45 protein-coding genes and 1 pseudogene (1 of these 46 running past the window's edge) are annotated in these 57,671 nt (G+C 56.8%); 18 read left to right on the top strand and 28 right to left on the bottom strand.

Features of this window, described 5'->3' with window-relative positions; genetic code table 11:
- On the bottom strand, positions 1–491 hold the 5' portion of the coding sequence (locus H8B15_RS15305; RefSeq protein WP_187320551.1) for a dipeptide ABC transporter ATP-binding protein. The gene continues 1,540 nt to the left of window position 1, outside the view; only the first 491 of its 2,031 coding nucleotides appear in the window; it begins with the start codon at positions 489–491; the stop codon falls past the left edge of the window.
- A 264-nt stretch (positions 492–755) separates the two neighbouring features.
- On the opposite strand from H8B15_RS15305, the gene H8B15_RS15300 reads away from it, so the two are divergent.
- The gene (locus tag H8B15_RS15300; protein WP_187320550.1) at positions 756–1,742 is read left to right on the top strand and encodes an aldo/keto reductase; all 987 of its coding nucleotides are present in this window, start codon (positions 756–758) and stop codon (positions 1,740–1,742) included.
- A 185-nt stretch (positions 1,743–1,927) separates the two neighbouring features.
- On the opposite strand, the gene H8B15_RS15295 is transcribed toward H8B15_RS15300, so the two are convergent.
- The 3 genes from H8B15_RS15295 to H8B15_RS15285 all read right to left on the bottom strand — a co-directional run bounded on the left by H8B15_RS15295 (position 1,928) and on the right by H8B15_RS15285 (position 8,797).
- On the bottom strand, positions 1,928–2,569 hold the full coding sequence (locus tag H8B15_RS15295) for a lipoprotein signal peptidase (RefSeq protein ID WP_187320549.1): 642 nt from the start codon (positions 2,567–2,569) through the stop codon (positions 1,928–1,930).
- Between the two features lie 203 nt (positions 2,570–2,772).
- On the bottom strand, positions 2,773–6,228 hold the full coding sequence (gene ileS, locus H8B15_RS15290; protein WP_187320548.1) for an isoleucine--tRNA ligase: 3,456 nt from the start codon (positions 6,226–6,228) through the stop codon (positions 2,773–2,775).
- Between the two features lie 145 nt (positions 6,229–6,373).
- Positions 6,374–8,797, bottom strand: coding sequence for an efflux RND transporter permease subunit (locus H8B15_RS15285; protein WP_187320547.1), 2,424 nt, complete (start codon positions 8,795–8,797; stop codon positions 6,374–6,376).
- A 239-nt stretch (positions 8,798–9,036) separates the two neighbouring features.
- Here H8B15_RS15285 and H8B15_RS15280 point away from each other — a divergent pair, with 239 nt between their 5' ends.
- A complete protein-coding gene (locus tag H8B15_RS15280) occupies positions 9,037–9,438 on the top strand; it encodes a hypothetical protein (protein WP_187320546.1) in 402 nt (133 codons plus the stop codon).
- Positions 9,439–9,495: 57 nt separating this feature from the next.
- On the opposite strand, the gene H8B15_RS21405 is transcribed toward H8B15_RS15280, so the two are convergent.
- The 3 genes from H8B15_RS21405 to H8B15_RS15265 form a co-directional block, all read right to left on the bottom strand.
- Positions 9,496–9,831, bottom strand: a complete 336-nt coding sequence (locus H8B15_RS21405; RefSeq protein ID WP_187320545.1) for a DUF5615 family PIN-like protein — start codon at positions 9,829–9,831, stop codon at positions 9,496–9,498.
- Between the two features lie 33 nt (positions 9,832–9,864).
- Entirely contained in the window at positions 9,865–10,098 is a 234-nt protein-coding gene (locus tag H8B15_RS15270) for a DUF433 domain-containing protein (protein ID WP_187320544.1), read from the bottom strand.
- A gap of 90 nt (positions 10,099–10,188) precedes the next feature.
- A complete protein-coding gene (locus H8B15_RS15265; RefSeq protein WP_187320543.1) occupies positions 10,189–11,706 on the bottom strand; it encodes a glycine--tRNA ligase in 1,518 nt (505 codons plus the stop codon).
- Between the two features lie 379 nt (positions 11,707–12,085).
- Here H8B15_RS15265 and H8B15_RS15260 point away from each other — a divergent pair, with 379 nt between their 5' ends.
- On the top strand, positions 12,086–13,486 hold the full coding sequence (locus tag H8B15_RS15260; RefSeq protein ID WP_187320542.1) for an inorganic phosphate transporter: 1,401 nt from the start codon (positions 12,086–12,088) through the stop codon (positions 13,484–13,486).
- A gap of 221 nt (positions 13,487–13,707) precedes the next feature.
- On the opposite strand, the gene H8B15_RS15255 is transcribed toward H8B15_RS15260, so the two are convergent.
- The 13 genes and pseudogenes from H8B15_RS15255 to H8B15_RS15195 all read right to left on the bottom strand — a co-directional run bounded on the left by H8B15_RS15255 (position 13,708) and on the right by H8B15_RS15195 (position 31,833).
- The gene (locus tag H8B15_RS15255) at positions 13,708–14,196 is read right to left on the bottom strand and encodes a hypothetical protein (RefSeq protein WP_187320541.1); all 489 of its coding nucleotides are present in this window, start codon (positions 14,194–14,196) and stop codon (positions 13,708–13,710) included.
- A 118-nt stretch (positions 14,197–14,314) separates the two neighbouring features.
- Entirely contained in the window at positions 14,315–14,806 is a 492-nt protein-coding gene (locus tag H8B15_RS15250) for a DUF4385 domain-containing protein (RefSeq protein ID WP_187320540.1), read from the bottom strand.
- An 805-nt stretch (positions 14,807–15,611) separates the two neighbouring features.
- On the bottom strand, positions 15,612–17,162 hold the full coding sequence (locus H8B15_RS15245) for an FAD-dependent oxidoreductase (protein ID WP_187320539.1): 1,551 nt from the start codon (positions 17,160–17,162) through the stop codon (positions 15,612–15,614).
- Between the two features lie 1,416 nt (positions 17,163–18,578).
- Positions 18,579–18,968: pseudogene (locus H8B15_RS21400) on the bottom strand (Ig-like domain-containing domain); the annotation flags it as partial.
- A 126-nt stretch (positions 18,969–19,094) separates the two neighbouring features.
- Positions 19,095–19,991: a methyltransferase domain-containing protein gene (locus tag H8B15_RS15235; protein WP_187320537.1), complete on the bottom strand. Its 897-nt coding sequence runs from the start codon at positions 19,989–19,991 to the stop codon at positions 19,095–19,097.
- Between the two features lie 179 nt (positions 19,992–20,170).
- A complete protein-coding gene (mnmG, locus tag H8B15_RS15230; protein WP_187320536.1) occupies positions 20,171–22,039 on the bottom strand; it encodes a tRNA uridine-5-carboxymethylaminomethyl(34) synthesis enzyme MnmG in 1,869 nt (622 codons plus the stop codon).
- 306 nt (positions 22,040–22,345) lie between these two features.
- A complete protein-coding gene (locus tag H8B15_RS15225; RefSeq protein ID WP_216859161.1) occupies positions 22,346–23,059 on the bottom strand; it encodes a GNAT family N-acetyltransferase in 714 nt (237 codons plus the stop codon).
- Between the two features lie 251 nt (positions 23,060–23,310).
- Positions 23,311–23,787 carry an rRNA maturation RNase YbeY gene (gene ybeY / locus H8B15_RS15220; protein ID WP_187320535.1) on the bottom strand — a complete coding sequence of 159 codons (477 nt, stop codon included), beginning with the start codon at positions 23,785–23,787 and terminating at the stop codon, positions 23,311–23,313.
- 8 nt (positions 23,788–23,795) lie between these two features.
- Positions 23,796–24,242 (bottom strand): ATP-binding protein, encoded by a 447-nt coding sequence (locus H8B15_RS15215; protein WP_185281839.1) that lies wholly within the window; start codon positions 24,240–24,242, stop codon positions 23,796–23,798.
- 43 nt (positions 24,243–24,285) lie between these two features.
- Positions 24,286–27,693 carry a DUF4175 family protein gene (locus H8B15_RS15210; protein WP_187320534.1) on the bottom strand — a complete coding sequence of 1,136 codons (3,408 nt, stop codon included), beginning with the start codon at positions 27,691–27,693 and terminating at the stop codon, positions 24,286–24,288.
- A gap of 256 nt (positions 27,694–27,949) precedes the next feature.
- The gene (locus H8B15_RS15205; RefSeq protein ID WP_187320533.1) at positions 27,950–28,714 is read right to left on the bottom strand and encodes an exodeoxyribonuclease III; all 765 of its coding nucleotides are present in this window, start codon (positions 28,712–28,714) and stop codon (positions 27,950–27,952) included.
- Between the two features lie 71 nt (positions 28,715–28,785).
- Positions 28,786–30,732, bottom strand: a complete 1,947-nt coding sequence (locus H8B15_RS15200; protein ID WP_187320532.1) for a vWA domain-containing protein — start codon at positions 30,730–30,732, stop codon at positions 28,786–28,788.
- 147 nt (positions 30,733–30,879) lie between these two features.
- Positions 30,880–31,833 carry a bifunctional helix-turn-helix transcriptional regulator/GNAT family N-acetyltransferase gene (locus tag H8B15_RS15195; RefSeq protein ID WP_187320531.1) on the bottom strand — a complete coding sequence of 318 codons (954 nt, stop codon included), beginning with the start codon at positions 31,831–31,833 and terminating at the stop codon, positions 30,880–30,882.
- Between the two features lie 167 nt (positions 31,834–32,000).
- Here H8B15_RS15195 and H8B15_RS15190 point away from each other — a divergent pair, with 167 nt between their 5' ends.
- Together H8B15_RS15190 and H8B15_RS15185 are read left to right on the top strand one after the other, a co-directional pair.
- Positions 32,001–32,645 carry an RNA polymerase sigma factor gene (locus H8B15_RS15190; RefSeq protein WP_187320530.1) on the top strand — a complete coding sequence of 215 codons (645 nt, stop codon included), beginning with the start codon at positions 32,001–32,003 and terminating at the stop codon, positions 32,643–32,645.
- Positions 32,632–34,008: a TonB family protein gene (locus H8B15_RS15185; protein WP_187320529.1), complete on the top strand. Its 1,377-nt coding sequence runs from the start codon at positions 32,632–32,634 to the stop codon at positions 34,006–34,008. The genes H8B15_RS15190 and H8B15_RS15185 overlap by 14 nt, the downstream gene beginning before the upstream one ends.
- Positions 34,009–34,122: 114 nt before the next feature.
- On the opposite strand, the gene H8B15_RS15180 is transcribed toward H8B15_RS15185, so the two are convergent.
- Both H8B15_RS15180 and H8B15_RS15175 read right to left on the bottom strand, forming a co-directional pair.
- The gene (locus H8B15_RS15180) at positions 34,123–34,476 is read right to left on the bottom strand and encodes a hypothetical protein (protein WP_187320528.1); all 354 of its coding nucleotides are present in this window, start codon (positions 34,474–34,476) and stop codon (positions 34,123–34,125) included.
- Entirely contained in the window at positions 34,476–34,838 is a 363-nt protein-coding gene (locus H8B15_RS15175; RefSeq protein WP_187320527.1) for a carboxymuconolactone decarboxylase family protein, read from the bottom strand. Before H8B15_RS15175 ends, H8B15_RS15180 begins: the two co-directional genes overlap by 1 nt.
- Before the next feature lie 223 nt (positions 34,839–35,061).
- On the opposite strand from H8B15_RS15175, the gene H8B15_RS15170 reads away from it, so the two are divergent.
- Entirely contained in the window at positions 35,062–35,763 is a 702-nt protein-coding gene (locus H8B15_RS15170) for a ComF family protein (protein WP_187320526.1), read from the top strand.
- Positions 35,764–35,813: 50 nt separating this feature from the next.
- The gene (locus H8B15_RS15165; RefSeq protein ID WP_246455518.1) at positions 35,814–36,851 is read left to right on the top strand and encodes a hypothetical protein; all 1,038 of its coding nucleotides are present in this window, start codon (positions 35,814–35,816) and stop codon (positions 36,849–36,851) included.
- Here the strand turns inward: H8B15_RS15165 and H8B15_RS15160 are convergent.
- Positions 36,844–37,374, bottom strand: a complete 531-nt coding sequence (locus H8B15_RS15160; protein ID WP_187320525.1) for an RlpA-like double-psi beta-barrel domain-containing protein — start codon at positions 37,372–37,374, stop codon at positions 36,844–36,846. The two genes, H8B15_RS15165 and H8B15_RS15160, sit on opposite strands and share 8 nt — an antisense overlap.
- Positions 37,375–37,870: 496 nt before the next feature.
- On the opposite strand from H8B15_RS15160, the gene H8B15_RS15155 reads away from it, so the two are divergent.
- The 3 genes from H8B15_RS15155 (at position 37,871) to odhB (ending at position 43,979) form a co-directional block, all read left to right on the top strand.
- A complete protein-coding gene (locus H8B15_RS15155) occupies positions 37,871–39,079 on the top strand; it encodes an SMP-30/gluconolactonase/LRE family protein (RefSeq protein WP_187320524.1) in 1,209 nt (402 codons plus the stop codon).
- Positions 39,080–39,306: 227 nt separating this feature from the next.
- Positions 39,307–42,240 carry a 2-oxoglutarate dehydrogenase E1 component gene (locus H8B15_RS15150; protein ID WP_187320523.1) on the top strand — a complete coding sequence of 978 codons (2,934 nt, stop codon included), beginning with the start codon at positions 39,307–39,309 and terminating at the stop codon, positions 42,238–42,240.
- A gap of 89 nt (positions 42,241–42,329) precedes the next feature.
- Entirely contained in the window at positions 42,330–43,979 is a 1,650-nt protein-coding gene (gene odhB / locus H8B15_RS15145) for a 2-oxoglutarate dehydrogenase complex dihydrolipoyllysine-residue succinyltransferase (protein ID WP_187320522.1), read from the top strand.
- Positions 43,980–44,056: 77 nt separating this feature from the next.
- On the opposite strand, the gene H8B15_RS15140 is transcribed toward odhB, so the two are convergent.
- Entirely contained in the window at positions 44,057–44,413 is a 357-nt protein-coding gene (locus H8B15_RS15140) for a group III truncated hemoglobin (RefSeq protein WP_185281831.1), read from the bottom strand.
- 288 nt (positions 44,414–44,701) lie between these two features.
- On the opposite strand from H8B15_RS15140, the gene H8B15_RS15135 reads away from it, so the two are divergent.
- The 8 genes from H8B15_RS15135 to lpdA all read left to right on the top strand — a co-directional run bounded on the left by H8B15_RS15135 (position 44,702) and on the right by lpdA (position 53,332).
- Positions 44,702–46,417, top strand: coding sequence for a carbamoyltransferase C-terminal domain-containing protein (locus H8B15_RS15135; protein WP_187320521.1), 1,716 nt, complete (start codon positions 44,702–44,704; stop codon positions 46,415–46,417).
- A 112-nt stretch (positions 46,418–46,529) separates the two neighbouring features.
- Positions 46,530–48,194: a M1 family metallopeptidase gene (locus H8B15_RS15130; protein WP_187320520.1), complete on the top strand. Its 1,665-nt coding sequence runs from the start codon at positions 46,530–46,532 to the stop codon at positions 48,192–48,194.
- 195 nt (positions 48,195–48,389) lie between these two features.
- Entirely contained in the window at positions 48,390–49,037 is a 648-nt protein-coding gene (locus tag H8B15_RS15125; RefSeq protein ID WP_187320519.1) for a Crp/Fnr family transcriptional regulator, read from the top strand.
- 417 nt (positions 49,038–49,454) lie between these two features.
- The gene (locus H8B15_RS15120; protein ID WP_187320518.1) at positions 49,455–49,835 is read left to right on the top strand and encodes a roadblock/LC7 domain-containing protein; all 381 of its coding nucleotides are present in this window, start codon (positions 49,455–49,457) and stop codon (positions 49,833–49,835) included.
- Positions 49,836–49,971: 136 nt separating this feature from the next.
- Positions 49,972–50,412: a hypothetical protein gene (locus H8B15_RS15115; RefSeq protein WP_187320517.1), complete on the top strand. Its 441-nt coding sequence runs from the start codon at positions 49,972–49,974 to the stop codon at positions 50,410–50,412.
- A 91-nt stretch (positions 50,413–50,503) separates the two neighbouring features.
- Positions 50,504–51,208: a carboxypeptidase-like regulatory domain-containing protein gene (locus H8B15_RS15110; RefSeq protein ID WP_187320516.1), complete on the top strand. Its 705-nt coding sequence runs from the start codon at positions 50,504–50,506 to the stop codon at positions 51,206–51,208.
- 45 nt (positions 51,209–51,253) lie between these two features.
- A complete protein-coding gene (locus tag H8B15_RS15105; RefSeq protein ID WP_187320515.1) occupies positions 51,254–51,700 on the top strand; it encodes a hypothetical protein in 447 nt (148 codons plus the stop codon).
- Between the two features lie 225 nt (positions 51,701–51,925).
- Positions 51,926–53,332 (top strand): dihydrolipoyl dehydrogenase, encoded by a 1,407-nt coding sequence (gene lpdA, locus H8B15_RS15100; protein ID WP_187320514.1) that lies wholly within the window; start codon positions 51,926–51,928, stop codon positions 53,330–53,332.
- A 128-nt stretch (positions 53,333–53,460) separates the two neighbouring features.
- Here lpdA and rlmF read toward each other — a convergent pair whose 3' ends face one another.
- From rlmF to H8B15_RS15080, 4 genes are all read right to left on the bottom strand, one after another.
- Positions 53,461–54,414, bottom strand: coding sequence for a 23S rRNA (adenine(1618)-N(6))-methyltransferase RlmF (gene rlmF / locus H8B15_RS15095; protein ID WP_187320513.1), 954 nt, complete (start codon positions 54,412–54,414; stop codon positions 53,461–53,463).
- 86 nt (positions 54,415–54,500) lie between these two features.
- On the bottom strand, positions 54,501–54,962 hold the full coding sequence (locus tag H8B15_RS15090) for a cold-shock protein (protein WP_187320512.1): 462 nt from the start codon (positions 54,960–54,962) through the stop codon (positions 54,501–54,503).
- 163 nt (positions 54,963–55,125) lie between these two features.
- A complete protein-coding gene (locus H8B15_RS15085; RefSeq protein ID WP_187320511.1) occupies positions 55,126–55,722 on the bottom strand; it encodes a pseudouridine synthase in 597 nt (198 codons plus the stop codon).
- Positions 55,723–55,846: 124 nt separating this feature from the next.
- The gene (locus H8B15_RS15080; protein ID WP_246455528.1) at positions 55,847–56,683 is read right to left on the bottom strand and encodes an MBL fold metallo-hydrolase; all 837 of its coding nucleotides are present in this window, start codon (positions 56,681–56,683) and stop codon (positions 55,847–55,849) included.
- Positions 56,684–57,671 lie beyond the last annotated feature (988 nt).

The following is a 57,671-nucleotide window of genomic DNA, read 5'->3' as shown; positions in this document are numbered from 1 at the left end:
CCGCTGATTTCGTGGGGGTAGCTGCCGAAGATTTTCTCGGGGCGCGGCAGTTGGGCCATCGTGAAAAGCTCCACGGTGCGGGCTGCGGCTTCCTTCTCCGTGAGGGTAGTATGCAGCCGCAGGGCCTCCACCACTTGGCTGCCGCAGGTATATACCGGATTCAGGGACGTCATCGGCTCCTGAAAAATCATACTGATGTCATTGCCACGCACCTGTTGCAGCTGCTTATCAGTGAGTTGCAGCAGATCTATCTCGCCTAAGGTAGGCGATTGAAATACCGCTGTGCCGCTGCTAATTTTGCCAGGCGGTAACGGAATCAGGCCCATCAGGGCCAGCGACGTGACGGATTTGCCCGAGCCCGATTCGCCCACAATGGCCAGCGTCTCGCCCCGGTGCAGGTCAAACGAAACGTTGGCCACAGCCCGCGTATCGCCGCGGTGGGAGGAAAAGTCGATGGTCAGGTCGCGGACGGAAAGCAGGGGCTCGGGCACAGCAAACAGGTGAAGGAAGAGAAGGGACGCAAGTAAAGATAAAGAGCCGCGCCATAGCAAGAAGTACGCTCGTTGCGTATGAGAGGGTAGGCGGTCATGTCAACCAGAAACTAGACATGTGATACCCCATCCGTCATTTCGACCGCAGGGAGAAATCTCGCGTGCTGACTTCAGATAGAAATTACTGCTGCACGCGAGATTTCTCCCTGCGGTCGAAATGACGTTCTTTAAAATTCGATACCACACCACATACACCCCTACCCTATGCAACACCGCACCCTTGGCAAAACCGGCTTCTCCATCTCCGAAATCAGCTTGGGCACCTGGCAGGTAGGCGGCCGCTGGGGCGAGCCTTTCAGCCACGAAAACGCCGATGCCATCCTGAACGCCGCCGTAGATGGCGGCATTAACTTCATCGATACCGCCGACGTGTACGGCGACGGCGAGAGCGAAAAGGCCGTGGGTCGTCTCGTGCGCAACTGCTCGGAGCGCATCTATGTAGCCACCAAATGCGGCCGTCAGCTTCAGCCGCACACCAACGAGGCCTACCAGACCAAAGCCCTGCGGCAATTTGTGGAAAACAGCCTGCGCAACATGCAGCTAGAAACGCTGGACCTCATTCAGCTGCACTGCCCGCCTACCGACGTATACTACCGCCCCGAGATTTTCGAGCTGTTTGATCGACTCAAGGAGGAAGGCAAAATCCTGAACATGGGCGTGAGCGTGGAGCGCGTGGAAGAGGGTCTTAAAGCTCTGAATTTCTCCAACGTCACCACCATTCAGCTCATCTTCAACATGTTCCGGCAGCGTCCTACGGAGTTGCTGTTTGCCGAGGCCAAGCGCCACGATGTGGGTCTGATTGTACGCGTGCCACTGGCGAGCGGATTACTCACGGGCAAATTCACGCCCCAGACCACCTTCGCCCCCGACGACCACCGCCAGTTCAACCGCCACGGCGAAGCCTTCGACAAGGGCGAAACCTTCTCCGGCGTGAACTACGAAACGGGCCTGGCCGCCGTAGAAGAGCTGAAACAGCTGTTTCCCGACCAGCCCAACCTCGCGCCTATTGCCCTGCGTTGGGTGCTCATGTTTGACGAAGTAAGCTGCGTGATTCCCGGCGCTTCCAAGCCCGAGCAGCTTGCTTCTAATCTGCAAGCTGCCGAGCTGCCGGCTCTCACGGAGGAGCAAATGCAGGCCGTACGCGACATATATAATCAAAAAATCAGGCCACAGGTGCACCAAGTGTGGTAAGCCTTCCGTCATGTTGAGCTTGCCGAAGCATCTCTACCGTGAGTAATTACTTGCTATCAGACGAAGCGGTAGAGATGCTTCGGCAAGCTCAGCATGACGGTCAAGTAGAAATACCAGTTGATACAAATGCAACGCCCGCGGTAGATACTACCGCGGGCGTTGTTGTATGAGGTAGATTCAGCTGTTTAAACTACCTCTGAAGCTTCCGCTGGGTCGCGGTGGATGGGTTGCACGGGATGCGCTTCGTGGGTGTGCTCAGCGAAGAATTTTCCCTGAAATATCAGAATCAACACCACGCCCACGAATATGGCGGAGTCGGCAATGTTGAAGATAGGCCACAGCGAGAGGTGCATACCGCCCACCAGGGGCCACGACTCGGGTAGGAAACCTTCGTAGATATCCACATAAATCATGTCGATAACCTGCCCGTGTAGCCAAGGGGTAGGCGCGTTGAAAGGTGCGTTGTCGTACACCACCCCGTAGAAAATCGAGTCGATGAGGTTGCCGATGGCGCCGCCCAGGATCAGGCCGCCGCAGGCCAGCAGGCCCGAAGCGGCGCCCAGACGCCAATACTTCTTAATCAGGTATATAATGAAGCCTACGGCCACAATTCGGAAGCTAGTGAGCAACACTTTGCCGTAGGGCGGCGGCAGCTCTACCCCAAAAGCCATACCTGGGTTTAACGTGTAGTGCAGCTTCAGCCAGTCGCCGATGAGCGGAATTTCGCCGGGCATACCGGGTTGCATGTAGGTGTGCACGGCCCACTTCGAGAGCTGATCAACGAGGATGACCAACAGGGCCACCAGGTAGTATTTCCAATACTTCATAGAGTACAAAGAGACGCTGAATTTTTGACTTTGCTGCACGGCCGTCCTACCGCAGCTGCTGGGTACCAGTATATAAATTTCGGGCCGTTTGTGCCTTCTTGAACCAGAATCGGGAAGATTTGGGCGTTTACATACGCCCTATCCTGCCGTTTGGACGCCGTTGTGCCTACCAGCTTTTTTAGGAGCCGGTAGGCACGTCAGCCTCAGCCGTTTGCCACTTCCAGCCGCACCGGCACCGAATAGTCGTCAAATTCCAGTACCGAGCCGCCGTTCACATCCGGAGCAAAATCCAGCGCCACAGCCTGCACTTCGGTGCGGATGTAGTCGCCGAACGACTGCACAGCGGCTTTCAACTCAGGCTGGTCGGCACCGAGCGTCACACGGATTTTGTCCTGCACCTCTAGGCCCGAGTCTTTGCGCAGGTTTTGCAGACGGTTTACCAGCTCACGGGCCACGCCTTCCTGGCGCAGCTCGTCGGTTAGGGTCACGTCGAGGGCCACGGTAAGGGGGCCGTCGGTGGCTACCAGCCAGCCGGGCAGGTCCTGGGTGCGGATTTCCACGTCGTCGGGCGTGAGGGTGTAGGCTTCGCCGTCGATTTCTACGGGTAGGGAGCCCGTCTTTTCCAACTGGCTGATTTCCTCGGCCGTCATCTGCTGGATGCGGGCGCCTACTACCTTCAACTTCGGACCGTATTGCTGACCGAGACGCTTGAAATTCGGCTTCACCGACTTCACCAGTACACCGCTCGTATCGTCCAGGAACTCCACGTGCTTCACGTTCACCTCGGCGCAAATCAGGTCTTCTACCTTGCCTACCTGCTCACGTGTTGTTTCGTTGAGCACCGGTACCAGGATGCGCTGCAACGGCTGCCGCACCTTCAATACCGACTTCTTGCGCATGGAGTGCGTGAGCGACGAAATACGCTGAGCCAGCTCCATGCGTTCCTCCAAAGCCGTGTCAATCAGTTTCGTCTGGGCGGCTTGCAGCAGCGTTAGGTGCACCGATTCGGGCTTATCCCCTACCTGCGCATTCGTCAGGTTTTGGTAGAGCCACTCGGCGAAGAACGGCGCGATGGGCGCCATCAGCTGCCCCACGGCGTAGAGGCACTCGTAGAGCGTGTCGAAGGCGGCGCGCTTGTCCTGGGTCAGCTCGCCTTTCCAGAAGCGGCGGCGCGAGAGGCGCACGTACCAGTTGGAGAGCTGGTCGGTCACGAAATCCTGCACAGCGCGGGCGGCTTTCGTGGGGTCGTAGCTGTCGTAGTAGCCGCCTACCTCCTGCACCAAGGATTGCAGCTTGCTGAGCACCCAGCGGTCCAGTTCGGTGCGCTCAGCGGCGGGCACGGCCTGCTCCGCGGAGTAGGTGTACTGGTCGAGGTTGGCGTAGAGCGAGAAGAACGAGTAGGTGTTGAACAGCGTGCCGAAAAAGCGGCGCTGCACCTCTGTTACACCGGCCGGGTCGAACTTGAGGTTGTCCCATGGTGGCGCGTTCACAATCATGTACCAGCGGGTGGCGTCGGGGCCAAACTGGCCGATGGTCGCAAACGGGTCCACGGCGTTGCCGAGGCGCTTGCTCATCTTGTTGCCGTTTTTGTCGAGCACCAAGCCGTTGGCCATCACGTTTTTATAGGCCACCGAGTCTTCCAGCATCACGGCCAGCGCGTGCAGGGTGAAGAACCAGCCGCGGGTCTGGTCCACGCCTTCGGCAATGAAATCGGCAGGGAAATTCTTCGCGAATTTCTCCTGGTTCTCGAAGGGGTAGTGCCACTGCGCGTAGGGCATGGCGCCCGAGTCGAACCACACGTCAATCAAATCCGGCTCGCGGTACATGGGTTGCCCGCTGGGCGACACCAGAAAGATGTCGTCCACGTAGGGCCGGTGCAGGTCGATTCTTGAGTTGCCAGTTGCGAGTTGCGAGTTGCCAGTGTCGTTCTGTTGGTTGCCTGTACTGGCAACTGGCAACTCGGAACTCGCAACGGAATACGGGTTGTGCGTCATTACCTCAGCCGCCACGGCCTTATCGATTTCGGCGCTTAGCTCCGCGATGCTGCCGATGCAGAGTTCCTCGGTGCCGTCCTGGGTGCGCCAGATGGGTAGGGGTGTGCCCCAGTAGCGCGAGCGGCTCAGGTTCCAGTCCACCAGGTTTTCCAGCCAGTTGCCGAAGCGGCCGGTGCCGGTGCTTTCAGGCTTCCAGTTGATGGTTTTGTTGAGCTCGATGAGGCGGTCCTTCACGGCCGTGGTCTTGATAAACCACGAATCCAGGGGGTAGTAGAGCACCGGCTTATCGGTACGCCAGCAGTGGGGGTAAGTGTGCTCGTACTTCTCCACCTTGAAGGCCCGGCCGCGCTCCTTCAGCCGTACGCTGATGTCCACGTCCAGCGTGCGGTAGTCGGCGGCCGATTCGTCGTGACCGTCGTAGTTTTTCACCCAGCGGCCCCCAAACTCGCCCATTTGCTGCACGTAACGGCCGGTGCGGTCTACAATGGGGCCGAGTTTGCCTTGGTCGTCGGCTACCAGTAGGGCCGGCACGTCGTTCTGCTGGGCTACCTTAAAGTCATCTGCGCCGAAGGTAGGCGAGATGTGCACGATGCCGGTACCGTCCTCAGTCGTCACAAAGTCGCCGGGAATCACGCGGAAGGCTTTTTCCTCGCTTTCAAAAGCCGGGAAACCAGCTTCGTGACCAAACAGACGCTCGTAGTGAATACCTACCAGTTCAGCGCCGCTGAACTCGCCTACCTGACGCCACGGCAGTACTTTGTCGCCGGCTTTGTAGTCTTCCAGCGACGCCTGCGCACCTTTCTCCGTGAAGTAGCGATTCACCAACACCTTCGCCAGCACCACTACCTGCGGCTCGTAGGTATATGGGTTGAAGGTACGCACCACCGCGTAGCGGATGTTCTTACCCACCGCTAAACCCGTGTTGGCTGGCAACGTCCAGGGCGTGGTCGTCCAGGCCATAATGAACACCGGTAGGTTGTCGGCCAACGCAAACAGCTTCTCCGATTGCTCGTCGCGCTTCACCTCAAACTCGGCCACAATGGTCGTGTCCTTCACGTCGCGGTAGGTGCCGGGCTGGTTCAGCTCGTGGCTGCTCAGGCCCGTACCTGCCGCGGGGGAGTAGGGCTGGATGGTGTAGCCTTTGTAGAGCAAGCCCTTGTCGTAGAGCTTCTTGAGCAGCGCCCAGCAGCTCTCGATGTACTCCGGCTCGAAGGTGATGTAGGGGTCGTTGAGGTCCACCCAGTAGCCCATCTTCTCGGTCAGGTCGTCCCACTGAGCCTTGAAGCGCATCACGGTTTCGCGGCAGCGCTGGTTGTAGTCCTCAATGCTGATCTTCTTGCCGATGTCCTCCTTGGTGATGCCCAGCTCCTTTTCCACCTGTAGCTCAATGGGTAGGCCGTGGGTGTCCCAGCCGCCTTTGCGCGGCACCTGCTTGCCCAGCATGGTGTGGTAGCGGCAGAAAATATCCTTCACGGTGCGCGCCATCACGTGGTGGATGCCGGGGGCGCCGTTGGCCGAGGGCGGGCCTTCGTAGAACACGTAGGTGGGCTGCCCTTCGCGGCTGCTCACGCTCTTTTCGAAGATGCCGTTCTGCTTCCACCAGGCCAGGATATCGGTGCCTACCTGGGCGTAGTTGAGCGGCTGTTTGAATTCGGGGTAGTTCATATATGCGTTGTGGGGAGCGTATGCAAAACTGTCATCCTGAGCCTGCGAAGGACCTTCTCACGATAGATTGTAACTATCTGACGTGTGGTCGTTCTAGCGTGAGAAGGTCCTTCGCAGGCTCAGGATGACAACTACTTTTAAGGGGTTAACTGTTCAACCGTTTCACCTGCATCTTATCCAGGTTCAGCTCCACGTCGTCGTCTTCCTCGTGGTATTGGTCGTCGTAGTGGCGCAGGCCGGAGCGGTCAATTTCTTCGTCTACTCCGTGCTCAAAAGTAACCAGCAAACAGGGTAGGAGAATCAGGTTGGAGAAGTTGGTAATCAGCAAGCTGGCCGACATGAGCAGGCCCAGGGCCTTGGTGCCGCCAAACTCGGAGAAGGCAAACACCGCGAAGCCCAGAAACAGCGTGATGCTGGTGTAGATCATGCTGGTGCCAGCCTCGCGCAGGGTAGTGCTGATGGCGGCGCGCACGTGGCGGCCGTTGGCGGCCAGCTCCTGCCGGAACTTAGCCAGCAGGTGAATGGAGTTGTCGCCGTCGATGCCCAGCGCGATACTGAAAATAAGGGCCGTGCTAGGCTTTAGGGGAATGCCAAAAATACCCATGAGCCCGCCCGTGAGAATAAGCGTAACGAGGTTGGGTAGGAGGGTGAAGAACACCGCCCGCACCGAGCGGAACAGCAGCAGCACCACCAGCCCTACTAGTCCAAAGGCCCAGGCTAGGCTTTCCTTAAGGGTGTTGATGAGGTATTCGTTGCCCTTGGTGAAGATGATGGTAGTGCCCGTCAGCTTCACGTCCATGCCCGTGCCGTTAAATATTTCCCGGATCTGGGGCTGAATTTTGTTGGCCAGCAGCGTATCCAGGTTGCGCGAGCCGATGTCGGCTACCTTCAGCGAGATGCGCGCCTGCTGGCTCGAATCGTCTACGAAGGAGCGCAGCAGCTTGCTGTTCATGGGGCCACCGTTGCCCTGCGAGCGGGCCAAATAGCTCAGGATGAAGCTCTTCTCCGAGTTGTCGGGGAGGCGGTAGTAGTCAGGCTCGCCGTTGTAGAATGTTTGGGTAGCGGCCTTCAGGAAGGTGACGATGCTGACGGGGGCCGTCAGCTCGGGCTGGGTGCGCAGGTAGTTTTCCAGCCGGTCGATGCGCTCCAGGTTTTTCAGCTTCAGAATGCCCTTTTTCTTGCCCGTATCCACCACAATTTCCAGGGGCATAATGCCATTGAAATGCTGCTCGAAGAAGCTCAGATCGGCATTCACCGACGAGTCTTTGGGCAGGTCGTCGACCATATACGACACGGCCCGCACCCGCGTGATGCTCAGCGCCGACAGCCCTACCAGCGCCAGGGCCAGAATGTACACAGTGCCGCGCCGCTCCAATACCAGGTGCTCGAAGAACTCCAGCAGCTTGGTCAGCGGCTTGGCATCCAGGTGCTCCAGCTGCTTGGGGGTAGGCGGCGGCAGGTAGGTGAAGATGGCCGGAATCGTGATAAACGAAATGACGAAAGCGGCGAAAATGTTGATAGTCGCCACCAGCCCAAACTCGTAGAGAATGGCAATATTGGTGAAGCAGAACACGAAAAAGCCGATGGCCGTGGTCGTGTTGTTCATGAGCGTTACGAGCCCAATTTTGCGCACTACCCGCGTCATGGCCAGCACTTGGTTGCCCGATTTGCGATAGTCGTAGTGGTAGCGCGAGAGCAGGTAGGTGCAGTTGGGGATGCCGATGACGATGAGAATGCTCGGGATCAGGCCCGTAAGCAGGCTGATTTTGAAGCCCAGCAGCACCATGGAGCCAATGCACCACACCACCACAACAAGCACAATGAGCAGCGGGAAAAGTACAGCCGCCCACGAACGGAAGAACATGAGCAGGGTAGCGCCCATTACCAGCACCGTGAGCATCACGAAAAACTTCATCTCGCCGGCTACCTTGGTGGTCATGGTGGCGCGCACGTAGGGTAGGCCAGCGTAGTGCAGCCGGATGCCGGTTTTCTTGCTGAAGCGCTCAGCGTGGCCCAATATCTGGTCCATCACGGCCTGGCGGCGGCTGGAGTTCAGGTACTTGGGGTCCATGGTCAGGGCCAGCAGGGTAGCCCCGGTACGCGGCGAAATCAGCTGGCCTTTGTAGAACTCCTGTTGGTTCACGATCTGCATCAGCGAGTCTAACTGGGCCTGAGTCTGCGGGAAGGTGCGGAAGATGGGCACCGCCTGAAACTGCCGGTTGGCCGTGTCTTTGTCCAGTCGAATCAGTTTGGTGATGCTCAGCACCCCATTTACGCCTTCTACCTTGCCCAGCGTATCGGTGAGGGTGCGCAACTCGTTGAAGTTACCGAGACGGTAGATGCTGCTGTCCTGCAGGCCCAGCACCAGCACGTTGCCGTCTTCCCCAAACTGCTTTTTGAAGCGCTGGAAGTAGACCATATCCGGGTCATCGGGCCGGACCACCTGGGCAAAGTCGTAGGTCATTTCTACGTCTTTGGCTTTCCAGGCCATGAACACCGTAATAGCCGCCAGCAGCAGAAGTAGCAGGCGCCGGTTCTTGATGATGAATAAGGCGAGTTTACTCCACATAGGCTGCTAAAATGGAGCAAAGGTACGCAAAGCGGGGCAGCTAGTCTACGGCATCGAAAAATGCACTAAAGCAGCCGGAACTGCGTTTATAAAAAAAAGACAGCTATATGCATAAAATTATATTTCAAATATAGCGTACTTTGCCTTTATACTATACAGGTATAATACAATAATAGTATTCTTTTTACTTCAACTAATGCACTTTGTAATGGTAGTATTACCATTGTTTTTTCTGCCCGATGATTTTGTTTCAAGCTCCGGAAGTCTTACTTACTTACCATCGTAAGACGGACATATTGCAACTCACCTACAGTGCTACCAGCCTCTCTATGTCGTTTGAGCAGGCTTACCAGTTGGCATTAGATGAGATGTTGCGTAAAAACGTGGGCAAGCTGCTGCTAGATCTCAAGCGTAATGCCCCACCAGCCGACGACGAAGCGTATCTGCTGGAGCCCTTGGCCCGCACTTTCCCCCCTACCCTCACCCGACCCGTGTACATTGCCGCTGTGCTGTCTGAGGGTCAATACCAGCACCAGATCGGCAGCTACTTGATGGGCAACACCAGCCTAACGCCCGCACAGGTGGAATTCAACTATTTCACCTCCCGCCACGAAGCCAGCGCCTGGCTGAGTGATAATTGATAATCCTACCCTTCCTGAAAACAAAAACGGCCCCGATTGCTCGGGGCCGTTCTGCATTTAATATGTTTCTATCCGGTCAGTAAACACTAGAGTCAAACGCACTCCTGGTTGCTCGCTGGCTTCTAGCACTGAAGGCCGTATTTTTTCGAGTAGTAGCCACAGCTGATTGCGGCGCATATTGCCGATACATAGTCGGATTACTTTCGGCGGTGTACCGGCTCGTACTACTCGATCAGCAAAATCAGCATCCTTCGTAATAATTGTTTGCCGACGCTCCATCGCATATGCCCATATCTGCGAATCACTCCACGTCGTGTCTGGCACAAATTCGTATTTTACTGAATGCCAGATAGCAAAGCGGTGCGGTAAGTTTGCGTCGATTAGATACCTCATATATGCCGCAGAACAGCATCACTGCATGGCGCGTTAGGCCGCACGGTCTGAGAAGTTCTGGTGGGCAACCGTTTCCAGCGCAAAATGCAAGCAGGCCTGCACGTCAGCCAACTCTAGAAAAGGGTATTCTTCCAAAATATCTTCCGACGAATCACCCGCAGCCAGAAACTCCAGCACCGTCTGCACCGTCAGGCGCATTCCACGGATGGTAGGCTTACCATTGCACAAGTCTGGATCAATCGTGATGCGGTCGTGGATGTACTGCATGAGGAATTAACGTAAGATTACTACCCTGCAAGATAGGCAAAAGCCCTGGTTGCGAGGAGCAGCCAGGGCCTTCGCTTAATTCAACTGTGCCTACAGCTTCTCGAAAATCCGGGAGAAACTCACGGCTTCCCCAATGTAGGCGCGCAGCTCCGAGATGGGCATACGGCTTTGCTCGCGCGAGTCGCGGTGGCGGACGGTTACGGTATCATCTTCCAGCGTCTGGCCATCCACCACAATGCAGAAGGGCGTGCCGATGAGGTCCTGACGGGTGTAGCGCTTGCCGATGGCGTCGCGCTCCTCCATCAGTACGGGGAAGTCGAAACGCAGGCTGTTGAAGATTTCCTCGGCCTTTTCGGGCATGCCATCCTTCTTTACCAGCGGGAAAATGGCCGCTTTGATGGGCGCCAGGGCCGGGTGTAGCTTCAGGAAGGTGCGGGTTTTGGTTTGCTCCTTCTCGCCTTCGCCTTCCGTAATGGTTTCTTCCTGGTAGGCCTGGCAGAGGGTAGCCAGAAACAGGCGGTCGGCGCCCACAGAGGTTTCCACCACGTAGGGCACGTAGTTGCCGTAGGGCTTGCCGGTCTCGGGATTCACGTCGTTGTCGAAGTACTGCTGCTTCTTGCGGCTCAGCTCCTGGTGCTGGGTCAGGTCAAAGTCGGAGCGGGAGTGGATGCCCTCGATTTCCTTGAAGCCGAACGGGAATTCGTATTCGATGTCCACGGCAGCCTTGGCGTAGTGCGCCAGCTTCTCGTGGTCGTGGAAGCGCAGCTTCTCGGGCGCCAGGCCCAGCGCCTCGTGGAAGCGGCGACGCGCCTGCTTCCAGGTGTTGTACCACTCCTCTTCGGTGCCGGGGCGCACAAAGAATTGCATTTCCATCTGCTCAAACTCCCGCATGCGGAAAATAAACTGGCGGGCCACAATCTCGTTGCGGAAGGCCTTGCCGATCTGGGCAATGCCGAACGGCACCTTCTGCCGCGCCGATTTCTGCACATTCAGAAAGTTCACGAAGATGCCCTGGGCGGTTTCGGGGCGCAGGTAGATCTGGGCGGCGTCGCCCTCCACGGCCGAGCCTTGGGTGGAGTACATCAGGTTGAACTGGCGCACGTCGGTCCAGTTGCAGGTGCCGGAAATGGGGCACACAATTTTCTCCGATACAATCAGCTCTTTCACGGCGGCCAGGTCGTTGTCGGTGAGCAGGCGGCCGAGGGTAGCGAGCAGGTCGGCGGCGCGGTCTTGCTGGCCGGCGGCTTCGTACTCGGCGGCTTTGTCCTCCACTAGCACGTCGGCGCGGTAGCGCTTTTTGCTGTCGAGGTTGTCGATGAGCGGGTCGTTGAAACCGGCTACGTGGCCCGAGGCCACCCAAGTTTGCGGCGCCATGAAGATGGCCGCATCCAGGCCCACCACGTTCTGGTGCAGCTGGGTCATGGCCTGCCACCACAGGCGCTTCAGGTTGTTTTTCAGCTCCACGCCGTTGGGGCCGTAGTCGTACACGGCAGCCAGGCCGTCGTAGATTTCACTGGATGGAAACACGAAACCGTATTCCTTGGCGTGGCTGACAATATCTTTCAGCTGGGTATTTTCGAGGGATGCTTTCTGCGGGGCGTTGCTCATAGCTGCAAAAGTATCACGGATTAGTACGGATTGTAACGGATTTCACGGATTTGTGGCTAGTACAGGTTTCGTACGACTGCAACTGGCGCGGGGCTTTACCCCGTGTCTTCTATTCGCAAGCCTCTGGCCGCGCCCACGTGGTGTCCAACTACAAATCGTTCTGGCGGTGCAGGCCAGCGGCCAGCGCAGAGTCGGTACGGGGCATAGACCCGCGCCATAGGCGCCGTTTTTCTATACCCAGACCCCAACACCGCAGTCTCTCATATTACCCCAAAATTACCCGATAAGCATTTCCAGTAACAATTTCATAATCTTGCTACCCTTTGGGGTACCTGTACCTTTGACTGCTGAAATCTGTTTTTTCACCAACCACCCTCCTATGTTCGGCTTAGAGCCTCACGTGCTGCTGCTGCTAATAATCTGTTTGCTGGCAGCCTGCGCGTTCGAATTCGTTAACGGTTTCCACGATACGGCCAACGCCGTGGCTACCGTCATCTACACCAACACCCTGCGCCCGTGGGTGGCCGTGGTGTGGTCGGCGTTCTGGAACTTCATCGGCGTATTTTCCGGTGGCATTGCCGTGGCTATGGGCATCATCTACCTACTGCCCGTAGAAAGCCTAGTAGACCAGAACGTGTACCACGGCATTGCCATGGTGGGCGCTCTTATCATCGCCGCCATCATCTGGAACGTGGGCACGTGGTACTACGGCTTGCCATCGTCGTCGTCGCACGCCCTCATTGGGTCCATCCTGGGGGTAGGCATTGCCTTCAGCCTGATTTCGGGCGGCAATGGCTCGGGTGTGAACTGGGGCAAAGCCGGCGAGTCGGGCATTGCGCTACTGGTAGGGCCGCTGTTCGGCTTCACGCTCACCATCCTCTTGATGTACGTGCTCAAGCGCTTTGTCAAGAGCAAAGCCATCTTCAAGGAGCCACATAAGCGCAAGCCCCCACCCCTCTGGATTCGCCTGACGCTGGTAACTACCTGTACGCTGGTGAGCTTTTTCCACGGCTCCAACGACGGCCAGAAAGGCGTGGGGCTGATTATGCTGATTCTCATTGGCATTGTGCCTACCTACTTCGCCATCGACCAAACCCTGAACCCCTTGGACATGCGCGAGTCGTTGCAGCGGGTAGAGCTGGTGATGAACAAAGTAAATCCTGAGGAGCTGACCGCCGAAAACCGCCGCAATCTGGCCGCTGTGAAGGCCCAGACCGCCACCCTCGACAGCATCTTCACTGGCAAAACTGATGTATCGCAGCTGCCCCAGGCCGAGCGCTTTCGCATTCGCAAAGCCATCCTGCTCACCTACAGCCGCGCCAAGCAGATTGTGGGTAGCGACAAAGTGAGCCTGAGCACCAACGACCGTAACACTTACGAAGCCGCCATTACGGACATGCGCCGCTTCACGGACTATGCCCCGTGGTGGGTGCTCCTGATGGTGTCGTTGTCGCTAGGTATCGGCACCATGGTAGGCTGGCAGCGCATCGTGAAAACCATTGGTGAGCGGATTGGCAAGGAGCACCTGACGTATGCGCAGGGTGCTTCCTCGGAGCTGGTAGCGGCGGCCATGATTGGGGGCTCCACTTGGTTTGGCCTACCCTCGTCTACTACGCATGTGCTGTCGTCGGCCATTGCGGGTAGCATGGTGGCCAACCGCGGGGTGAAGAACCTGAACCCCCAGATGATCCGCAACATTGCCCTGGCCTGGGTGCTTACCCTCCCCGTGACGATGTTCTTAGCCGGCGGTTTATTCCTGCTGTTCCGGGCGCTGATCTAATTCAGCTGTTAGCTTTTGGCTATTAGCTGATAGCTTCTTTTTGGGCTCACAACACAAAAGCCGCTCCCATTGTGGGAGCGGCTTTTGTGTTGTTGATAACTACGTTGACAACTCGTTGCTAATAGGGTTGGATTAGCAAAAGGAACTGAATTCTGTAGAAAACCAAGGAGTTATTCACTTATCCACACTGTTTTGGCCAGGTTTTGTGGATAACTATGATCTTAGGCAGGCCATTGTACCTCCATGTCGTCATTTATGAACACGCCGAAGTTGACAAACTGTAGTTCACCTTCGTCGAAATAGAGGTCAATCATCTGGTCTTCATAGGAAAGACGCATCTCGCCGGTGTCCATTTTTTCCACTTCTGGGTCTTCCACGTTGTTGCGGCGCATCAGGTCCTGAATCTCCTCCACTGATTTGCCGTGGATGGACTCACCGAACAAGCGCATGGCAGGGTAGTCCGTTTCGATGCAGCTCAGACGGTAGTCGTCTTCGCGGTCGAAGTACAGGGAGTAGCCTTCGTCGAGGTAGTTCCAGGCTTGGTGCTCAAACTCGTCGTCATCGTCCGACTCTTCAATTTCTTCGGGCTCGCCCATCAGCTGGCGCACCTCGTCGCGAGTGGCGCCAAACTTCAGCGGGCCCATGCCGGTGCCCAGAATGATTTCGTGTTCTTCCAGAGTATCGTCGGGGGTGTTGGGGGTCGTTTGCATAGGGGTAGGGGTTTGGTGAAGGAGCGTAAAGGTAGTTCAGTTGCGAGTTGTGGGTTACAAGTTGTGAGTTGCAAGATTTCAGTACGCTACTTTCTTATCCACACTGGCAACGTGCAACTCATTTCCCGTAGCGCTGCTCGAAGCTGGCTTTCTGTTCTTGGTAAGGAGGGTAGGCGCGGGCCGCATCCCATTTTTCTTTAAAGATGCGCGCGGCCTCAGCTTTGGTAGCGTCTTCGGGGGCGCGGGGTAGTTCGGCGCGGCCATGGGCGCCGCTCTGGCCTTTCTTATCATCAGGTACGGGGCCGTCGTACTTCTTGCCGCCGCGGTGGTTGGCGTAGCGCCGGGCACGCGTATAGCCCATCTGCAAGAACTTGCGGGCCATATCAGCCCCCACAAAGTCCTCATCGCGCAAATATGCCTCAAACAGCGCGTAAATCTTCTCCGACGACTCCCGGGCCACCTCCGGCGTACGGAAGCGCCAGTGCGGCAGAATCTCCGACTTATAGGGCTCTACCAACAACACGCCCTGCTCGCCCTTGCCCACCCGATACAGTTCCGGATGTTGGCGGAAGTCGGTGTGGTGGAAATCCAGGTTGTAGTCGAAGGGCATGGCACGGGTAAGAGGTCAGCAAAATGTATACGCTGAAAACCGGCGAGCGGCTATTTGCCCTACTTATCCACCTTCCCCCTGCCGCGCCGTGGATAACTACCGCCGGGCACCGCCCGTGTGCGAAGCCCGGCTCCACCTAACCACCCGAACGAAACCCGGCTCTGCCCAACCGTCCAAACAGAGCCTTTCGCTTTTCCACAGGGTTAATAACTTTTTAAATTCATTTTTTTAAATTTTTCTCTTTTATCCCTGTCGTTAGGAGTGTGCATAAGTGGATAAATCGGAAGGGTTATCAACAGGGCGGATAACTTGTGCATAAAAGAGCAGTTATCCACTGTCTATCAACAGGGTATGTGGATAATAAATAACAGATAATAAAGAAGTTAAGCTGATTATTCACAATCCACAGGCTTGTCCACAAATCCACAATCCACACGCACATCGCAGTGTGGATTGTGGGTTTTTTGGGGGATAGTTATCCACCGTTGTCCACAGCCAATTTCACCTGTAAGCGTTATCCACCGTGCAAAAAAACTTATCCGCTTTTTATCCACGAGTTATCCCCAGGTTTCCACCATATTATCCACACATTATGTGAGTTGTGGGAAGTGCGGTGGATAAATATGTGGATAAAAGAACGGGTGCTGCGCTACAAGCGCGTAGAGGCACTTTTGAGTGTGAATAACTCATATAGCCGACATTCTATCCATCATCCTACACCCGCAAAATAGGATAGGCTGCAAAAAGCAAGGCCTGACTGAAAAGCCAGGCCTTGCGCTGCAACGAGGGTAGGAAAACGGTAGGCTTATGACGGTGCCAGGTCTGAGTTGGCGGGGCCCATCAGCAGCTTGCCGTATGCATCGAAACGGGAGCCGTGGCACGGACAATCCCAGCTGGTCTCCAGCGCGTTCCAATGCACCACGCAGCCCAGGTGCGGACAAATGGCGGAGCACTCGTGCACCTTTCCCGCCGGGTCTTTATACACAGCCACCTTCGTAACGCCCTGCCGCAGCACGGCACCGCTGCCAGGAGCAATAGCATCGGCCGAGGCTGCGTCGCCGCCCGTAAGCAAGTCGGTGTAGTCGGCTACTACGCGGGCGTTTTCGCGGGCAAATTCTTTGAGCGATTCTACTTTCAGCGTTACGCGGCCGGGGTCGTATAGCTCCTTCCAAGGGTTGGAGCGTTCCAGAATAAGGTCGCGCAGCAGCATGGCGCCCAGCGTACCGTGCGTCATGCCGTGGCCCGAGTCGCCGGTGATGATGTACACGTTGGGCTCGTCCAGCGGATTGCGCCCGGCGTAGGCTAGGCTGTCGTTAGGCTCCAGCACCTGTCCTGACCAGCGGAAAGCAATGCTGGTAATAGCCGGAAAGTGCGCCCGCGTCCATTCCTCCAGGCAAGCCAGCCGCGCCTGCGGGTCGTCGTGCCCTACCGAGTGGTCTTCGCCGCCCACAATCAATAGGTCATGCGAATCAGAATCCGGCACTGGCTGCACCCGAATGTAATGATACGGGTCGGCCATATCCCAATACAGGGCGGTGGTAACGGCGCCGCGCGGCACCTGGGCGCCCAGCGCGTAGGTGCGGTAGGCACCCTGTTTGGTGTGCATCACTACGCGGTCGATGCAGGGCGTATTGGTGGCCATTACCACGGCCTGGGCGCGTACCTCGAAGCCTTCGGTGGTGCGCACCAGGGCTGTGTCGCCGCCTTTCACTTCGGTGGCGTGGGAGTGCGAGAAGATCTGACCGCCTTGCGCTACAATGGCTTTCGCTACTCCGCGCAGGTATTTCAGAATATGAAACTGGCCCTGGTTGGGAAAACGCAGGCACTCGCCGGTCTGGAAGCCTGTGGCGCCAGCATCGGGCAGCCACTCTACCCCAGTAAGGCCGGCGCGGTGCGCGGCGTCGCGCTCGTCTATCAACTCCTGGTGGGTGTTTTCTTTCGCCAGAAACAAGTAGCCATCCAGGCGGCTGAAATCACAGTCGATCTGCTCGTCGGCTACTATTTTCTCGATTTGGTCGATGGCAGCAGTGTGGCTTTCGGCGGCCAGGCGGGCACCCTCTTGCCCAAACAACTGCTCCAGCGTGGTGTAGCGGTCATCCAGGGCATTAGAAAGGTGAGCCGTGGTGCGGCCGGTTTCGCCGCTGGCTATTTCGCCATCTTCCAGCACGGCTACCCGCTTGCCTTCTTTACCCAGCAGATAGGCCGTAGTGAGGCCGGCAATGCCCGCGCCTACCACTACCACGTCTACCGTGAGGTTTTCGCGCAAGGGTGAAAAACTGGGTAGCGCTTCGGTGGTGGCAAACCAGGTGGGTTGGGTGGCGCCGGAGGTGTGGGTAGGGTCGATGGTGTCGGACATAGCGAAGGAAGTGGGATACCTCAGCACGTACGGGTAGGGCAAAGCAGTAGTTAACGACGAGCTTTCATCTTGCTCACCCATGCAAATGGTATTCGTCGGAAGGCTTGACATAAAAAATACCCCCGCCGTATGCTGGCAGGGGTATTTTGTTAAAAGATGATACCACTAGAAAACAAGCTTAATCTCTTCCTGATCCCATCCGGCTCGCACAGGTTGCAGCACCGGGCCTAAGTAAACTGGTTCGGGGGGGAGTACCAAATTCGGGTCGCTACCCTGCCAGGTGCCGTCGTTATTGGCGTCGATGAGCACCCGCAGGCGGTAGGTGCCGGGCGGTAGGTTGTCGAAACGGAACGTCTTTTTGGGGCTTTCGAGCACGGCTATCGGCTGGGCATTCTGGTCGATTACCTGTACCTCGTAGCTGGTGTACTTGGTCTGGATGGTGCCCGACAACGACCCGGAAGCCGGCTGCTCGCTCACGCCCAGCTTCAGCGGCCGGAACCCCAACGACTGCCCCGTAACGGCCTGAATAGCCGTGCTATCGAACTGAAACACCAGTGTTTTCTCGGCCTTGGTATCCAGGTTGATGGTCAGCTCCGTGCGGGTGTCGTTCAGGCGGCCGTCTTTGGGTAGGCGCAGGGGGCGCTTGGCTGCGGTAGAGTCTTCGATGAGGGTAGCAAATGGCTTGTCGGGCGCAATGCGTACGGGCACCGCAAACTTCACCCGCACCTGGCCCTGGCGGTACACTTGCTGCGGGTTGCCTTCCACAGCGTAGCCTAATGTGCGGCGCGCCGGTTCTTTGCCCTGAAAGCGCACATCTACGGTGTCGCGGCCCACGTTGCCGGCGCTATCGGCGGCCGTAAGCACATAGCGGCCTTCCGAAAACGTGGGTGTTTTGAAGACCAGCAGCGTCTTGCCCTGCTCAACTAGCAATACGCCCTGGTTGAGGGTAGCCGTGTCGGGGCGGGTAGCGGCGCCGGGAAGTGGGGCCAGCCGCGCCCGGCGTACCCCCTCATTGAAGGCTACTTTGAACCGGGTAGGCTCCGGCTGCTGGCTGGTGATAAGGGCGCGGCGGGCATCGGGACGCACCAGTTGCAAGCGCACCGAGTCGAGCGTTTCGCCTACCTGAATGGGCTCGGCGAGGTAGGCAATCTTCTCTCCGTCTTCATAACGGTAGCTCTGGTTTTTATCTACCAACGCATACAAGCGGTACGGGCCAGCTTTCAGGTTTTCGAGGGTGAAGGCGCCAGACTTGTCGGTGCGAGTGAGGTAGTAAGGCCGTCCCTTGCGCACGGAAAAAGCGGTGTCGTTGGCGGGGTATAGCATCACGGAAGCATTTTCGGCGGGTTTGGTCGTGAGCAGGTCCATTACCACGCCGCGCACCATGCCCGAGTCGAGCTGCGGGCCGGTGCTGAAGGCCAGCCGCACGTTTTTGGCTTTGTTCTTCTCCGTGATATCCACCACAGCATCCCCAAAATTGAAGGAGTAAGTGGTGTTCGGCGCGAAGGGCTTGTCGTAAATCAGTGAAATGGCCGTACGGTCTTCGCGCACCTTGTAGCGGTTGTCGTCCGGAATCAGTGGGGCAACAATCAGGTTTTTGGCCAGGTCCTGCAATTGCACTTCCTCCGAAAACTCCAGCCGAATGGTTTGGGTCTTCACGTTGCGGGCGCCCTGGGCGGGGGTGGTGCTCACCAGCTCGGGCGCAACCAAGTCACGTGCACCGCCATCGGGCGAGGCAATGGTAGCGCAGCCGCTCAGCAGCGCTATACCGGTTATCCACCGTATCCAACCAGCACGCACAAATTGCATCATAAATAAACAGACAAAAACAGGGACGGCGGCGCGAAGCTTAGGCTTCCCTCACCGCCACCCACTATCACTCAACTTAATACTCAACTACATAGCCCCTCCCCTACCCCAGCGCGGGGCCTAGAACTAGCGCCGAGTAGCTACGTAAATCAGGCTGGAATATTGCCCATCGTGCTGGGCCGCGTAGCGGTTCGACTGGTAGCCGGCTTTCAACACGGCCAGCATGCCCTTGCCCTGCTCGGCGCGGTGCTTTTCGCTGAGCATGCTCACATAATAGGCATCCAGGGCCATGGGTAGGGTTTCGCGCACCTGCATTTTGTGCTTTTTCAGCAACTGGCGCATGGTATCGGGCGCAAAATGGTAGAGATGGCGCGGTACATCGTAGGCCGCCCAATCCTGGCGGTAATGCTGGGCGTCGAGGCTTTCCACATTGGGTACCGCAATAACGAGCACCCCCTCAGGCTTCAAGAGCTGAATGAGCTGGCGAAGGGTTTCGTTCAGGGTATGAACGTGTTCCAGCACGTGCCACAGGGTGATAATATCAAACGACCCAGCGGGTAGCTGACTCAGGTTGTCGGGTGTGCCCACGCTGGCCCCTACCCTGCTGATGGCCTCCTCGCGGGCCCGTGCGTTGGGTTCCAGACCATGCACCTGCCACCCGTTGGTTTTGGCAGCTGCCATAAAATGACCCGTGCCGCAGCCATAGTCCAGCAACCGCCCTTTGCCTGGTACCAGCTTGTTGATCAGGGCCACTTTGCGCCGCATTGTGAAGAAGCGCGCCACTTTGTAGGCTTGGTTGATAACACCTGCCGCGCCGCTGTTGTGCGACACATACTCATCCGACTCGTAGTAGCGCCCAATATGTGCGGCGTCGGGGCGGGGATTGGTGAACTGAAAACCACACGCCTGGCACTGCTGAATGGCGAAGCTCTCCTTGCTCACCGACTTATCCTCTACCACCAACTTGTTGCGAAACTCTGTTTTGCCGCACACCAGGCAGGCTTCTAATCGTTCGTAGGACACAGAAATGTGATATTGAGTAATAGGCGCATGAACGTCATGCTTCATCTGGCATCCGCGCAGCCAAAGCATCTCTACCGCAATAGTACTTCTTATTAAAGAAGATTACCGCTGCAGTAGAGCTGCTTTGGCTGCGCGGACGCCAGATGAAGCATGACACGTTCTATTGCTTGACACAAGGGCTATCTACCCAAGTACACCATCAGCACCGAAACATCGGCAGGGCTCACACCGCTAATGCGACTGGCCTGGCCCAGAGTTTCGGGCTGGATCTTGAGTAGCTTCTCGCGGGCCTCGTGCGAGAGGGCGGGCATGGCTTTGTAGTCGAGTCGGCCCTGAATCACGAAGTTTTCTAGCTCCTGCACGCGGGCGGCCTGCTGGTGCTCCTTGGCCAGGTAGTTTTCGTATTTCACCAGGATGATGGCCTGCTCCAGCGCCTCGGCGCGGTAGGGCGCCAGGGCCAGCGTGAGGCCGGGCAGTACGCGGGTGAGGTCGGCCAGCTCCACGTTGGGACGACGCAGCAGGTTCACGGCGCGGGTTTTCTCGTGAATGGTAGCCGAGCCGAGTTCCTCTAGCAGACTGTTGATTTCGTGGGGCTCGATGGCAAATTTGCCCAGCAGCGTCAACACTTCCTGGGTCTGCTGCTCCTTCTGGCGCACCAGCTGCATACGCTCCTCCGAGGCCAAGCCCAACTCGTAACCCAGCGGCGTGAGGCGCAGGTCGGCGTTGTCCTGGCGCAGCAAAATGCGGTGCTCGGCACGGCTTGTGAACATGCGGTAGGGCTCGTCGGTGCCTTTGTTCACGAGGTCGTCGATGAGCACACCAATGTATGCCTCACTCCGCTTGAGCACGAAGGGCGCCTTGCCATGCACCTTATTGTGGGCGTTGATGCCGGCCATCAGGCCCTGGCACGCCGCTTCCTCGTAGCCCGTGGTGCCGTTGATCTGCCCCGCGAAATACAGGTTCTTAATTAGCTTGGTTTCCAGCGTGAGGCTGAGCTGGGTAGGCGGGAAAAAGTCGTACTCGATGGCGTAGCCGGGGCGGAACATCTTGGCATTCTCGAAGCCGGCAATCTTACGCAGGGCGCGGTACTGCACGTCCTCGGGTAGGGAAGAGCTGAAGCCGTTCACGTACACCTCCACCGTGCTCCAGCCCTCGGGCTCCACAAAAATCTGGTGGCGGTCCTTGTCGGCGAAGCGGTTGATTTTGTCCTCCACGCTCGGGCAGTAGCGCGGCCCCAGGCCCTTGATGCGACCCTGGAACATGGGCGACTTCTCGAACCCCTCGCGCAGAATCTCGTGCACCTCGGCGTTGGTGTAGGTGATATAGCAGGGGCGCTGCTTGGCTAGCGCGGGCGTGTCGAGGTAGGAGAATTTACTGGGCACATCGTCGCCGGCCTGCTCCTCCATTTTGGAGTAGTCCAGCGAGCGGCCGTCTACGCGGGGCGGGGTGCCGGTTTTCATGCGGCCAGCCTCAAAGCCCAGCTCTTTCAGCTGCTCCGTGATGCCGGTACTACCGCGCTCAGCGGCCCTACCCCCCCCAAAGTTTTTCTCGCCGATATGGATTAGGCCGTTCAGGAAGGTGCCGTTGGTAAGCACCACCGCCTTGCCCCGGAACTCAATACCGAGTTGGGTTTTCACGCCTACTACCGTATCGTTTTCCACCACCAGGCCCAGCACGGCTTCCTGCCAGAAGTCTACGTTGGCAATGCCTTCCAGCGTGAGGCGCCACTCCTCGGCAAAGCGCATGCGGTCCGATTGCGCCCGCGGGCTCCACATGGCGGGGCCTTTGGAGCGGTTCAGCATCCGAAACTGAATCATGGTTTTGTCGGTGATGATGCCCGACTGGCCGCCCAGGGCGTCTACCTCGCGCACAATCTGCCCCTTGGCCACCCCGCCCATAGCAGGGTTGCACGACATCTGCGCGATGGTGTTCATGTTCATGGTCACCAGCAGCACTTTCGAGCCCAGGTTGGCGGCGGCGGCGGCGGCCTCGCAGCCCGCGTGGCCTGCGCCTACCACAATCACATCGTATTCTTCTTGCTGAAACATGCCTTCTTAAGAAAATTTCTCCTTGTAGAGTTTCACTCTTACTGTGTTTTGCACGGAGTTAACGGGACAGAACAGACGCCCGCGTCGTCTGCCGGTCCGACGCCGTAGGCGTCCGACCGGTTGCCACCTGCTGACGTTGCACAAACGACTTGCTGACGTCCACCCACGTGGTCCGGACATCAGCAACGACAACCGGTCGGACGCCTACGGCGTCGGACCGGCAGACGACGCGGGCGGCCGTCTTGTCGCATTGACTCTGTGCAAAACAGCTTCCGAAAAGCAGCTGCAAAGATACACGTCAGGCAGTTAGTCTAGTTCCTGCTCGTCCCAATCAAGCATCAAGTCAGCGGCTTGCCGGTTCACAGCGTCCCAGCTGAATGGGAGCCATTGGTCGCGCAGGCAGTCGAACACCTCTGTGGCGGGTAGGCAGGGAAATAGCTTGTAATCGAATTTGGGGTAGTCGTGCACTAGGTAGCCGGGGTAGTAATATTGCATGTGCTGGCTACGGGCGTGGTTTATTTTCAGCAGCATCAGGTACTTTCCCAGGCTGTTTTTGCGGTAGGTAGGGTCGTAGAAATTCATGATGCCCGCCAAGCTGCGCGTGCCGCTGTCGAAAATGCCGGCTGCAATCAGCTGCCCGTTGTTACGTACCTCTAGCACGCTGGTCGTGAAGATGTTGTGGGTTGCACCGGCCAGTAAGAACGCCTCCACCGAAGGCGGCGCGTCGAAGGTGATAGAGGCGCGGTACTGTGCATAGAGCGTTTCGTACTCGTCCGTTAGCCGAAAGGGGCGTAGCGAAACGGCAAACGGCTCATTCACACGTAGCAGGCGGCGCTGCTCCGGTCCCCACGTTACATTGTCTAGCACCAAGCGCAGCCAGTGCACCGTGTGTAAGGTGTCGTTGATGGGTAGGAAACGGCACGTAAACAAGTCCTGATGCATCCGGTAGTAGCCCTGGCCCAAGTAGTAGTCCAGCATATTGCCCGGAATAATAGGAAAAGGAGAGGGCGTGGCCGACATAGGTGGATAAGGTGGGTAGGGATGGTATTTTGGGCGTGCAAGAAATCTGAACCACGGATTCGCTCGGATTTGTCGGATGACACGGATTTCGTAGTCGTCTGTCTTCTGGCAGCGGTTTACTCAGATTCCTCGTCGCTAGCTTGATGCGCAACATGCTCGGAATGACAACGGGTAGTCAACAATACAGAAAACGCCCGCATTTCGGCGGGCGTTCCTGCAAAATCAATCCGTATGAAATAACAGCAAACTTCTTAGAACGTGCGCAGCAACAGGCAGTCGTCTTCCTTTTTGCGCATGGCTGTCTGGCTCAGCAAGTCCTTATCGGCGTAGCCCAATAGGTGTAGCACGCCGTGGATCATCACGCGGTGCAACTCATCGCGGAACGTGACGCCCAACTGCTGCGCGTTTTCGCGGATGCGCTCTACGGAGATAAAGATGTCACCCTCAATCACGTCCGAGGTATCTGAGTTATCGAAGGTGATGACGTCGGTGTAGGTGTCGTGGTCGAGGTATTCCACGTTCACTTGGTGCAAGTACTCGTCGGAGCAGAAGATATAGGTCAGCTGAACGATTTCATGCTCGTGTACGGCCGCAATCCGTTCGATCCAGGAAGTGAGTTCGGCGGCGTCGGCCAACTCGAAATCCACTTCCTCTACGATAAACTCGATGCCGGGCGTTTCGTGGCGCGGCTCGTCATGTAAAAATTCGTCGTGTTCAGCTGTGTTCATACCCAAGCTTAGGCCGTGACGTGGTCGGATGGTGAGTCGGAAGTGGCAGGTGCGGGCGCGAGCAGGAACGTGAGCTGCACGTTGCGACCCTCCTGGGTGAACTCCACCTCATCGGCGAGGTGGCGAATGAGGAAGATACCGCGGCCCCCGGGGTTTTCCAGGTTTTCGGGCGCAGTAGGATCCAGCAGATTGTCGTAGTCGAAGCCTTCGCCTTCGTCCTGTACTTCAAACTTCAGGCGGTCCTGATCTACATACAGCGACAGAAATACGTTCTTGTCCTTGTCGAACTTATTGCCGTGCCGAATGGCGTTGTTCACCGCTTCGGTGACGGCCACCATAATGTTGCCGTAGATGTCGTCTTCAATATGGAAGGTATCCTTCGAATTGTCGATGAAACTTTCCACTACTCGGATGTTCTCGACCAGCGAAGGAATTTGAATTTTAACCTGCTTCATAAGGGGTTGGTAAGAGGGGGCAGCGCGGTAAAAATAAGGAGAGCTATTTCATTTTCTGAAAATATTCACTGACCTCACGCTGATAATAGGGCGTGAGGGCGGGCGGAACGGTACGAAGCAGCTCCGTTTGCCGGGTTTTCTGCTGCTTGTATTTTTCGAAAGCAGGCGGAAATACCGGCGGCCGGTTCTGCGCCGTCTGCGCTTCGCGACGTTCTTCCTGGTCGCGCTCCTGGGCCGATTTCTCGGCTTCCAGCAAACGCGTCAGGATTTGTTGCTGGCGCATGATGGTTTGCTCCGTCAGCCGCTTGTTTACGAGGTCGGTTTCGGTTTGTTCCATCATTTTTTTCAGCTCGCCGGTGCCACCGCCGCCGTCCTGGCCTTTGCCTTCTTTGCCGCCAGGCTTACCACCGGGCTTCATCTGGTCCATTTTCTGCAACGCGTCGCGCAGCATCTGCTGCTGCCCGGCTAGTTTGGCCAGCTCCTCCGACAAGGCCCTACCCGATTTACCGCTCTGCTGGAGCTGCTGAATCTGCTGGTTGAGCTGCTGCTGCATGCGGCCCAATTGGCCCTCGCCGGCGCTGCTACCTTTCTTCTTTTTGCGGCCCGGTTTGCCGCCGCCCTGCTGCTGTTGCTGCTGACTCTGACGCTGCTGCTCCTGCATCTGTTTCAGGGCGTCATTCAGCATCAGGGCCAGGTTGTTCATGCTGGTCATGGCCTGCTGCTGGCTGGCGGTAGCGCGGCGCACGTCGCGCTGCTGGATGTGGCTCATCGACTCGTCCATACGGCCGTTCATCTCCCCTACCTCCCGCGTGACAAAGCTCTGGAGCTGAAAAACTTTTTTAGCCAGCGCATACAGCGAGTCCTGCACCACGCGGGCGTCGTCGCGGAGCTTGCGCTGCTGCTGGCCTAGCTGCACGAAGCGCGGGTCCTGCTGGTCTACCTGCCGGAACTGCTTCATCACGCCTTCCTCATCGAAGCTCAGCTTGAGCAGGTTTTCCAGGATGTCGCGCAGGCCATCGATGTTCTGCTGCTGCTGGTCCTGCTCCTCCTGGTCCATCTGCTGCTGCATTTCCTGGGCCATTTGCTGCATTTTCTGAGCGGCTTGCTTCTGGGCCTGGCTGGCCTTTTGGTTCTGATTTTTTTGAAGCTGCTGCTGGCTTTCCTGCATCTGCTGGTCTACCTGCTGCTGCTCCTGCTTCATCTCGTCGGCCTCGTTTTCGCCGCCCAGCTGCTCGTCCATCTTCTTCAGGTCCTGCAAGTCCTGCTTGATTTCCTCAAACTGCTCCTTGGCCTGCTGTTGCTGCTGTTTCAGCTCCTCGTTCTTCTGCTTCTGTTGCTCGTTGCTGAGCTTGTTGTCCTGGTTGTTTTTGTCGTTTTGCTGGGTTTGCTCGGCTAGCTTTTTCTGCTCCTCGGCCAGTTTTTGCAGCTTGTCGAGGGCGGCGTCCTGCTTCTGCTCAAACTGCAACTGCTTGAACATCTCCAACGCCCGCTCTAGCTCTTTTTGCAAGGTTTGTTCTTTGTTTTCGAGCTTTTGCAGGAGTTGCTGCATGTCCAGCTGGTTGTGGTCCTGCTGATTTTCCAGGAGCTTTTGCAGCTCCTCATAGAGCTTCTTGGTTTCAGGGTCAAGGAGGGTTTCCATTAGCTTTTGCAGTTCCTGCGCCTTTTCGGCTAGCTCCTGGCTTTTGGGGTCCAACTCGTTCTGCTGCTGCATCATCTGCTCAAAAGCCTGCTTCATATCAGCCAACTGCTGATCCACCTGCTTTTTCTCTTCCAACATATTCTGCAGCTGCTTGCGGTCCTGGAAGCTCAGCTCGCGTTTGGTCTTCAGCTTGTTGTCGGTCTTAGCCATTTCGCGCTCCAGCTGCTTGCTCTGCTCGCCGGCGCGGCTCAGTTGGTTCTGCACCGCCGCCGACTTCTGCGCCAACTGCTCGCGCTGGGCTGCCCGCGAGGGTAGCCGGTATTCGGCCTGCCGCGTGCGCGCCGACTTGGGGCCGTGCACGCCGTCGTTGTCCCACACCTGCACGAAGTATTCCAGCCGGTCGCCGGGCTTTAGGTTGAGGGCGCGCACGTCCCACTGGTAGGCGTAGGCCTGGGCTGCGCCGCCTTGCAGGGGTAGGGCGCGGGTCTTGTAGGGCGCTCCAGGGTTGCCGCCCGCCACGCGGTAGTGCAGTTGCAGGCGCGAGAGGCCGTAGTCGTCGCGCACGGTACCGCCCAGGGCGAGAAACTGCCGGGCCGTGGTATCGGCAAAGGTTTCCAGGGTGATGTCGGGAGCCTGGTCGGGTAGGGCCGTGAGCTGGTATTGGATCGGGTCGCGGTTGAGGCTGGCGGGGTTGCGCAGGCGCACCAGGTAGGGCTGGCTGCGCATCACCCGCCGCGAGGCCGTAAACTCGTTACCGTCGGCGGCAGCCGTCACGGTTTCGTTGGGGTTTTGGAAAACGAGTTGCAACTCGTCGGTGGCTTCGGTGGCGAAGTTCCACTGCACGGTGCTACCCTCCGGCACGGTCAGGTTGCCAGTGTTGCGAATGGTTTCGGCAGCCTTGCCCAGGTAGGCAGGGTAGGAAACGCGCACCGAGAAGTCGCGCAGGTCGGGGCGCTGGCGCACACGCAAATCGTACTCATCCGACGTAAAACCCGCAGCGGCCAGCTGGAAGGATACGTTCTTTTGCACCTGCTTGAACTCGTAGCGGTAGCGGCCATTGGCCTGCTTGCTCAGGTGCCGCTCGCGGCCATCATACCGCACCGTAATATCGTTGGGTAGGGCGTCACCTTCCACCGCCACTTCTAGAGCAAAGTCTTCGCCCTTAAAGGCTTGCAGGTTCTTGTTCTCCACCACAAACCGAAACGGTGCGGGCGGCGAGTAGGCGCGGTTGTAGTGTAAAATGCGCTCGGTGCCCTGCACAAACAACGCCGGGTACACCAGCAGCAGCAGGGCAATAATACCTGCCGGCACAGCCACGTATTTCCACAACGGCCGCGTCTGGGTTTTCAGGTCGATGCCCTTGGTGAACTCGAAACCAGCGAGCTGGCCGGCGCGCTGCTCCAGGCTGGCGGCAATCAGGGCGTTTTCGCGGGCTTGGCCTTGCAGCTGTAAGGCATTCAGGAGCTTGTCTTGTACTTCCGGAAACAACTCCCCTACCCTGCTGGCGGCTTGCTCATCGGAGAGCAGGCGGCGCAAGTTGGTGAGGGCTGCCAGGGGCTGCCAGATCCATCGCATAAAGGCGTAGACCACCAATCCCAGAAAGCCGAACAGCAGTCCGCCCCGCACCCAAGTAGGTAGGTACAAGAAGTATTCGAGCAGGTTGAAGACCACAAACAAGGTCAGCAACAGGCCCAGGGCTACCAGCCCACCGCGCACCAGCAGGCTCAGGTAAAACTTACGCTTAAAGGCTTCTAGCTGCGCCAGTACCCGCTGCAAAGCCGGTGCCGACGGTATAGTATCTCGGTTTTCCACTAGCGATAGGCTCGGTTCGGTTCAGGCAAGATACGGATTTGCCCGCCGGTATGAGAACGACAACGGAGGGTAGGGAAATTGTTCCGGGTGCTGCGACTAGAAACAATAGGACGTCATGCTGAGCTTGCCGAAGCATCTCGCGTGCTGACGGTAGATAGTATCCAACATCAGCACGCGAGATGCTTCGGCAAGCTCAGCATGACGAACTTTCGTTAGCACGCAGTCCTACCCTCAGCAACGATGGGTACCTGCGTCCCTACAGCACCACGAAGGCCGGGCAGTGGTCGGAGTGCACCACGTCGGGTAGCAGACCGGCTTTCTGAATGCGCGGCTCCAACTGTTTATCGACCAACAGATGGTCCAAGCGCCAGCCTACGTTGCGGGCGCGGGCACCGGCGCGGTAGGTCCACCAGGAGTAGTGGCCAGTGGCGTCGCCGTGGTGGTGGCGGAAGGAGTCGGTGAAGCCATCAGCCAGGAAATCCCGGAACCACTGGCGCTCCTCGGGCGTGAAGCCGGGGCTGTTCTGGTTGGTCTTGGGGTTGTGCAAGTCGATGTCGGTCTGGCAGCAGTTGAAATCGCCGCCGATGATGAGCGGCGGCACACTAGCTGCTTGCAACTCGCGCACGTAGCGCCGAAAAAAGTGCAGCCACTCCACCTTAAACGCCTGTCGCTCTGGTCCGCTGGTGCCCGAGGGCATATAGGTGTTCAGTACCGAAAAATCGTCGAAATCCAACCGTAGCACCCTACCCTCCGAGTCGTAATCGGCGGTGCCGCAGCCAATGGCGACGTTGTTGGGTAGGGTTTTGGTGAAAGTAGCCACGCCGCTGTAGCCTGGCTTTTCGGCCGGGTGCAAATAGGCATGGTAGCCCAGGTCTGCGAAGCCGGCCACGTCCAGGGCGTCCCTACCCGCTTTAATTTCTTGCAGGCATAGCACGTCGGGCTGGGCCTGGGCTACCCAATCGAGCAAGCCCTTGCTCAAAGCTGAGCGCAGGCCGTTGACATTATACGTGATGATGTTCAAAACAAAGAGTTCGGAAAGTCTGACGAAGGTCCGAAGGTAACGACAAACTCGCGCCGGGAGTGCCCCGGTTTCTACCGGGCGCCATAGGTTGCGGGCGCGGGCCGTATACCCTCGGCAGCATGCACCAGCCGGATAAACTCGGCGCGGTAGCCGTCGGCATCCTGGCCGCGGGCGGCTTTGGCTTGGCGAGCCACCTCGGCGTAGGTGGCCGTGCCACGGTAGTCGCTCTGGCGAAGCAGCATGCCAAACTGCGCCACAGCAGCCGCAAAGCGTAGGTTTTCTGAGGCTTGCGTCAGCGGCCGGGCTGCCCCACTCAGGGTGTGCGTGAGCAGACGACTAGTGCTGCCCTGGGGCTCTTTGTAGCGCAGCTTCACGGTGAGTAACTCTGCGGAGGCCGAAGCGGCTGGCACCGTATTCGACTGATATTTCAGGTTGTCGACTACTGGTGGGGCGCCTACGGGCACCACTTCGTAGAGGGCCGTTACGGTGTGGCCGGAACCTAGTTCCCCCGCGTCTTTGCGGTCGTTGTTGAAATCCTCGGCGGCCAGTAGGCGGTTTTCGTAACCCACCAAGCGGTATTGCTGCACGCGGGTAGGATTGAACTCCAGCTGTAGTTTCACGTCTTTGGCGATGGTGAACAGCGTGCTGCCAAACTGTTGCACCAGTACGCGGCGGGCCTCCTGCATATTGTCGAGGTAGGCGTAGTTGCCGTTGCCTTTGTCGGCCAGCAGCTCCATTTTCTTATCCTGTAAGTTGCCCTCGCCCACGCCCAGTACCGTCAGGAACACCCCCGATTCGCGCTCCTCCGTAATGAGCTGCTCCATGTCCCGGTCGCTGCTCTCGCCCACGTTAAAGTCACCGTCGGTAGCCAACACCACGCGGTTGTTGCCTTCCTTGTTGAAATTTTCGCGGGCCACGTGGTAGGCCAGGCGCAAACCGGCGCCACCCGCAGTAGAGCCGCCCGCCGAGAGGTTATCAATGGCGGTCAGAATTTTTTCCCGCTGCTGGCCGGGGGTAGGCGGCAGCACCAGGCCGGCAGCACCGGCGTAGGCCACCAGCGCCACGCGGTCTTGGGGGCGCAGCTCGCGCACCAGCTGCCGCAACCCGGCCTGCACCAACGGCAGCTTGTTGGCCGCGCTCATCGAGCCCGACACATCGACCAGAAATACCAGGTTGGCCGGAGGCAGGTGCTGAGTTTCCACGGTGCGGCCCTGCAAGGCCACCTGTACCAACTGGTGCTGTGGGTTCCAGGGGCACGCGGCCAGCTCCGTAGTTACGGAAAACGGCTCTTGCGCAGTTGGTTGGGGGTAGTCGTAGTGGAAGTAGTTGATCATCTCCTCCACCCGCACGGCGTCGGCGGGCGGTAGCTGGCCGTCGTTGAGGAAGCGCCGCACGTTGGCGTAGCTAGCCGGGTCCACATCAATACTGAAGGTACTGAGCGGGTCGCGCCGGGCATCGTGGTAGCCGTTTTCGTGGATGGTGGCGTAGGATTCGCTGCTTTCTGCGGGGTAGGCCGGCGAGAAGCCGGATGGCATAGCTCCTCGGTTCCCCCGTACACGGGCAGCGCCCCGCACCGCAACACCAGCTACCCGACCGGATACTACCGTCGCTGCGCTACCTGACACCGACTGCTGTTGTAGGCTGCCGTAGCCCGTCACTACTACCTCGTTGAGCTGTTGCCTATCCTCCGCCAATACCACGTTGAGTATTTGTTGGCTACTCAGCTTTGCTTCCTGCGTCACGTAACCAATAGCGCTGAAAACCAAAATCTTACTTGCTTTCGGCACGCTCAGCTGATACGTGCCATTGGCCGCGGTAGAAGCCCCAATCGTAGAGCCCTTCACCAGCACCGTCACGCCGGGTAGGGGCTGGCCGCCGGCATCCGTCACGCGGCCGCGGATGACGAGCGTGTCGGCAACGGTTTTTGCCTGATGTGCTTGTGTAGATGTCGGCGTTTGGGCCGAGGCGGCGGTAGCGGCCGTCAGCAGTACGGTGCCGAGTAGGAATAGCTTGTGCATGGGGTAGGCAGTTAGGTTGAACTTCGTTTTCAGAAGTCTGATGCCTACTTGGGGGCATATTCCACACAGGGCCAGTGAATTTATTTTCAGCGGCTCCTCTGCTTACACATACGATGAGCTTTTGCGCTAGCGCTTCCCAGTGCTGGTTTAGGGTTGCAACAGCAGCTCCATTTGAATATTGCACCGCTCGTAAGGCGAGGGCTGGTCGGCCACGGTTTTCTGAAAGCCCAGCTTATGGTATAGGTTAATGGCAGGTTTCAACTTGGTATTGCTTTCCAGGTATAGGCGTTGGGCGCCCAGGGCGCGAGCCTGCGCAATGGCAGCCTGGCCCAACTGAAAGCCGATGCCCAAACCCTGCGCAGTCGGCGACACGGCCATTTTTGCCAGCTCGTAGGTAGACGCATCCATTTTGAGGAGGGCGCAGGCACCCACTATTTGTCCGTGGTGCTGGGCCAGCAAAATGTAGCCGCCTTTGTCTAGAATATACTCTTCAGGATAATCAAGCGCCTTGAGGTCAGCTTCCTCTACCCGAAAGTAGCGCTCAATCCACTCAATGTTCAGCCGTTTAAAATCGGACTGGTAAGCCGGCTCGTAGGCCAGCAACTGTACTTCGTTCGTCATACGTTGGTTGCGGATGGCTTTTACCCGGCCGGCCAGGCTCTGGCGCGACAAGGCATATTCCGTTTCTTCCAGGGCGAGCCACAAATTGTGTCGGGTTTCGGCCAGTAGCGCCTCAGTGGCTTGCTGCACATCCGCCGTTTGCTGCTGCAAAGCGGGCCACAGGGCGGCTCCCTTTTCCGTGAGCGTCACCACGCTACGACGCTGGTCGGTCTTGCCCCGTTGCACCTTCACTAGCTGATGCTTCGCTAAGTCTTTTACTACCTGGCTAACCGCTGCGTGCGTCTGGCCAATGCGCTCGGCAATGTCGCCCACGTGCCGGCCGGGCTCCGATGCTACCGTGTAGAAAACCGGAAACCACCGGGGCTCAAATGGCACCTGATATAGTGCATATACCTCCGCTGCCTGGCTGGTCATCAAGTCGTTTAGTCGCCGTAGCCTACTGCCTAGGGCAGCTGAACCGATAGCATCAAAGAAATTCATGCTTCAAATATAAAGTATTTATGTAAGCGCTTACATAATTTAATAGGAGCTTTCACTTTTTACTAGATTCTCTGTTTGAAAAGAAAGCAGCGCTTGGTATAGATTGAAGCAAAGTCAGAACACAGCAACGCAGCTACTTTCCGAAAATCTGCTTAACTCGGCAACTGATGTTTTTCCGACGCCGTCCAAAGTCGCCCGCCGAGCTATCCGATGAGGAGCTGCTCCTGCGCTACCGCCAGCAAGGCGACGTGGCCGACCTGGGCACGCTCTACGACCGGCACCTAACGGAGGTATTTGCCATCTGCCGTCGCTACCTCCGCCCCGACGAGGAAGCCCAAGACGCCGTGATGCAGTTGTTTGAGCAGCTGGTAGACAAGCTGCGGCGGCACGAAGTGAGTAACTTTCCGGCGTGGCTGCACGCCACGGTTCGCAACCACTGTCTGCTGGTGCTGCGCGCCCGGCAACGGGCTGGTCCGGCCGCGGGTGGGGCGCTGGTGGTGCACTTTCCCGATGCCGCCGGTATGGAATCGGCCGCGCATCAGCATCTGGTAAGCAATGATGCCGACGACGATGCCCACCTCACCGAAGAGCGCCTGCAAGCCCTGGAACACGCCCTGGCCGAGCTGCCCGACGGCCAACGCCGCTGCCTGGAGCTGTTCTACCTCGAAAAAAAGTGCTACGCCGACGTTGCCCAGCTCACGGGCTTCGACCTCAAACAAGTGAAAAGCTACCTGCAAAACGGCAAGCGCAACCTGAAACGTTACCTGGAGTCCTCTCCTTCTTCCCCTGCTTCACCCGATGGCTTCCGCTGACCTGAACCGTACGCCTGGCGCTGCTGCTAACGCGGCGGGCCACCTGCCGCTGGCGCTGCTGCGGCAGTACGTGGCCGGTACGCTCACGCCCGCCGAGCAGCACCGCGTAGAAGCGCACACGCTGGAGTGTGCGCGCTGTGCCGACATACTGGAAGGTCTCTCCGCCACCAATGCCGCTACCACCGACCGTGCCGTGGCCCAGCTGCGCCAGCGTCTGCACGCCCGCGTGGCCGAAGAAACCACCGATGCTCCTGCCGCCGCGTGGCCCTGGCTGCGCCTCGCAGCTGTGCTGTTGCTGCTGGTAATGAGCACAGTAGCCTACTTCCATTGGCAGCCAAACAATACCGCATCAGCCCCAATGGCCGTGCGGATGGAGCCTACCCCGCCACGGGCTGCGGAAAACGAAGAAGTGTCTTCGGCTGCCTCGGCGCCTGTTGCCCCGCCCGTAGCCGCGGCGGCGCCGGCTGCGGCGCGTGTGCCTGTAGCAGCTGTTGCGCCCCGGCGTCCGCGCCCTGTGGCACGACGGCAGCCTGCCTCAGCAGCGGAAGCAAGTCAGCCAGCGCTGGACCTAGCCGATGTGCAGGGAGCAACCACTACAGTTGAAGGAATTAGCAGCGCTAGCGCTACCCCCGACTCCCTGCCGGCTGTTGCATCTCCTGCCGTGGCAGCTGTGGCAAACGGAAAAGTATTTGCTCGGTCTGGCTTTGCTGCCGCCGATTCTGATGCGCTGCGCGTCCGGCAACTGCGTGATACGCTCGGTGCTGATGGGCGGGTAGTGCGGGGCCGCGTAACGGATCAGCAAAGTGGCCAGCCTCTGCCGGGGGTTACGGTGCTGGTACCGGGCTCCAACTACGGCACCAGCACCGCCGCCGATGGTTCGTTTGCCCTAACTGTGCCGCCCACCACCACTAGGCTTGCCTTTAGCTCTATCGGATTTATTCACCAGGAAAAAAAGATTGCCTCCGATAGCGCCGCCACCCTGGCTCTGGCAATGACGCCCGATACCAAGGCACTAAACGAGGTAGTGGTGGTGCGGCGCGAAAAAGCACCCGCACCGGCATCGGTAGCGCCGCTGCCCACGGGCGGTTACCGCGCCTGGAATCAGTACCTGCGCGATTCGCTGCAATACCCCGACAAAGCCCTAGAAAACCGTAAAGAAGGCACGGTGCGGCTGCGCTTTACCGTGGCGGCCGACGGTAAGGTGGAGGATATTGAAGTAGTGCGGCGAGTATCAGAAGAAATTGACGAGGAGGCTATCCGGCTGCTGAAGGAAGGCCCCGCCTGGCACGCAGGCGTGCAGAACGGCCGCCGCACGGCGCAGAAGGTGCAGATAAGCATCCCATTCCGGCTAGAGGATCATTAAAGAAACAGCCATTGAAACGTTAAGTAGAGCCTCTCGCGTGCTGATGATAAATAGTATCTTATCAGCACGCGAGATTCCTCGATAAGCTCGGAATGATGGTCAATAGTACCTGTTCTACTCGTCTTCCAGCGAGTCGAAATACTCCACGATATGCCATTGCAGCATGCGCTCCTGCTCCTTGAGGTTGGCAAAAGGCACCGGTCGCACCAGGCGATAGTGCGGCCAGCCGTCTTCATCCACGCGGTCCAGCTCGTAGTAGCCCGAGATGCTGAAGACCCGGCAGGTAGCAATGTGCATCAGGTCTTGCTTTTGCTCCTTCGTAAACGGCCCCGCGCCCTGCCCTAGCTCCTGCACACCAATAAGTAGCAGCAGCGCATTCAGGTCGGGCTTCTTGCCGAAGCGCGCCTTCAGCTCGTTGCGCAGCTTCAGCCAGCGGTACTCAAAGTCTTCTTCCGATTCGTGTTCCATTAGGCGTTGGTAGTGCTGGCAGCTTCTTCCTTCAATACTTCCCAGTACTCCACGGCGCGGCGGAAATGCGGAATCACGATGCTACCCCCGATGAGGTTGGCAATGGCGAAGACCTCGTAAATCTCGGTGTCGGTGAGGCCTTCTTCGTGGCATTTGCCCAGGTGGTATTTGATGCAGTCGTCGCAGCGCAACACCATGGAGCAGGCCAGGCCAATCATCTCCTTGGTCTTCACATCCACGGCACCCTCCTGATAGGTATTGGTGTCGAGGTTGAAGAAGCGCTTAATGACCTTATTATCAGCCGCCATGATCTTATCGTTCATCTGCTGGCGGTAGTCGTTGAATTCGGTGACGAGGGACATACGGTGAGGTGGTGAAATTGTGAAATGGTGAGTTTTTTGTTTGCTGTCCACCAACTGTTATTAATCTCACCTGTCATCCTGAGCGCAGCGAAGGACCTTCTCACGGCAGAACGAAATCGTTCGGTAGAAACTCACACGTGATAAGGTCCTTCGCTGTGCTCAGGATGACAGATGAGCGCAGGATGACAAACAAACCCAAAAGTACTTCCAAACTCTCGCACCCATGCTGCTGGCCCCGCTCGCCGATTTCATTTCCCTGCTTTTTCCGCGTGTGTGTCTGGCCTGCGAGGAGCCCCTGGCGCGGGGCGAAAACCACATTTGCACCGGCTGCCGTGCCCAGCTCCCCTACACCGACTACCATCTTCTGCCTCCTTCAGAAAATCCCTTGGCCCGGCGCTTCTGGGGCAAAGTGCCCGTAATACACGCCTTTAGCTACCTGCGGTTCTTGCGGCGCGGCCGGGTGCAGCACCTGTTGCACCAGCTCAAATACCGCGGGCAGCGGCAGGTAGGCGTGGTGCTGGGCGAGTGGTACGGCCACGAGTTGCGTCAGCACGGCCTGCACGAAGCCTTCGACCTGATTGTGCCCGTGCCGTTGCACCCGCGCAAGCTGGCGAAGCGCGGCTATAACCAGTCTGATTGTGTGGCCGAGGGCTTTGCCAATGGCTTGCTGCTCCCGTGGCACGCCCACGCGCTGCGCCGCACCGAGCATACCAGTTCTCAAACCCGCAAAACGCGCCTGGAGCGGTGGCAAAACGTGGCTACTGTATTTGAGGTAGCCACGCCCGAACGGATAGCTGGCCAACGTATTTTGCTGGTAGATGATGTGCTGACGACCGGCGCCACCCTCGAAGCCTGCGCTACCGCGCTGTTAGGCGCCGGCGCCAGCAGCGTGAGCATTGCTACCCTGGCCTGCGCCGATAGGTAGGGCCATGCCAACGGGCGCCGTACTTTTGCGGTTTCGCTTGTTATAGAAGTATGCCGATTTCTGATCTGACCCTGTACGACCCTTTCGAGGGCATGCGCTTTGGCCCCGAGCAATGCTTTTTGTGTGGCACGCCCACCACGCCCCCTACCGATGCCGTGCCGGTATTTGCGCCGTGGCTAATGGAGCGCTACCACTTGGCCGAGCGGCCTATCCAACTGCTCGATCAAAGCATCACCACCTATCAAAACCTCACCATCTCGTGCTGCGCCCGCTGCCGCACGCAGCACGTAGAGCCGTTGGAGGCACAAGTAGCCGAAGCCGCTAGCGCGGGCTTAGAAGGACTGCAGGCGCTGGACGAGAAGACGCTGTTTCTGTGGCTGGGTAAGATGTTCTACGGGGTGTTGGTCACGGAACTGCTCACGGAGCTGAATCCGCTGATTAAGCCGCGCTACCCCCTAGCCGAAAACGCGCAGATGTTCCGGCGCTTTCAGGCGTATTTCCAGACGTTGCAGGCCCTGCGCGTGCCCATGGAGTTCGATGATTTCACGCCGGCTTCGGTGTTTATTCTGGAAGCCGATGCCGCCCAGCCCGCCCTACCCTTCGAGTACGACGACGACCTGACCACCATGGTGTTCAGTATCAAGCTTGATAATGCGGTGATTACGACCTGCTTAGTCGACAACGGGATTATTCGGCAGGCGATGCGCGGTATCTATCAGCAGGCGCAGCGGCCGCTACACCCAGCGCAAATTGCTGAGTTCAAAGCGCGCGTATACTACGCGGCTTATCTGTTCAATGTAGTGCCCGACTACTACGCACGTACCGTGCAAGCCGCCGACGACCACGTAGTGATGGATACCCTGATAGATGATGTGACGGGGCCGGTTTTCAACCCCTGGGACAACAGCGGCTACGGGCAGGCGCTGCTGGAAATGTGGAAGCCGTGGCATATTCCGCTGGCAGAAATCATGCAAAATCCAGCGCAACCACTTAGTTATCTGTATGATGAGTCTGGGAATCCGCAACCGGTAGAAAAGGTAGCGGAGCTGCTGGCGCAGCGCCCCCAAGACAAGAGCCGGCTTAACTAGCCTGCCATTCGGGGAGTACGGGCGGCGTGTCTTCTATCTTTTTGATCGTCACGTCGTCCCACTTGCCGTAAATTTTTTCGTGCCTACCCACCAGCAGGTCAATAGTGCGGTGCAGGCGGCGGTTCATGGTATCGTGAATGACGTATACACCATCTAACTCTGGCGAAATGCCTTTTACACGTACGGAGTCACCGAAATCAAATTTGCCACCCCAGTTCTTCAGCATGTCTCGCGAAAGGGCCATCCAGCGCCGTTTGCTGGTATGATGGCGCGAGATGCGCGAGTTATCGGCCGTAACGAATGGCTCGCTATCTGTTTGGCTGGCCTTGGCCGAGTAAACGGTTGCCGTGACGCGGTATGAGGTTAGGCGGCGCGGCGTGTGATGCGCCAACGCAACAGGCCGGGGTAGCAACAGGGCTACTGGGCGTGGGCTCAACTGGGCTACCGTAGAAGGTAGGGCCGCTGGTTGCATTACAACACGAGGCGGAAAGAGGAACGTGAGCAGAAATAAAGCAATGGACATCAACGTAGCTTTAGTGGACTCTTGCTTAGCCTGAAGAGGGTAGGCAGCCGGCTAATTCCGACTAACAGGAAAGGCAATTTGCAGCGCAAAACGCTTGCAAAACCAATATATTCAGAAGTGATGGAGAAGCCTGATTGAGCTAGAAAAGCAGAGAAAGAGGCGATTTAACTGCTTGTTAACGGTAGTTTTCAGGATGTTTATCACCTGATTGCTGGCAAAGGTACAACAATTTATTAATTGAATCCTGTGGAGCCATTGTGGCAGCTTTTGCCGCAGGGCAATACGAAGGCACGAAAAGCTTGCTAAAAAAATTAGCTATATGGTGTCGTTTGTATTCCCCTCTGTAAGGTGCCATAGTACGGCGTACAAGCACTAGGGTTTGGTACAGAAGTAAAAAATTGAATTGGATTGATCCTAACGCCGCCTGTCGGGCGCCGTATGAGAAAAAATTACTCATTACTCTGTAGCCCTTTTTCCTCACCTCCATTTCTCCTCTATGCTTTCTTATTTTTCTTTTGCCCACTGCCGTGCGGGGTTGCTCGCCGCAGCTGGTGCACTGGCCTTGCTGGCTGCTAGCTGCTCCTCTCCTACCCCTGGCACTACCATGGCAGAAAACGCCGCCAACGATACTACAGCGCTGGTAGGTAGGGCTGCCGCTCCCAAAGGCGATGCCAACTCTCCGCTGCAAATTGTAGCTGCCTTCCGCGAGCCGCAGATTGTGGGCGTGGCTGTGCTGCCCGATGGCCGCGTGTTTGGCGATTTTCCGCGCTGGGATAATAATCCGGTTTTCCCCATTGCCGAAGTTGGGACCAACAACTCTCTCAAGCCCTACCCCAATGCAGCGTGGTGCACCTGGAACGAAACAGTGCGCAACGAGCCACAAAAGCATTGGATTTGCCCGCAGAGTGTGTACGCCGACCGCGCCGGTATGCTGTGGGTGCTCGACCCGGCCTCGCCCGGCCTGAAAGCCACCGTGCCCGGAGGACCTAAGCTGGTAAAAATCGACCCCAAGACGAATACGGTGGTGCAAAATATTGCCTTTTCTGAAAGCGTAGCGCCGCGCAAATCCTACCTCAACGACGTGCGTGTAGACACGCAGCAGAACTACGCCTACATCACGGAGTCGGGCGAGGGTAGCTTGGTGGTGGTAGACCTGGGCTCGGGCAAGGCGCGCCGGTTGCTGGTGAAGCATCCCTCAATGGTAGGTGACACCACTCTAAATATTAAAGCTGATGGCAAGCTGCTGGTAGACCCCACCGGCAAGCAAGGCCAGTTCAACGCCGATGGCATTGCCCTGAGCCAGGACGGGCAGTACCTCTACTGGAAGCCCCTCACTAGCTACGCCCTGTACCGCATTAAAACCGAAGCGTTGCGCAACGCCAGCCTGAACGACGCGCAGCTGGCCGCGCAAATTGAAGACCTAGGCAAAGTACCCGCCTGCGACGGGATGATTCTCGACGCGCAGAACAACCTTTATCTGACCGCTTTTGAAGACCATTCCATCAAGCGCCGCACGTCGGCCGGCAAGATCGAAACCGTGGTGCAAGACCCCCGCCTGGAGTGGCCGGATACGTTTGCATTCTCTGCCGACGGCACTACCTTATATGTAACGAACTCGGCCATCCATAAAACGCCTAACTGGAGCAAAGGCGTTGGTCAACAGGATCAGCCGTATCATATCTTTAAAATGAGCCTGCCTAAATAAAGGCAAGTGAACACGCACTTTTTTGAAAGCCTTTTCCGTCAGGAAAAGGCTTTTTTTTATTACTTATAGCCTACAACCCCGTAAGAAGATAGAGTTTGAAACATGATGTTGACGTAAACGGTTGTTTGTAAGGTTAATTTGAGAATGCGAATATGAGTTTTTGACTTCTATTCAAGTGATTTACTTTTGCTTTCAACTTACATAGCGCCCCTACCTCACCCCCACCTATGGATGCTTACTCCTATATCGCCAATGCGCACGGCGAGTATATCGATCAGCTGTACCAGGCGTACAAGCAGAACCCCGATTCGGTAGATTTCGGCTGGCGAAAATTCTTCGAAGGTTTCGACTTCTCGCAGCAGTATCCGGCTGATGGCGAGACGCCTGTGGCAACCAACGGTGCGGCTACGGCCACTCCGTCTACGCCGCCTGCTCCCGTTGCACCTACCCTGGAAGCCATTCCGGAGCAGCGCCCCGGCTACGGTGTATTACATACTTCGGCTTCGACGGACGATGCTGGTAAGCTGCGCAACACCAACGAGGCCGCGCCGGACAAGGAAACGGCCGTACGCAACCTGATTTACGCTTACCGCAGCCGCGGCCACCTGTTGGCCAAAACCAACCCCGTGCGCCAGCGCAAAGACCGCAAAGCCCGCCTCGATCTGGCGAACTTTGGTCTGAGCGAGGCGGATTTGGATACGCCTTTCCGCAACGGCTCCATCTTGGGGCTGGGTGACGCGCCTACCCTGCGCGAAATCATTGCCGGCTTGCAGTCCATCTACACGGGCACAGTAGGCTTCGAGTACATGTACATCCGCGACCCGCAGGTGCTGGACTGGTTCCGCACGAAAGCGGAGCACGACGCGCTGAACTTCAACCCAACGCCGGAATACAAAAAGCGGATTCTGCGCAAGCTGAACGAAGCCGTGGTGTTCGAGAACTTCCTGCACACCAAGTTTCTGGGGCAGAAGCGCTTCTCGCTGGAAGGCGGCGAAACCGCCATTCCAGCCCTCGATGCCATCATCGAGAAAGGTGCCGAGCTGGGTGTGCGTGAGGTAGTGATTGGCATGGCGCACCGTGGCCGCCTGAACGTGCTGGCCAACATTATGGGCAAAACGTACGAGCAGATTTTCTCGGAGTTTGAGGGTACGGCCAAGCCCGACCTGACCATGGGCGACGGCGACGTAAAGTACCACATGGGCTACTCGTCGGAGGTAGATACCGAGTCGGGTCATCAGGTAAACCTGAAGCTGGCGCCCAACCCCTCGCACCTGGAGGCGGTAAACCCTGTGGTAGAAGGCCTGGTGCGCGCCAAAATTGAGCACGAGTACCAGGACGACTACCACAAGATCCTACCCATCCTCATTCACGGCGATGCCGCGCTGGCCGGCCAAGGCATTGGGTACGAGGTAACGCAAATGTCGCAGCTGGAAGGCTACAAGACGGGCGGTACCATCCACTTTATTATCAACAACCAGGTAGGCTTCACTACTGATTTTGAGGACGCTCGCTCTTCTATCTATAGCACCGATCTGGCGAAGATTATCGACGCGCCAGTGATTCACGTGAACGGCGACGACCCCGAGGCCGTGGTATTTGCCGTACGTCTAGCCACGGAGTATCGTCAGCAGTTTCACGCCGATATTTTTGTGGATATGGTGTGCTACCGTCGTCACGGCCACAACGAGTCGGACGAGCCGAAGTTCACGCAGCCTACCCTCTACAACATCATCTCGAAGCACAAGAACCCGCGCGAGATTTACAACGCCCGCCTGGTAGAGCGCGGCGACGTAGACGCGGAGCTGGCCAAGCAGATGGACCGCGAGTTCCGCGACCTGCTGCAAGCCCGCCTCGACCAGGTGAAACAGCAGCCCCTACCCTATAAGTATCAGCCCCTGGAAAATGAGTGGCGCAACCTGCGTCGTGCCAGCGGCCAGGACTTCGAGCAGTCGCCGGAAACGGGCGTGAGCGAGGAGACGGTACAGAAGGTAGGCGAGGCGCTGACCACGCTGCCCGAGGGCTTCAAGCCGCTCAAGCAGATTGATAACCTGCTGAAAGAGCGCCGCAAGATGTTCTTCGAAACGCGCCAGCTGAACTGGGCTGCCGGCGAATTGCTGGCCTACGGCTCGTTGCTGACCGAAAACCACATTGTGCGCGTGAGCGGCCAGGACTGCCAGCGCGGCACGTTCTCGCACCGCCACGCCGTGTTGCACGACGCCGAAACCTCGGCGCCTTACAACTCACTTAACCACCTGAAAGGCGACCACGAAAACCTGCGCATCTACAACTCGCTGCTGAGCGAGTATGCGGTGCTGGGCTTCGAGTTTGGCTACGCTATGGCGAATCCTACCGCGCTGGTGGTATGGGAAGCCCAGTTCGGTGACTTTGCTAACGGCGCCCAAACGATGATTGACCAGTTTGTGGTGTCGTCGGAAAGCAAGTGGCAGCGCATGAACGGCGTGGTGATGCTCCTGCCCCACGGCTACGAAGGCCAGGGCCCCGAGCACTCCAACGCCCGCCCCGAGCGTTTCCTGCAACTGGCCGCCGAGAACAACATCGTGGTAGCCAACATCACCACGCCCGCCAACTTCTTCCACGCCCTGCGCCGGCAGCTGACCTGGGAGTTCCGCAAGCCCCTGGTGGTAATGTCGCCGAAGTCGATGCTGCGCCACCCGCTGTGCGTGTCGCCGGTAGAGGACTTCACTTCGGGTCGCTTCGAAGAAGTGCTCGGTGACGACTACGCCGACGCCAAGAAGGTGAAGCGCGTGCTGCTGTGCTCGGGCAAAGTGTACTACGATCTGCTGGACGAGCAGCAGCAGTCAGGCCGCACCGATGTGGCTATCATCCGGATGGAGCAGCTGCACCCCTTCCCCAAAAAGCAGCTGGATGCCGAGCTGGCAAAGTATCCCAAAGCCAAGATCTACTGGGTACAGGAAGAGCCCGAAAACATGGGCTACTGGAACTACCTGCTGCGCTTCATGCGCCGCGAGTTGGAAGACGTGGTAGCGCGTAAAGCCTCGGCCTCGCCTGCTACCGGCTACAATAAAGTGCACGTGAAGGAGCAAAAAGAGTTGGTAGCACGGGCCTTCGACAAGCCCCGCGAAGCTGTGGCCGACGAGAACATCAAGGAAACCGTAGAAGAAGCCAAGAAGGCCGATTAATTCAGTAGCCTACCCAGTTGCTAGCTGATAGCTAGCAACTGGGTAGAAATACGCATCCTACTAAGCCATAACCCCTAACTCTCCCACCTATGGGTCTGGAAATCAAGATACCCGCCGTTGGCGAATCCATTACGGAAGTAACCATTGCCAAATGGTTGAAAAAAGACGGTGAAGCCGTAAAACGCGACGAAATCATTGCCGAGCTGGAATCGGACAAGGCTACATTTGAGTTGCCCGCCGAAGCCGATGGCACGCTGAGCATCCGGGTGGTTGAAGGCGAAACCATTGGCATTGGTGCTACCATTGCCGAAATCGGTGGTGCCGATGCCCCGGCCGTAAGCGCTGCATCGGCGTCAACACCTGCGGCCGCGCCCTCAAACGACCCTATTTCCAAAGGTGAAGAAAACCCCGCAGCCAGCGACCAAGCCGGCTACGGAGGTACGCCGGAAGGTAGCGCAACAGCGGATGCAGCTCCTGCTGAAACTCCCAGCGGTGGTGGCGCTACCGAAATGAAGATTCCGGCCGTAGGTGAATCCATCACGGAAGTAACCGTATCGAAATGGCTAAAGCCCGACGGTGCCCAAGTGGACCGTGATGAGGTAATTGCCGAGCTGGAATCGGACAAAGCTACGTTTGAGCTGCCCGCCGAAGCGGCCGGCACCCTGCGCCATGCCGTGAGCGAAGGCGAAACCATTGCTATTGGTACTGTGGTAGCACGCATCGAAGGTAGTGGCAGTGGCGCTCCAGCGGCTCCTGCTGCAGCTCCAGCCGCCGCGCAAGCTGCACCTGCAACGTCGCAACCTGCCGCCAGCAACGGCACTACATCCTACGCCACGGGTACGCCCTCGCCGGCTGCCGGCAAAATCCTCGGCGAAAAAGGCATCAACGCCGCCGACGTGCAAGGCACCGGCCGCGACGGCCGCATCACCAAGGAAGACGCACAGAACGCGCAAGCGAAGCCCGCTGCGCCCGCCCCACAAGCAACTCCTGCACCCGCAGCCTCTGCACCAGCCAAAATAGAAGCATCCGATGCTGGCAACCGCAACTCGCGCCGCGAGCGGATGAGCAACCTGCGCAAGACGGTAGCCCGCCGCCTGGTATCGGTGAAAAACGAAACGGCCATGCTCACCACCTTCAACGAGGTGAACATGCAGCCGATTATGGACCTGCGCAGCAAGTTCAAAGACAAGTTCAAGGAGAAGCACTCGGTAGGTCTCGGCTTTATGTCGTTCTTCACCAAAGCTGTGTGCGTAGCCCTGAAAGAGTGGCCCGCTGTAAATGCGCAAATCGACGGTGGCGACATCGTATACAACGACTTCTGCGACATCAGCATTGCCGTATCAGCCCCTAAGGGCCTGGTAGTGCCCGTGATTCGCAATGCCGAGGAACTGTCGTTTGATGGTATTGAGAAGGAAATTGTGCGCCTCGCTGGCTTGGCCCGCGACAACAAGCTGACCATCGAGCAGATGACCGGCGGCACGTTCACCATCACCAACGGCGGCGTGTTTGGCTCTATGATGAGCACGCCTATCATCAACGCACCGCAGTCAGCTATTCTGGGGATGCATAACATCATCCAGCGCCCTGTGGCCGAGAACGGACAGGTAGTGGTTCGCCCTATGATGTATCTGGCCCTGAGCTACGACCACCGTATCATCGACGGCCGCGAGTCGGTATCGTTCTTGGTACGCGTGAAAGAGCTGCTCGAAGACCCCACGCGTCTGCTATTGGGTGTGTAAGGCATAACACACAAAAGAAAGCGGCCGCTCACCATCTGGTGAGCGGCCGCTTTCTTTTGTGTGTAGCTCCAAGCAGACTAGGCACCCGATGCCATGCTCATCATTTTGAGTTTGGCTTCCTCGGCCTTGGAACCGGAGAAGTGCTCTGCCACCGTACCGTAAAATAGATTCACCCAACGTTGGAAGTTGGGACTAGTAACTGGTAGAACTAGGTTGTGGGGAATGGCTTCGCCGTTGACATCCGTTCTGCCACTCAGCAACGTGCTGCTCCAATATTGATACATGGAGGTGAGGTGGTAGGGCCAGTGAATACGCGCCATGGCATTAAATGCCGGGGCCAGTACTTCGTCGTTGTAGAGGTGCTGACAAAAAGAATCGACCAGCGTCTTAATGTCCCCTTCCGTACGGATGTCGGGCAAAGTGGTAGTAGCCATAGCGGTCAGGAAAAGGTTGGTTGTGGATAATTGTACTTCCGGGATACGTGATTATTGCGTGGGGGTTGCAGCAACGAAGATACAAATGATTTAGCTTAAAAATCATATATATTATTAATAAAGTTTTATTGATGAGTTTCGGCGGTTGAGATTAAAGCAAGATGATAAGTTGCTACTGAGTAGCTGATTACGGAAGAATGGAGTGCCATTACTGCTTCGTACTGCCAGCATAGCTCCCAGAAGCTCTATTTTAGAGCCGGGTTTCGTTTTGTTATTTTTTTACTACCTGTGGAGCACGTTATTCTGGGGATTAATTGCAGCGGCTTTCATGCCTCCGCGTGTTTGCTGAGTCCCGATGGGCAAGTGCAGGTAGCCATTGCCGAGGAGCGCCTTTCCCGCATGAAGCAGGATAAGTCGTTTCCGCGTCGGGCGGTTGCCTACTGCTGCGCCGCCGCAGGTCGGAAGATTACGGACATCACCGACGTTTTCGTAGGCTGGAACCCCGCGCTCTATCTTGCGCAGCCGACCCTTACCACCACCGAAGCCTTGCGCGACCGGAGCCAGCTGGCCCAACTGACGCTTCAGGAACTAGCGGCCCTACGCACCGACGTGCGCGACATACAGCAGACACTGTTCGGCGAACTGGGTAACACTACGCGCCTGCACTATGTAGATCATCATCAGGCACACCTAGCCAACGCGCTGTGGCAGTCAGGATTTGGCGGTGAAGCTGATTTCTTGGTGGCCGATGGCTTTGGCGAAACCACCACCGGGCTGCTGGGTACTGCCCAGGGTGGCACGGTGCACGAATTGGCTACTAACCGCACACCGCATTCGCTGGGCCTGTTCTACGCCGCTTTCACCGATTTCCTCGGGTTTCGGCCTAATAGTGATGAGTGGAAGGTGATGGCGCTGGCGGCGCGCGGCAACTGGCGTACGTACTATGATGCACTGCGCCCGCTCATCACTGTAGATGGGCTTCATTACGAAATCGACCTGCGCTATTTTGAGTTTTTCCTGTTTTTCACGCCCCATTATTATTCGCCTAAGCTCGAAGCTCTGTTAGGCCCGGCCCTACCCATCGGCGCACCGCTTACGCAGCGCGAATACGATATTGTGGCGGCTGTGCAGCGCATTACGGAAGAGGTAGTATTCGAGCTATTGACCACCCTACACGCCCAAACCGGCCAGCGGCGCGTGGTGCTGGGCGGAGGCGTGCTGATGAATTCGGTGCTTAACGGCAAGCTGCGCCACCACACGCCCTACCAGGAAATCTTCATTGGTGGCACACCCGATGACACTGGTATCAGCGTGGGTAGCGCCTTGTATGGTTTCCGGTATCTGACGGGTAACGCGCCCGGCACCGGAAAGGCCGCCCGGCACAATTTCTTTGGCCGCGTGTATGAGGAAGTGGAAATAGCTGCTGAGCTGCACCGCCGCCGCCTACCCCACGAGCGCCCCACAGACCTAATAGCTGCCACGGCCAATCTGCTGGCTGCTGGCCAAGTGGTAGGCTGGTTTCAGGGAGCGTCGGAGCTGGGACAGCGGGCATTGGGGCACCGTAGCATCCTGGCCGACCCTACCCTCCCCAGTATGCAGGCGCGCGTGAATGCCAGCGTGAAGCACCGCGAGGCCTTCCGGCCCTTTGCGCCGGCCGTACCCGAGGAACGCCAGCACGAGTTTTTCGGGCTTCCCGCCGGCGAAACGTCCTACTTCATGGAGCGGGTTTTTTCGCTACGGCCTGAGATGCACCTGCGCCTACCCGCCGTGACGCACGACGATGGGACAAGCCGCCTGCAAACCGTGCGCGCCGCTGATAATCCGCTGTTTCATCAACTATTACTGGCGTTTGAGCAACGACGCGGTGTGCCGGTGTTGCTCAATACGTCGTTCAACGTCAATGGCATGCCCCTGGTGGAGTCGCCGGCCGACGCACTAGACTGCTACTTCCAGTCGGGACTGGATGCGCTGGTGCTGGGGCCGTTTTTGCTGCGGAAGCAGTAGGTTGTCATTCCAAGTAGAGCGAAGAATCGGAAGAGTTGTACGACTACATACTCAGATTCCTCGCTACGCTCGGAATGACAACCGTCAGCCTAATCTTGCCTACCTTGCCCCTATGCGTCTTTCTCATGGTATTCTGCTGGCTGCCGGACTGAGCCTGTCCAGCGCCGCTTCGGCCCAACTGCTGCAACCCAAACCCGCCGCTTTCACCCGCGCCGACTCGCTCCGCGGCAACATCGACAGCCCCCTGCGTACCTGCTACGACCTGAACTACTACCATCTCGATGTGCGCCTGGACCCAGCCAAGCGGTTTCTGAGCGGCAGCAACCTATTCCGGTTCACGGCTACGCGAGACTTCACGCGTTTGCAGTTCGACCTGTTTGCCAACTTAACGGTAGAAAAGGTTGAGTATAAGGGCAAATCGGTGCCGTTCACCCGCGAGGCCAACGCGGTGTTTGTCACCTTCCCGCAGCCTATCAAACAGGGTAACCGCGAGGAATTTACAGTGTATTACTCTGGTCAGCCTACCGTAGCCGAGCGCGCGCCTTGGGACGGCGGCTTGGTCTACGCCCAAGATGCGGCCGGCAAACCCTGGGTAGCTTCGGCCTGCCAGGGGGTAGGTGCCAGCATCTGGTGGCCCAACAAAGATCAGCAAGCTGATGAGGTAGACAGCATGCTGATCAGCGTGACGGTACCCAAGGGCCTGAAAGATGTGTCGAACGGTCGCTTGCGTAAGGTTACTACCCTAAAAGACGGTGCTACCCGTTTCGATTGGGCCGTGCGCAATCCCATCAATAATTACGATGTGGCCCTGAATGTGGGCGACTTCCAGTACTTCGGCGACACCTACCAGGGCGAGAAAGGCAAGCTGACGCTCGACTACTGGGTGTTACCTGAAAACCTGGCGAAGGCCAAAAAGCAATTTGCGGCCAACGTGAAGCCCATGCTGAAATCGATGGAAAGCTGGTTCGGCCCCTACCCTTTCTACGAAGACGGCTACAAGCTCATTGATGCGCCGCATCTGGGTATGGAGCATCAGAGCGCGGTGGCCTATGGCAACAAGTACCTCAACGGCTACCTTGGCCACGACCGCTCGGGCACGGGCTGGGGCGACAAATGGGACTTCATCATCATCCACGAAAGTGGCCACGAGTGGTTCGGCAACAACATCACCACCAAAGATATTGCCGATATGTGGGTACACGAGTCGTTTACTACCTACTCCGAATCGTTGTTTGTGGAAACGATGTTTGGCAAGCAGGCGGGGCAGGAATACCTGCACGGCCAGCGTCGCAACATCCAGAACGATAAACCCATCATTGGCCCCTACGGTGTAAATACCGAAGGCTCTGGCGACATGTACGATAAAGGCGCCAACATGCTCAACATGCTGCGCACCACCATCAACGACGACGCCAAGTGGCGGCAGCTGCTACGCGGCCTGGGCCAGACATTCTATCACCAGACCGTCACCACGGCGCAGATCATCAACTATTTCAACCAGCAAACCGGCCGCGACCTCACGCCCATCTTCGATCAGTACCTGCGCCACGCCTCCCTACCCGTGCTGGAAATGCGGGTAGAGCAGAACCAGCTACTGGCCCGCTGGATTGCTGATGTGCCCGGCTTTGCCATGCCCGTGCGGGTTCGGACCAAGGGTGGCGAGTATCAATTCATCACGCCTACTACCCGTCTGCAACCCGTGACCTTATCCGGTGCCACCCGCGACAATGTGGAGGTAGATACCTTCAATTACTATGTAGGAGTGCTGGTTGAATAAGGGAAACGGTGTTTGGCGTTCTGTATTGATAATGAGTGAATTACGTGGATGGTATCATTTTAGCTATTCAGCTTCTTATAAACGGCCCACATGGGCATTGTATGAGGCTTTGAGCAAAGTGATTTTCCTATGGCAGTACCGTATCAGACCGCGCCTACTAGTTGCCAGAATTGCCCTTATTTGACTCAATCCCTCATGGGCACATGCCAAAAGGAGGAATTAGAATTGATTTCTACCAGCAAAATTTCGCAGTACTACAAGAAGGGGCAAAGCATTTTTCAGACGAATAATCGCCTACCCGGATTGTACTGCATTCATCAGGGCAAAGTGAAAGTATCGCGCGTCAGCAGCGACGGCAAGGAGCAGATTATGCGCCTGGCACAGGAAGGCGATGCCCTAGGCTACCGCTCGCTAATGGTGGGTAACACAGCCACTACCTCTGCTATAGCCCTCAGCGACTGCGTGGTATGTCTTATCCCCCGCCCCGATTTCTTTAGCATAATTGGGCAAAATCCACAATTCTCAATTGAGCTTACTAAGCTGTTAGCCAAGGATTTAGGTAGGATGGAAGAGCGAATGATGCATGCCGCTTTCAAGCCTGTACGTGGTCGGCTGGCCGAAGCCTTATTGTTGCTACACGATCTATTTCAACCGGCCACGGAAATGCGCTTTAGCATTCCTGTCACGCGTGAAGACTTGGCGGCACTAACGAGTACTGCCAAAGAAACGGTGAGTCGGCTCCTGTCGGAATTCCGGGAAGAGGGCCTGGTAGCAACATACGGTAGCCGTATTACGATTCTGAACTTGGAGAAGCTCACACGACTCTCGGCACTTTATGAGTAATGGTAAAACTATCTTTTTTATTTTTTATAAAACCCTTTTTTTAGTGTTTGCGTATATGCCCCCAGTAACTCCAATTGCTGGGGTTTTTTGTGCAGATAGAGTGTGGGGTAGCGAGACTTACAGAACTTTTTCCCATATTGGTGTCCCATAAGTGAGCGGGCGGGAAAAAGCTGATAACAATCATTTCCTGGGTTGATAACAATCATTTTTTAGCCGGGAGAAACAGAGGAGTTTTGTAGAACAAGTCGGTCTGCTTTTTTGGTGTGTTATACCATAACAGACAGTTCTTCGGCTACTTTCCTACTGATTCTGATTGCCAGTAAGCAGGCCAACGCGTGGGCCTGATCAGGATACTCGAAACAGGGTGGAGGTTGACCGGAGTGGATTGTTTCCCTTCCTCCTTATCCGTTTGTTTCCATGGCTTACTCAGTCAACAATCCCGCAGGAAAAGTAATACAAGATGTTATTGATGATTTGCCCTCGCTACTGGCTGTAGCCGTAGTGGATGTGAATTCGGGCATGAGCCTGGCTTCGCACTCCAATGTGCAAAATATCAACCCAGATACGGCTGCTGCCTACAATACAGAGGTAGTAAAGCAAAAGCAGAAAGCCATGGCAGCGCTAAAGCTAGGTGGCGAGAAAATCGAGGATATCTTGATTTCGCTTACCAACCAGCTGCACCTGCTGAAGCTTACTGAAGCCGGTAACAAGTTTATTTACTTGGTGGTAAACGCCCGCGATACGAACTTGGCTATTGCCCGCGAAGTACTGCGTCAGCACGCCGCACAACTCAATTAATTATTCCTCTGCTGGCGGCATGGGAAGCACACAGCTCCATAGTGCTCAAACCAGCTTTCAGCTGCAACAAGCTAGCAGTGCCCTGTGTATAAGCTATTCGTATAGAATAGCAACACAGTGAGTTTTCGCAGGCATTATGCAGATTCCCTTTCTCAATCGTCTTCAGTCTCTTTCCGGCGCAGTCATCAATAAAGTAGTACCGGCTGGCAATGGTGCTGAGCACCAAGAGGCCGCCCAGGTATTGCAGCGGGTACTAGAAGGCCTACCGGAATTGGTGGCAGCAGCCGTGGTGCAGATAGACTCGGGGCAGGCCGTGGCAACCTACACGACCTCCCGTGACTTCAACCCGGCCAAAATTGCTGGGTTCAATGCTGCACTGGTACGGGGGCAATACAACGTACTGGCCGCGCTGCAACCCGATTCTGACGAGCAGTTAGAGGAAATTGTGATTACCCTGCCTACCCAGTTGCATCTGCTGCGGATCCTGACCAACAAGCAACAGTTTCTCTACGTGGCTGTCGAAAGCCGCGACACCAACCTGGGCATTGCCCGCGAGGTCATGCGTACCTGCGAGTAAAAGCCGCCTCTTCTACACCTCTATTCTATTCTTATTCTCTTTCTCAACGATTTCAATTTCCCTTATTTCTCACCCTAATACATTTTATGGTATGAAACTTACCGCATCTCCCTTCGACCCCCAAACCGGTGAGCTGCTGCCGGTATATCGCGATGCTTATCTGAATGGCGACCTGAGCCGGTCTTCTGCCCAGGCCGTAGAAAATTATTTGCGTCGCGATGCCGACGTAGCGCACGATACCCTCACGCGCTGGCAAGAACTACAAGCCACCGACGAGGTGGAAGTAACCCCTACCTGGGTACAAAAACAAATTCAATATATCCGGGCCGAGCCCGTACGTTTCCGCCGCCGCGCTACCTCTATGGTCGCTTCCGCCGTGCTGGTGGGCTCCATGGTATTTGCCGGCACTAGCCTGCCCGGCGCACGGGGCAACAACTCCAATTTCTCGGCTGTGCAGGAAACGGCTACTGCCGAAGCCACCGCCGAAGCTTTGGCTAGCAATACCGCTTCGGTAGCGGCTGCCTTATCGGCTAAGCGCATGGTGATGGTGCAGGGTCGTATCTTGGACGAAAACGGCAAGCCCCTACCCGGTGCTACCGTAATGCAGCCCGGCAGCCGCCAGATTGCCGTTACGAATGCGGCTGGCGAATATGTGCTGCACGTGCCAGCCAACACCAGCTCGCTGAAGTATGGCTACGGCGGCTACGAAGACGAAGAAATTAAATTGTCTGACGCCAGCACCGACGTAACGCTGCTACCCCGCGAGAAAACCAAGCGCCACTGGTGGAATTTCTAGGCGTTGTCCACGTCGTTCTGTGGTAGCCTGTAGTATCTTGTCCGCGTGAAACCCAAGAATTACCGCAGAAAAGCTACCCGTCAATCCGGGTTATCGAAAACAAACAACCTACTTGCTCCGCCCGATCCTCTGGCGGAGCAATTGGTGCATCAAATCCTGACGGTTCTACCCTCGTTGCGCCTAGTGGCCGTGGTGGATGTGGCCGATGGTCGTTGCCGGGCTGGTTGGTCGGGGCTAGATGATGTTGCTCCGCAGACAGCTGCTCAGCACAGCGCCGCCTTGGTGCGCCAGCAGCAACTCGCCGTGAGTCAGTTGGAGGAAGAGGCAGTAGAAGAAATCTCTTTTATACTGTCTACGCAGTTGCATTTGGTGCGCATGCTGCCCGGCGGACAACAGTTTGTGTACCTGGTAGGTGATAAAGAGTCTATTAGTTTAGGCCTGGTGCGTGAACAATTGCGCGGGCAGTTACAACCATTGGTGGTGTCGAATTGATAGGCATTATCCAGCTAAACAGATTATATACAGCGCCTCTTCCGCTCATGGAAGAGGCGCTTGTGTTGGGGCCCTACCCTAAGCAAAACAGCTAGTAGCCGGTTGTAGAGGGTAGTAGTGCTTCCTAGGCTACGCAACCAGTGCGTTTCCGCCGGGTAGCTATTTCCGCCTCCGGTTTCTTCCGTACCTTCGCCCCTTGTTGACTACCAACGAATTCACCGCATCATGAATCAATACGACGTTACTGTTATCGGCTCCGGACCAGGGGGCTACGTGGCTGCCATCCGTTGCGCACAGCTGGGGATGAAAACCGCCCTTATTGAGAAATACCCTACCCTGGGCGGCACGTGCCTGAACGTAGGCTGCATTCCCAGCAAAGCCCTGCTCGATTCGACGGAACACTACCACAATGCCCACACTACCTTCAAGGAGCACGGTATCGAGTTGAGTGATCTGCAGATCAACATGAACCAGCTGATTGACCGCAAGAACGGCGTGGTGAAAGCCAACACCGACGGCATTCAGTTTTTGATGAAGAAGAACAAAATCGACGTTATAAAAGGCGTGGGTTCATTTGTCGACAAAACCCACATCAAAATCACACCGACGGAAGGCGGCGAGGAGCAGCAGATTGAAACCAAGAAGGTGATTATCGCCTCCGGCTCCAAGCCTACTGTCCTACCCTTTATCAAGCAGGATAAGCAGCGCATCATCACCAGCACCGAGGCCCTGAACATCCGCGAAGTGCCCAAGCACATGATTGTGATTGGCGGCGGCGTTATCGGGCTGGAAATGGCTTCCGTGTACGCTCGTCTGGGTGCGAAAGTATCGGTGGTAGAGTTTCTGGACTCGCTGATTCCAACTATGGACCGCGCCCTCGGCAAAGAGCTGAAGCGCATCTTGGGCAAAATTGGTATTGAGTTCTACCTCAGCCACAAAGTAACCGGCGCGACCCGCGAGGGCGATGCTGTGACCGTAACCGCAACCAATCCCAAGGGGGAGGAAACCAAGCTGGAAGGCGACTACTGCCTGGTAGCCGTGGGCCGTGCGCCCTACACCGAGGGCCTGAACCTGGAAGCCGCTGGCGTGCAGCTAGAAGAGCGCGGCCGCATTAAGGTAGACGAGCACATGCAAACCACCACGCCCGGCATCTACGCCATCGGCGACGTGGTGCGCGGCGCCATGCTGGCCCACAAGGCCGAGGAAGAAGGTGTGTTCGTGGCCGAAACCATGGCTGGCCAGAAGCCCCACGTCAACTACCTGCTCATTCCGGGGGTAGTATATACCTGGCCCGAGGTGGCCGGGGTAGGCTATACCGAGGAGCAGTTGAAGGAGCAAGGTAAAACTTACAAAACCGGCAACTTCCCCTTCCGCGCCTCGGGCCGCGCCCGCGCCTCCATGGACCTCGATGGCTTCGTGAAAGTGCTGGCCGACAAGGAAACCGACGAAATTCTGGGTGTGCACATGATCGGCCCGCGTATCGCCGATCTCATTGCCGAAGCCGTAACGGCCATGGAGTTCCGTGCCTCTGCTGAGGACGTGGCCCGCATGAGCCACGCCCACCCTACCTATGCCGAAGCCATGAAGGAGGCCTGTTTAGCAGCTACGGAGAACCGAGCGATACATATGTAAGTCTGCGTTTATATACTTACGTGCAAAAGCGGTTGGAGCTACTAGGGTTCCAGCCGCTTTTGCATTTATTGGCGAGGTAACCTTTAAAAACAAGTCTTTCGGGCTCACTTGCAATACTTTCCCTACCCCTACTTCTCCCGCCATGCCCGTTGCTGCGCCGTGTTCAGAAACGTCCAGGCCACGATGCGACTCACCTTGTGCCCTTGTGCCATCGGAATGGTGCGCACCTCAACAGCTCCCAGCTTTTGCAACGACTTATACAAGCCTGGCAAGGTTTCTTTCTTCGATACGAGAGTGGTAAACCAATAGCACGACTCCCGAAACAACGCGCTTTCTTCAGCCATGTGCCACAAGAAAGTAGCCTCGCCGCCGGGATACCAAAGCTCACGGTCTTGTCCTCCAAAATTGGAGGTAGGCTGCGCCCCGCGGCTAGTAGCTAGGTTGCGCTCTTTGCGCCGGGTACTGGCTTCAGCTTCGGCCGCCGACCCATGAAAAGGCGGGTTGCACATCGTCGCATCAAAAGTCTCCCGCGGCTTCAGAATACCACTAAAGATGGCAGTGCCGTCAGGTTGATACCGTAGCTCCACGGCACCCGTAAGGGTAGGGTTACTGGCCACCAGTTGCTTGCCTACCCGTAGAGCCGTTGTATCTACGTCGGTGCCTACAAAGCGCCAGCCGTACTCGTGATGCCCGATAATAGGGTAGATGCAATTGGCGCCTACCCCCACATCTAACACGCGGATGCTTTTACCTGTAGGCACCACGCCCGCATTTCCATCAGCTAGCAAGTCGGCGAGGTAGTGCAGGTAGTCGGCGCGGCCAGGAATAGGCGGACACAAGTATCCAGCCGGAATATCCCATTGCCTGATGCCGTAGAATTGCTTGAGCAACGCCCGATTCAGCGCCTTCACAGCAGCCGGATCGGCAAAATTCAAGCTAGCATCACCCGTCGGGGTAGAGACTATAAAAGTCGCTAACTCTGGCGAAGCCTGTACGAGCTGGGCAAAATCATAGCGGCCGTGGTGGCGGTTGCGCGGGTGCAGGGTGGTGGGGGCAGTGGCAGAGTGAGGTGGCTGCGGCATACGTAGTGCGTAGAGGGTAGGGGCCAGAAACAGAAAGCGGCTGAAGCTACGGGAGCTTCAGCCGCTTGGGCTTATCGAGAGTAAATTTACGCAACGGCGGCCGCTTTCACGTCGGTAGCGCTGGGGCCTTTGGGTCCCATTTCCACTTCAAAGGTCACACGGTCATTTTCTTTGATCGGATTGCGCAAGTTGTTGGCGTGCACAAACACACTCTCCTGCGTCTCCGAATCCTTGATGAAACCGTAGCCTTTCGACTCGTTGAAGAACGTCACGGTACCAGTACGAATTAAGTCGGCCGGATCCATATCTTCCCGGCGCACCACGCCAATCTGAATGTCCTCGGTCTTGATTTCTTTCTTCTTCTTCGGATCTGGCGGAGTGTCTACAATGTTGCCATTCTCATCTACATAGGCCATCATCTCGTCCAGGCTTTGGCCTTTCTGGGCATTAGCTTGGCGCTCTTCCTTTTTCTCGGCTTTGTCCTGCCGCTTCTTCAGGCGTTTTTTCTCGTTTTCTTTTTTTCCAAATGTTGCTTGGGATCTACCCATGTTTTTTACCAGCTTTATAGGGTGGATGCATTGGCCGAAAAGCCAAGCATTAGTAATCGTGAATACAATAGTACAGGTAACTTTCCGGTAAAGTTCAGCGGAACCCTACAGAAACTACTTACTAGCCTGCTGACTAGATATGAAAAGCCGAAACGGGCCTATTTCACCCGTTATTCAATTCTGGCTCCTGATAATCTAGCGCAAAGGAAACTACTTCTCGCACCTCGCCCGCCGCTAAATCTCCCAACCATATATCCCCTACCCGCACGCGCACTAAGCGCAGGGTAGGAAACCCCGCCGCTGCCGTCATCTTCCGAATCTGCCGAAATTTGCCCTCCGTCACTGTAATCGACACCCAGCTGGTAGGACCGTGGCGGTCGTCACGTATTTTTCGGGTACGAGGCGGAAAGTCTGGGGCAGTTTCCAAGCGTCGTACCGCGCAAGGCAGCGTCTGGTACCGCACATCCCGGATGCCAATTTCCACGCCTTGTTCTAGTTGGGCTACCGCTTCATCGGTAATCAGACCGTCTACCTGAGCGTAATACTCCTTTTCTACTTTCCGGCCGCGCACAAGCTCACTCACACGGCCGTCGGTAGTTAGCAATAAGAGGCCTTCACTGTGCTCGTCGAGGCGTCCAATGGCCATCGTGCCCGCCGGAAAATCGTACAGTTCGCCAAGCAGTTTCTTCTTCTTGAGCTCGCATACAAACTGGCTAAGGTAGCCAAACGGCTTATGAAGTAGAAAATGCTGATGCGCCATGTATATACAATAAAGTAGGAGTAATAGCACTTGATGCTCTCTGCACAATAGCTCCTACATGAAAAACGGCCAAAGCTACGAAGGCTTCGACCGTTTTTAGAGATGGAACGATAGAGCAGAGCTGTTATGCCTGCTTACGTCGGAGTAAGGTGAATAGCAGACCAGCCACACCGGCTACGACCAAACCTTTCACCCACGGGCTTACAACGGGTGGCGGCACCGATACTACCCCCGACGCATCGGCCACTGCAGGTTGCTTCACATACCGGCCATGTGCTGGTACCGCTTGCGTTTGAAAATTATCTACTAATTCCTGGAGTTGCTGGCGCAACTCGTCTCCCACCATGGCAATACCATGCCCTGTAGCCGCCACTTCCGGCTCTAGCTTCGCCAAACGCTCCACCGAAAGGCGCGACGCTTCCCAGTCGGGCGTGAAGTAAGCCGGCGGGCCGTGTACTTCCTGCTTCTGCGTCCAAGTAGCTAGCATCGATTCCCCTTTCACTGTGGTAAAAGCGTCGCCTGCTAGAAGGGCGCGGTCATTTTCGCGAAAGAATGACACGTGACCAGGTGTATGGCCTGGGGTATGAAACCATTGCCAGCCTGGTAGACCTGGTACTGTACCATCGTCTGGCAACGCTTCTACCCGGCCGCCTAAATCAAGCGGCTTTTTAGGGTAGAGAAAAGACAAGGTGGCCATGCCACCACCTCCCACAGTTGGGTCGGGCGCAGGATAAGCAGAACGACCCGTAAGATAAGGCAACTCCAAACGGTGGGCGTATACCTGTACCTCAGGCCAAGCCTTCAGCAAATTGGGCAAAGCACTTACGTGGTCAAAGTGACCATGCGTAAGCACAATAGCCTGTGGTGGATTGTCCGGGCCAAATAGTTCTGCTGCGTATTCGAGGATATAATCAGCTGAGGCTGGTAGGCCGGCATCTACCAATACCCAAGACGCTCCCATACCCTCTTGTTCTTGTGGCCATACATAGTATAGATTCACAAATATGTTGCGCCAGCCTGTTACGCCTGGCGCTACCGCTTGTAGAGCAGGAGTAGTCGCTCTGGTTGCGTCGTTAGAAAGCATACCTAATAAGTTAGAGTGAATAAAAGGAGTAAGTCGTAATGCCTTTACGCACATGTGAATCAGCCGTTCTCGACAGTAGCAGATTAACTCTATAGTATAAGGTATAGGCTATCCATAATCACTATCATCTCCTCTACCTTAGAATCTTATAGCTTAGCTATAATAGCCAGCCATGCTATGCACCTAACCACTCCCGCTACCTTTGTTTGTGGGTATAGGAGTTATTTTTTGAATTTTCCGATCAGAATATCAGCATGTTATTCCGAAGAAATAAGTCTTTTATTCTCTTCCCATTGCACAGCAAAAAAGCTTTCATACTTTTGCAACCCACTTCAGAAGGAAGGGACGAAAACAACCTGAATAATACGGATTAGTAGAAAAAAAAGTTTGCTAACGTATTTTGTGTTTCGAAAACATTTCCTACTTTTGCACCCCGCTTCAACCGGAAGCGCCTGCTACGAAAGGTTTGAAAAAAAGTTTTCGGTAGTAGTTGGAAAGAAAGAAAAAGCAGTTACCTTTGCAGCCCGCTTCGAGAGGAAGGGACGACAAGGAAGTCGGTAAGAAAAAAAAAGTTTTTCAAGCCGCTTGCAATTGCCGAAACGCTGCGTACCTTTGCAGCCCGCTTCGAGAGGAAACGGAAAAAGAGGCGCCACGGTTTGTGTGGCACAGGGTTTCACCAACAGGGTGAGGCGCACGTTCTTTGAATGACAGGAAAAGACAAATGGTAAGGGCCGTTTTCGAACGGTCCACGACAAGCGTAACAGACGAAGAAGAACTCGTCACAACAACGAGTCGGATCAGCACTTGACATCAGCTATTCTTCGGGATAGTGTAGAAGATTTTTTACAATGGAGAGTTTGATCCT

The sequence above is a fragment of the Hymenobacter citatus genome (assembly GCF_014333615.1).
Taxonomy (GTDB): domain Bacteria; phylum Bacteroidota; class Bacteroidia; order Cytophagales; family Hymenobacteraceae; genus Hymenobacter; species Hymenobacter citatus.
The sequence above is the reverse complement of the archived record's forward strand: the minus strand, read 5'-3'. Positions and strand labels throughout refer to the sequence as shown.

Coding starts and splice junctions, on each gene's coding strand:
- H8B15_RS15300 (WP_187320550.1), top strand. CDS start 756: ATGCAACACCGCACCCTTGGCAAAACCGGCTTCTCCATCTCCGAAATC.
- H8B15_RS15295 (WP_187320549.1), bottom strand. CDS start 2,569: ATGAAGTATTGGAAATACTACCTGGTGGCCCTGTTGGTCATCCTCGTT.
- ileS (WP_187320548.1), bottom strand. CDS start 6,228: ATGAACTACCCCGAATTCAAACAGCCGCTCAACTACGCCCAGGTAGGC.
- H8B15_RS15285 (WP_187320547.1), bottom strand. CDS start 8,797: ATGTGGAGTAAACTCGCCTTATTCATCATCAAGAACCGGCGCCTGCTA.
- H8B15_RS15280 (WP_187320546.1), top strand. CDS start 9,037: ATGATTTTGTTTCAAGCTCCGGAAGTCTTACTTACTTACCATCGTAAG.
- H8B15_RS21405 (WP_187320545.1), bottom strand. CDS start 9,831: ATGAGGTATCTAATCGACGCAAACTTACCGCACCGCTTTGCTATCTGG.
- H8B15_RS15270 (WP_187320544.1), bottom strand. CDS start 10,098: ATGCAGTACATCCACGACCGCATCACGATTGATCCAGACTTGTGCAAT.
- H8B15_RS15265 (WP_187320543.1), bottom strand. CDS start 11,706: ATGAGCAACGCCCCGCAGAAAGCATCCCTCGAAAATACCCAGCTGAAA.
- H8B15_RS15260 (WP_187320542.1), top strand. CDS start 12,086: ATGTTCGGCTTAGAGCCTCACGTGCTGCTGCTGCTAATAATCTGTTTG.
- H8B15_RS15255 (WP_187320541.1), bottom strand. CDS start 14,196: ATGCAAACGACCCCCAACACCCCCGACGATACTCTGGAAGAACACGAA.
- H8B15_RS15250 (WP_187320540.1), bottom strand. CDS start 14,806: ATGCCCTTCGACTACAACCTGGATTTCCACCACACCGACTTCCGCCAA.
- H8B15_RS15245 (WP_187320539.1), bottom strand. CDS start 17,162: ATGTCCGACACCATCGACCCTACCCACACCTCCGGCGCCACCCAACCC.
- mnmG (WP_187320536.1), bottom strand. CDS start 22,039: ATGTTTCAGCAAGAAGAATACGATGTGATTGTGGTAGGCGCAGGCCAC.
- H8B15_RS15225 (WP_216859161.1), bottom strand. CDS start 23,059: ATGTCGGCCACGCCCTCTCCTTTTCCTATTATTCCGGGCAATATGCTG.
- ybeY (WP_187320535.1), bottom strand. CDS start 23,787: ATGAACACAGCTGAACACGACGAATTTTTACATGACGAGCCGCGCCAC.
- H8B15_RS15215 (WP_185281839.1), bottom strand. CDS start 24,242: ATGAAGCAGGTTAAAATTCAAATTCCTTCGCTGGTCGAGAACATCCGA.
- H8B15_RS15200 (WP_187320532.1), bottom strand. CDS start 30,732: ATGCACAAGCTATTCCTACTCGGCACCGTACTGCTGACGGCCGCTACC.
- H8B15_RS15195 (WP_187320531.1), bottom strand. CDS start 31,833: ATGAATTTCTTTGATGCTATCGGTTCAGCTGCCCTAGGCAGTAGGCTA.
- H8B15_RS15190 (WP_187320530.1), top strand. CDS start 32,001: ATGTTTTTCCGACGCCGTCCAAAGTCGCCCGCCGAGCTATCCGATGAG.
- H8B15_RS15185 (WP_187320529.1), top strand. CDS start 32,632: ATGGCTTCCGCTGACCTGAACCGTACGCCTGGCGCTGCTGCTAACGCG.
- H8B15_RS15180 (WP_187320528.1), bottom strand. CDS start 34,476: ATGGAACACGAATCGGAAGAAGACTTTGAGTACCGCTGGCTGAAGCTG.
- H8B15_RS15175 (WP_187320527.1), bottom strand. CDS start 34,838: ATGTCCCTCGTCACCGAATTCAACGACTACCGCCAGCAGATGAACGAT.
- H8B15_RS15170 (WP_187320526.1), top strand. CDS start 35,062: ATGCTGCTGGCCCCGCTCGCCGATTTCATTTCCCTGCTTTTTCCGCGT.
- H8B15_RS15165 (WP_246455518.1), top strand. CDS start 35,814: ATGCCGATTTCTGATCTGACCCTGTACGACCCTTTCGAGGGCATGCGC.
- H8B15_RS15160 (WP_187320525.1), bottom strand. CDS start 37,374: ATGTCCATTGCTTTATTTCTGCTCACGTTCCTCTTTCCGCCTCGTGTT.
- H8B15_RS15155 (WP_187320524.1), top strand. CDS start 37,871: ATGCTTTCTTATTTTTCTTTTGCCCACTGCCGTGCGGGGTTGCTCGCC.
- H8B15_RS15150 (WP_187320523.1), top strand. CDS start 39,307: ATGGATGCTTACTCCTATATCGCCAATGCGCACGGCGAGTATATCGAT.
- odhB (WP_187320522.1), top strand. CDS start 42,330: ATGGGTCTGGAAATCAAGATACCCGCCGTTGGCGAATCCATTACGGAA.
- H8B15_RS15140 (WP_185281831.1), bottom strand. CDS start 44,413: ATGGCTACTACCACTTTGCCCGACATCCGTACGGAAGGGGACATTAAG.
- H8B15_RS15130 (WP_187320520.1), top strand. CDS start 46,530: ATGCGTCTTTCTCATGGTATTCTGCTGGCTGCCGGACTGAGCCTGTCC.
- H8B15_RS15125 (WP_187320519.1), top strand. CDS start 48,390: ATGGGCACATGCCAAAAGGAGGAATTAGAATTGATTTCTACCAGCAAA.
- H8B15_RS15120 (WP_187320518.1), top strand. CDS start 49,455: ATGGCTTACTCAGTCAACAATCCCGCAGGAAAAGTAATACAAGATGTT.
- H8B15_RS15115 (WP_187320517.1), top strand. CDS start 49,972: ATGCAGATTCCCTTTCTCAATCGTCTTCAGTCTCTTTCCGGCGCAGTC.
- H8B15_RS15110 (WP_187320516.1), top strand. CDS start 50,504: ATGAAACTTACCGCATCTCCCTTCGACCCCCAAACCGGTGAGCTGCTG.
- lpdA (WP_187320514.1), top strand. CDS start 51,926: ATGAATCAATACGACGTTACTGTTATCGGCTCCGGACCAGGGGGCTAC.
- rlmF (WP_187320513.1), bottom strand. CDS start 54,414: ATGCCGCAGCCACCTCACTCTGCCACTGCCCCCACCACCCTGCACCCG.
- H8B15_RS15090 (WP_187320512.1), bottom strand. CDS start 54,962: ATGGGTAGATCCCAAGCAACATTTGGAAAAAAAGAAAACGAGAAAAAA.
- H8B15_RS15085 (WP_187320511.1), bottom strand. CDS start 55,722: ATGGCGCATCAGCATTTTCTACTTCATAAGCCGTTTGGCTACCTTAGC.
- H8B15_RS15080 (WP_246455528.1), bottom strand. CDS start 56,683: ATGGGAGCGTCTTGGGTATTGGTAGATGCCGGCCTACCAGCCTCAGCT.